Origin of the sequence: Pseudomonas thivervalensis (assembly GCF_001269655.1) — a bacterium.
In the GTDB taxonomy this organism is placed as follows: Bacteria; Pseudomonadota; Gammaproteobacteria; order Pseudomonadales; family Pseudomonadaceae; genus Aquipseudomonas; species Aquipseudomonas thivervalensis.
The window spans coordinates 1-57,671 of the sequence record NZ_LHVE01000004.1 but is presented as its reverse complement, the minus strand read 5'-3'; the positions used below and the strand labels follow the sequence as shown (position 1 = coordinate 57,671).

Genomic DNA, 57,671 nt, shown 5'->3' with positions numbered 1-57,671 from the left:
CGATCTGCCTGCTTCAGGTAGGCATTCCAAAAAGCCCGGCAATGAACCGGGCTTTTCAGTAATGCGTTCCCTCGTCGTCCTTGACCAATGGCCATAAGGAAGTTGATCTTTCGGCGCGACTGGCGCGGTACGAATCCATTCAAATTGTTCCTCCGGCCGCGGTCCCTGCCCGCCGGATAACTGCTTCTGGTGCTTTACGCTGCACACCCGGGTCAGTTGCCAACCCTCTGAACCGTTAAGGCCGGTTCATCGCTGCCTGTTGGTGGAACTAAAGAGCTTCGTTGCCAGCCGCTTTGTCGAGCGGCTTGGACACAGAATATGCATGTATGCATATACAGTCAATGCGTAAATGCATTTATTTATGCCCCATGAATGCATGGACGCATGAAATCCGCAGAAACACGGGGTTTACGGGTTTTCAGGAGGCGAAAAAAAACCCGCACGGCGGCGGGTTTTATCTGACAGCGGAGGGGTTAACGGGCGTACATGCCCCACCAGAAGACATGACCGAGGATGACGATTTGCTCGTCCTGCATTTCCTGGAAGGTGTAGTCCTCATCCGGATGTTCATCGCGGTTGAAGCTGCGCAGGCGGATGCCGGTGGGCAGGCGATAAAGTTGCTTCACCCGCAGTTGACCGTTGTGATTGATGGCATAGAGGTCACCGTCGACGATGTCGCCGATCCCGCATTTGCCTGCGTTCACTCCAACCGTGGCACCGTCGCGCAGCACCGGCAACATACTGTTGCCGCGCACCGTCACGCACTTGGCCTGGTCAAACTGCACGCCGTTGTGGCGCAGGCTGCGCTTGCCGAACCGCAGGCTGGAGCGCTCGCTTTCCTCGATGACGAATCTTCCTGATCCAGCAGCCAATTCAACCTCGCGCAGAAAAGGGACCGACACCTCGTCTTCTTCGACGGGTGTTTCGTCGTCCCACAGGCTTATGTCCTTGAGTTCGGAATGTGGCTCGTCGCGGCGAGCATTGCCGGCGGGCACAACGTCCGCGCGCCCGCGCAACTGGTCGGTGCTCACGGCAAAATAGTCGGCGATCTTCGAGATGTGTTTATCCGAAGGGTCGACAATTTTGCCGCTGAGGATCCGCGAGAGGGTGGACTGAGGCACGCCGGTACGCCGGTGAAGCTCCGTGGGGGAGATCCCGTGCTGATCGAGCAATGCTCTTAATACGGTCGAAACGTTGCGTTTTTGCATAACGCGCATGATGCTTGTTCTTTTTGCAGAAGACAAATGCTGTTTTGCATAAATATGCAATTCCTGCCTTTTGCATCCATTGTGGCGAAGGAGCTTACGCACACTGAACCGTACGAGCAGTGTAGGAGCTGTCGAGTGCAACGAGGCTGCGATCTTTCCAAAGACACTTGAATCCCAAGCGAAAGATCAAAAGATCGCAGGCTTCGCCAGCTCCTACAAAAGCCAAACTCCCCCACCCGGGATTTGCCCTACACGTCCCTAAGAAAAGACGTCAAGCCCGTCCTTCAAATACGCAACACAAGGCCACGTCGCCTTGCGCCTCTGCCTACAACTACGCCAGAATCCGCCGGCTTGTACGCCTTGGGGGCCACCGGTACTTTTGATCCTGTCACTGCCCATCAGTGATCGGGTTTAGTAGCCCGGTATTTCCAAGATGTACATCGCTCCATCCAGTCAGGTACTCCCATTCCTGCATTCGATGGTAGCTGTGCGCAGGGCGCCCTCGGGTGCGCCGGTTTCTTGGATCCCCGGTCTACTAACCTGCGTACAGCTGCCACCCATTTCGTTTAGTAGCGAATCGGTGATGGCTCCCACTTCGAGGATCCAAGCATCATGAGCAAGAACACTCCAAATCCCCCAGACGATCACGTCTCCCGCAGCCAATCGGCCAACGCCAAGAAACTCGACGACGCGGCCACCCGCGCCCTGGACTATTACCTCAAGCCGAAAACCGACAAGGAAACCGCTGACACGCCCGACACCCTTTTCATCATCGCCTCCAACATCGACGCCGAATGCCTGCTCGCCAACCTCAGCGAAACCCTGGCCTCGGCCAACGCCATGGTCAGCGACCTCGCATTCGACCTGAAGGGCTCGCGGCGGAATATCTTGCTGGGGGTTCAACAGATGATCGAGCTGAGCCAGTTGTTGGCGAATCGGGCATTGGATGTGGTTGAGGTGAGGTAGGTATCCATGATGCAAGCCAAGGCCTAAGAGAAACCCGAGTCATCACTGTGGGAGCGAGCTTGCTCGCGATGGCGGTAGTCCAGTTACAACTAAGTTGTATTGGCTGCCGTCATCGCGAGCAAGCTCGCTCCCACAATTGGATCGGAGGCAGACCGGAAACAGACCAGCTGTCAGGCCGCCTTCGCGAGCAGGCTCGCTCCCACAATTGGATCGGGGGCACAGCCGGAAACAGGCCGGCTGTCAGGCCGCCTTCGCGAGCAAGCCCGCTCCCACAGGAGAAACGCGGTCCCACCAAGAACCAGGTCGGCTATCAGGCCGCCTCGGGGTGGACGTTGATCTCGGCGCCCCATTAACCACGCTGGCTGAACGAAGGTATTGCGCAGTGGGCAACCCGGCATGGATGCCGGGTTAGCCGCGCTGGGCCATGGATGGCCCTTCGCGGCGGCCCACGGAGCAATGCCTTCGTTCAGGCATGCCGAGCCTAGGCGAGGCACCGAGTGGTGGGGCATGAGCGTTTTGCTTACTTTTGCGCTTCTCAAAAGTGAGCCGCCGTCAGGGCGGAACCATAAGTAGCCGTTACCGTAGCAACGGATATACACCCAATCCCAAACTGGGTCCCCCCCGACCACCCATGTTAACCTTGCGCCCATCGCGGAAAAGCCGGGCCAATGCCCCTCCTTTTGCCCCACACCTTTCAACGAGCTTCCCTGACACCCATGAATACCGCCGTGAACGACCTGTCCTCCCACACGCCGATGATGCAGCAATACTGGCGCCTGAAGAACCAGCACCCCGATCAGCTGATGTTCTACCGCATGGGCGACTTCTACGAGATCTTCTACGAGGACGCGAAGAAGGCCGCCAAGCTATTGGACATCACCCTGACCGCGCGTGGGCAATCGGCGGGCATGGCGATTCCGATGTGTGGGATTCCTTACCACGCGGCGGAAGGTTACCTGGCGAAGCTGGTCAAACTCGGCGAATCCGTGGTGATCTGCGAGCAAGTCGGCGACCCGGCCACCAGCAAAGGGCCAGTGGAGCGCCAAGTCGTGCGGATCATCACCCCGGGAACGGTCAGTGACGAAGCCTTGCTGGATGAGCGCCGGGACAACCTGATCGCCGCAGTGCTGGGCGACGAGCGCCTGTTCGGCCTGGCGGTGCTGGACATCACCAGCGGCAATTTCTCGGTGCTGGAAATCAAGGGCTGGGAAAACCTGCTGGCGGAGCTGGAACGGGTCAACCCGGTAGAGCTGTTGATTCCCGATGACTGGCCCAAAGACCTGCCGGCGGAAAAACGCCGTGGCGTACGTCGTCGGGCGCCGTGGGATTTCGAGCGTGACTCGGCGCTGAAAAGTCTCTGCCAGCAGTTCTCCACCCAGGACCTCAAGGGCTTCGGTTGCGAGAACCTGACCCTGGCCATCGGCGCGGCCGGTTGCCTGCTGGCCTACGCCAAGGAAACCCAGCGCACCGCCCTGCCCCACTTGCGCAGCCTGCGTCACGAGCGTCTGGATGACACGGTGGTGCTGGACGGCGCGAGCCGACGCAATCTGGAGCTGGACACCAACCTGGCCGGTGGGCGCGACAACACCTTGCAATCGGTGGTCGATCGCTGCCAGACCGCCATGGGCAGCCGCCTGCTGACCCGCTGGTTGAATCGGCCGCTGCGGGACCTGACCGTGCTGTTGGCACGTCAATCCTCCATTACCTGCCTGCTGGATCGTTATCGCTTCGAGCAGTTGCAACCGCAGCTCAAGGAAATCGGTGACATCGAGCGGATCCTCGCCCGCATCGGTTTGCGCAACGCCCGTCCCCGTGACTTGGCGCGCCTGCGCGATGCCCTCGGTGCACTGCCTGCACTGCAGGTGGCGATGACCGACCTTGAAGCCCCGCATCTGCAACAACTGGCGCGCACCACCAGCACCTACCCGGAGCTGGCCGCGCTGCTGGAAAAAGCCATTATCGACAACCCGCCGGCGGTGATCCGCGACGGTGGCGTGCTGAAAACCGGCTACGACGCCGAACTCGACGAGCTGCAAGCGTTGAGCGAGAACGCCGGCCAGTTCCTGATCGACCTCGAAGCCCGGGAAAAAGCCCGCACTGGCCTGGCCAACCTCAAGGTCGGCTACAACCGCATCCACGGCTACTTCATCGAATTGCCGAGCAAGCAGGCTGAACAGGCCCCGGCCGATTATGTTCGCCGCCAGACCCTCAAGGGCGCCGAGCGTTTCATCACCCCGGAACTCAAGGCGTTCGAAGACAAGGCGCTGTCGGCCAAGAGCCGCGCCCTGGCTCGGGAAAAGATGCTCTACGAAGCGCTGCTCGAGGATCTGATCAGCCAATTGCCGCCCCTGCAGGACACCGCCGGCGCCCTGGCGGAACTGGACGTGCTGAGCAACCTGGCCGAACGGGCCTTGAACCTGGACCTGAACTGCCCACGTTTCGTCAGCGAGCCGTGCATGCGCATCAGCCAGGGTCGCCACCCGGTGGTCGAGCAAGTCCTGACCACGCCGTTCGTGGCCAACGACCTGGGCCTGGACGACAACACCCGCATGCTGGTGATCACTGGTCCGAACATGGGCGGTAAATCCACCTACATGCGCCAGACCGCACTGATCGTGCTGCTGGCCCACATTGGCAGTTTCGTCCCGGCGGCCAGCTGCGAATTGTCCCTGGTGGACCGGATCTTCACCCGCATCGGCTCCAGCGACGACCTGGCCGGTGGACGTTCGACGTTCATGGTGGAAATGAGCGAAACCGCGAACATCCTGCACAACGCCACCGAGCGCAGCCTGGTGCTGATGGACGAAGTCGGACGTGGCACCAGCACCTTCGACGGCTTGTCCCTGGCTTGGGCTGCGGCCGAACGCCTCGCGCACCTGCGGGCCTACACGCTGTTCGCCACCCATTACTTCGAACTCACCGTGCTGCCGGAAAGCCAGCCGTTGGTGGCCAACGTGCACCTCAATGCCACCGAGCACAACGAACGCATCGTGTTCCTGCACCACGTGCTGCCCGGCCCGGCCAGCCAGAGCTACGGCCTGGCTGTGGCGCAACTGGCCGGCGTGCCGAGCGAAGTGATCAGCCGTGCCCGCGAGCACCTGAGCCGCCTGGAAACCACCAGCCTGCCCCATGAAGCACCGCGCCCGACCAAAGGCAAACCGCCCGTGCCACAGCAAAGCGACCTGTTCGCCAGCCTGCCGCATCCGGTACTCGATGAACTGGCCAAGCTCGATCTGGACGATCTGACTCCTCGTCGGGCGCTTGATTTACTCTATACATTGAAGACACGGATCTAACGCACAGGCTTTCAAGCTGTTAGAATCTCGCGCGGTTTGGGATGCTGCGGGCTATTAGCCTGGTTCGCAGACTATCGCTCCCAAACCTGGCGACCCCGCCGTGAAGGGGCTTCGCTGCAGCCGCCTGAGGAGAGAATTAGAAATGACCTTCGTCGTCACCGACAACTGCATCAAGTGCAAGTACACCGATTGCGTAGAAGTCTGTCCGGTGGACTGCTTCTACGAAGGCCCGAACTTCCTGGTCATTCACCCGGATGAGTGCATCGACTGCGCCCTGTGTGAGCCGGAATGCCCGGCGACTGCCATTTTCTCGGAAGACGAAGTGCCGGCTGGCATGGAGAATTTCATTGAGCTGAACGCTGAACTGGCGGAGATCTGGCCGAACATTACCGAGAAGAAAGATGCGCTGCCGGACGCTGAAGAGTGGGATGGCAGGACTGGCAAGATCGCAGACCTCGAACGCTGATCTTTCCTGCGTTCATCTAAAAGGCCCCTTGCGGGCCTTTTTGCTTTTTTCGGATCAAGAAATCGTGGGCAAAAAAAAGGGGCGGTTTGACCCGCCCACATTTTTTCCCTAATCCCTTTAATCCTATTCATCGTCCTGATGAATCGCGTCCTGCGATGTCCTTCCTTCCCATCGTCCTTGACGGGTGTGTCTGTCCGTCGACACAGGACTGATATTAGTATTTTCCCTGGCGAGTGCAACGCGGCTGATACAGGTGGCTTGCTTTGTCACACTATGTTCATCAACAAATTTTCCTTATAAATCAGTTAAATATAAAAATATCACGACGTTTATGGCTGTCTGTCCCGCCTATGAGGAACTGATCGCTTACGTAACACTAGGCAAAGGCTTACAAGTTGAACCTACAAATGGAGCAGGTCTGGGCAAACGCCTCTTCTCAAACGCAAAAGCTCCGAATTAGTCGTAGTGATGTTGATCTATGGTTCTACGAGCGGGGTTTCAGAGATGGTGTGTATATCCGTTGCTGCGGTAACGACTGCTGGCGGTTCCGCAGCAACGGATATACACCCAAACCCAAGCCAAAAAAAACGGCACTTCCCATTTCTGAAAGAAGCACCGTTTTTTCCAAGTGAACAGCATCACAGCCAGTCAGGCCGTTCTGCTGTACTTACCTTAGTTATTGAAACAACGACTCGCTCGACAAGCCGTTTTTCTCCAGGATCTCTCGCAGACGCTTGAGGCCTTCAACCTGGATCTGCCTGACCCGCTCACGCGTCAATCCAATTTCCAGCCCGACATCTTCAAGCGTGCTGCTTTCATGCCCCCGCAAGCCAAAGCGGCGAATCACCACTTCCCGTTGCTTGTCGGTCAACTCCGAGAGCCATTGGTCGATGCTCTGGGACAGGTCATCATCCTGAAGCAGTTCACACGGGTCAGTGGGCCGATCATCCGTGAGGGTGTCCAGCAAGGTCTTATCCGAGTCCGGCCCCAGGGAAACGTCCACCGAGGAGACCCGCTCATTGAGCCCAAGCATGCGCTTGACCTCACCCACCGGTTTTTCCAGCAGGTTGGCGATTTCTTCGGGCGAAGGTTCATGGTCGAGTTTCTGGGTCAACTCACGGGCGGCCCGCAGGTAGACGTTCAGTTCCTTGACCACATGAATCGGCAACCGGATCGTCCGGGTCTGGTTCATGATTGCCCGTTCGATGGTCTGGCGGATCCACCAGGTGGCGTAGGTCGAGAAGCGGAAGCCGCGCTCGGGGTCGAATTTCTCGACGGCGCGAATCAAGCCCAGGTTGCCCTCTTCAATCAGGTCCAGCAGCGAAAGCCCGCGATTGACATAGCGTCGGGCGATTTTCACCACCAGGCGCAGGTTGCTTTCAATCATGCGTTTTCGACCGGCCGGGTCACCACTTTGCGACAGCCGCGCAAAATGAACTTCTTCCTCGGGGGAGAGCAGTGGCGAGAAGCCGATTTCGTTGAGGTACAGCTGAGTGGCGTCCAGCGCCCGGGTGTAATCGATGTACTTATGTTGTTTAAGTGAAGCGGAGTGTCTGGATTTGGCACGAACGGAAGGTGGAGTCGCCCCTTCATCATTCGACATCGAATCCATAGCGATGCCGGTCTCCATCAGGAGAACCTCATCGTCGATGTCAAACTCCGGCACTTCTTTACTGAGAGCCATTGTTATAGTCCTTTGGTGAGTTCGACCTCAAGCTCGAGCGACGCCTTTATCCTTGGCAACGCTGGAGCCTGTTCCCTCTACGTGACGGAACAGGCTGACAATCAAATCAACGACGTGGCAGGAATTGCAGCGGATCGACTGGTTTACCTTGCCGGCGAATCTCAAAATGCAGTTTCACCCGGTCTGTTCCCGTTGATCCCATTTCGGCAATTGTCTGTCCGACCTTGACCTGCTGCCCCTCCCGAACCAACAGCCTGCGGTTGTGACCGTAGGCACTGACGTAGGTATCGCTGTGTTTGATGATGACGAGTTCGCCGTAGCCCCTCAAACCACTCCCGGCGTACACAACCGTGCCATCAGACGCAGCTAAAACAGGCTGTCCCAAATCCCCGGCGATATCAATTCCTTTATTCAAACTACCGTTTGAAGAGAATTTTCCAATGAGAACGCCATTAGAAGGCCATCCCCAGCCTGTCGGGGCGGGGCCTGCGGGAGGCATCGGAGCAGGGGGCGGTTTGCTCGCGACGGACGGTACTACCGCCGTCCCAGCCCCCGCCGGCCGGCGGATGACGGTTGTTTTGCTCGACGATGAAGGCGTCGACCCCGACTGTGTCACCACGGCGGTAGGCGCTGAACCGCTACGGCCATCGAAGCGAATCGTCTGACCGGGGTGAATCGTATAAGGCGCAGGAATGTTGTTGCGCGCCGCGAGGGCTTTGTAGTCCCAGCCGTAGCGAAAAGCGATGGAAAACAAAGTATCGCCGCGACGGACTACATATTGACCGGTCGTTACCGTAGGACGTTGAGGTGTTGCACTGTTGCGATCGACAACCCGGACATTGCTCGACGGCGTACTGGAACAACCGACCAGCAAAGTGCTCAAGACAAGGCCAGTCACCAGGCGCTGAAAGCTCGTGATACCCATACGCTGCGCAATGACTGTGAGACTCACCCGCCGCTCCCTTTGTGGTGGCTGAAAAATTGGAGGCTGCCTGTCCAGGCAGCATTCATACAAATATAGCTGGCGACGACTGCGCCTCTATTAATGAAGCGCAAACTACCACCGCACACGTTTGCTCGACGCCATTGGGCTCTGTTCAGCGAATCGGTACCGCTGTAAGACACAGGCGTGACCACGGAATTCAGCGTCCGTTTATAAATGCTCAGGCCAACGGCCCATTGAGTAACGGCACGAACCGCACCGCTCCCAGGACGTGCCGCGAAAACCCATGTTCTTCGCGCACGATCAGCATCAGTTGCTGGACTTCACCGGCGCCCACCGGGATGACCAGCCGTCCACCGGGGGCGAGCTGATCCAGCAGGGCTTGAGGCACATCAGTGGCGACGGCGGTCACGATGATGCCGTTGTATGGCGCCAGGGCCGGCCAGCCTTCCCAGCCATCGCCCCAACGAAACACCACGTTGCGCAGGTTCAGCTCAACCAGGCGCTCCTTGGCGCGATCCTGCAGGACCTTGATCCGCTCGACGGAAAACACCCGCTCGACCAGCTGCGACAACACCGCCGTCTGGTAACCCGAACCGGTGCCGATCTCCAGCACCTTGTCCAGCGGCCCCGCCTCCAGCAGCAATTCGCTCATGCGGGCGACCATGTACGGCTGGGAAATGGTCTGGTTGTGGCCAATCGGCAACGCCGTGTCTTCATAGGCGCGATGGGCCAAGGCTTCATCGACAAACAAATGGCGCGGTGTGCGGCGGATCACCTCCAACACCTGGGCGTTGGACAGGCCTTCTTCATAGAGACGCTGGATCAGTCGTTCACGGGTGCGCTGGGAAGTCATGCCGATTCCGCGGCGCAGCATATCGTCTTGCTCACGAGCCATCAGCGCAGCCCCTCCAGCCAGCCATCGAGATTTCGAAAGGCGTCGTTGAAGGTGCGGTCCAGCTGCAATGGCGTGATCGAGACATAACCTTGCATCACCGCATGGAAATCCGTGCCCGGCCCGCCGTCCTCGGCATCACCGGCGGCGGCGATCCAGTAACCGGCCTTGCCGCGCGGGTCGACGACGTGCATCGGTTTGGCGGCACGGGCGCGGTGGCCCAGGCGCGTGAGCTGGATGCCACGGATGTGATCGAGCGGCAGGTTGGGGATATTCACGTTCAGCACCGTGCGTGGCGGCAGGTCCAGCGCTCCATGGGCTTCGATCAGTTTACGGGCGAAGTAGGCGGCGGTCGGCAAGTTATCGACCTGCCGGGAAACGAACGAAAAGGCAAACGACGGCTTTTCCAGGAAGCGACCTTCCAGAGCCGCGGCGACCGTGCCGGAATACAGCACGTCATCCCCCAGGTTGGCGCCCAGGTTGATGCCCGACGCCACCATGTCCGGCTCACGTTCCAGCAAGCCGTTGAGGCCCAGGTGCACGCAATCGGTCGGGGTGCCGTTGAGGCTGATGAAACCGTTGTCCAGATAGCAGGGGTGCAAAGGACGGTCGAGCGTCAGCGAGCTGCTGGCGCCGCTTTTGTCCTGGTCCGGGGCAATGACCACGCACTCGGCAAAATCCGCCAGCGCAGCATAAAGCGCGGCAAGGCCGGGTGCTGTCACCCCGTCGTCGTTAGAAATCAGAATACGCATGGGCTGTCCGTCTGCCCTGCTGGCACCAGATCGACGAGTTCGCGCACCAAGACAGTGGCGAAACATCCGGCCGGCAGGACGAATTCCAATTGCAGAATGTCAGGCTCGGGATAATGCCACGACAGCCCGCCAATGGGCAGTCGCAGGATGCGACGTTCGTGATTCATTCCCGCGTTTATCAACCAGTCGCGCAAATCCGCCTCGCCTTCGGCGATAGCCTGCTCCAACTCGAAGACCACGCCAGCGGCAGGCGAAGGTCCCTCGCCCCACTGCGGCCCGGTCGGGTGCAGATCAAGAATCGCCAGGCGCGGATCGCTGCATTCAGCCTCCCCGGCCGGGAAGAAACTGCGGCTGTCGGTAAAGGCCAGCAAGTCGCCCACTTGAGCCTGTTGCCAGGTACCGTCGGCCACCCTGGCCGCCAGCACTTTGTTGAATAAAAAACTGCGCGCCGTGGACAGCAGGCGCGAACGCACGTTGCGCTGCTCCGGCAAGGCCTTGCGTGCCGCCCACGCGCGGGCATCAACGACGTTGCCACCGTCATGGCCGAAACGCTGGGCGCCGAAGTAGTTCGGGATGCCCTGGCGAATGATCTGCTGCAGACGCGCCTCGATCGCCGCCTTGTCGCCTGTGAACTGGGTCAGGCGCAAGGTAAAGCCATTGGCCGAATGCGCCCCGCGTTGCAGCTTGCGCTTGTGACGGGCGGTCTTGAGGATCTTCAGCGTGTCGTTCTCCGCCGCCGACAGGTCCGGATCGGCCTTGCCCGGCAATTGGACGCTGAACCACTGGCGGGTCAGGGCCTGACGGTCCTTGAGCCCGGCGTAGCTGACGGTGCGCAACGGCACGCCGGCGGCCTTGGCGATTCGCCGGGCAGCCTCTTCGGTATTCAAGCCACGCTTTTCAACCCAGATCCACAGGTGCTCGCCATCACCGGTCAACGGGATGTCGAGCACTTCATCGACTTGGAAATCTTCAGCGCTGGCCTTGAGTACCGCGCTGCCCAACGACTCGCCGTAGGCCCGCGGCCCCAACAGTTCCAGTTCGGTCATGGGCGCAGCAACAAGGCAACGGAATGGACGGCAATACCTTCTTCGCGACCGACGAAGCCCAGCTTCTCGGTGGTGGTGGCTTTCACGTTCACTTGGTCCAACTCAACTTGAAGATCCTCGGCGATCAACCGGCGCATCGCCTCGATGTGCGGGGCCATCTTGGGCGCCTGGGCAACGATGGTGTTATCGACATTGCCGACTTTCCAGCCCTTGGCGTGGATCAGCGCGACCACATGGCGCAGCAGCACGCGGCTGTCGGCACCCTTGAACTGCGGGTCGGTGTCGGGGAAGTGCTTGCCGATGTCACCCAGGGCAGCCGCGCCGAGCAGTGCATCGCTCAAGGCGTGCAGCAGGACATCACCGTCAGAATGCGCGAGCAGCCCGAAGCCGTGTGCGATCCGCACGCCGCCCAGAGTAATGAAGTCGCCTTCAGCGAAACGGTGAACATCGTAGCCGTGGCCAATACGCATAAAAAAACGCCCCGATTTTTGTCAGGGCGTGATTCTACCTGCATTAGGCGTTTAGAGCGCGCGCATGATGCTGCAAGTGGTCGTCAATGAAGCTGGCGATGAAGAAGTAGCTGTGGTCGTAGCCCGGTTGCAGGCGCAGCGCCAACGGATGGTCGGCGGACTTGGCCGCCTGTTGCAAGGCTTCGGGCTTGAGTTGGTTGGCCAGGAAATCATCGCGATCTCCCTGGTCCACCAGCAATGGCAGCTTTTCCTGCGCCTCGGCAATCAACGCACAGGCATCCCATTCCCGCCATTTCGAGCGGTCTTCCCCCAGGTAACGGGAGAAAGCCTTTTGGCCCCATGGGCAATCCATTGGATTGTTGATCGGCGAAAAAGCCGACACCGAACGGTAACGCCCCGGGTTGCGCAAGGCGCAGACCAGCGCACCGTGGCCGCCCATGGAATGACCGCTGATGCCGCGTTTGTCCGACGCCGGGAAATGCGCTTCGACCAGCGCCGGCAATTCCTGCACCACGTAGTCATGCATCCGATAGTGCCGCGCCCATGGATCCTGCGTGGCGTTCAGATAAAAGCCCGCCCCCAGGCCGAAGTCCCAGGCATTGTCCGGATCGCCCGGCACCTCGGCACCGCGAGGGCTGGTGTCCGGTGCGATGATGATCAGGCCCAGCTCGGCGGCCATGCGCTGGGCGCCGGCCTTTTGCATGAAGTTCTCGTCGGTGCAGGTCAGTCCAGACAACCAATACAGCACCGGCAACTTGCCGCCCTGCTCGGCTTGCGGCGGCAGGTACACGGCAAACACCATGTCACAACCCAGCACGTCGGAACGGTGCCGGTAACGCTTGTGCCAGCCGCCGAAGCTTTTCTGGCAGGAAATGTTTTCCAGACTCATGACCGACCTCAGAAGTGAATAACGGTACGAATGCTCTTGCCTTCATGCATCAGGTCGAACGCCTTGTTGATATCTTCCAGGCCCATGGTATGGGTGATGAAGGTATCCAGTGGGATCTCGCCCTTCTGGGCCATTTCCACGTAGCTTGGCAACTCGCTGCGACCGCGCACGCCGCCGAACGCCGAACCGCGCCAGACGCGCCCGGTCACCAACTGGAATGGACGGGTGGCGATTTCCTGGCCGGCCCCGGCCACGCCGATGATCACCGACTCGCCCCAGCCTTTGTGACAGCATTCCAGGGCGGCACGCATCAATTGGACATTGCCGATGCACTCGAAGGAAAAGTCCACGCCGCCGTCAGTCATGTCGACGATGACTTCCTGGATCGGACGGTCGAAGTCTTTCGGGTTGACGCAATCGGTGGCGCCCAGTTGTTTGGCGATTTCGAACTTGGCCGGGTTGATGTCGATGGCAATGATCCGCGCCGCCTTGGCCTTCACGGCGCCGATTACGGCCGACAGGCCGATGCCACCCAGACCGAAGATCGCCACGGTGTCACCCGGCTTGACCTTGGCGGTGTTGATCACTGCGCCGATGCCGGTGGTGACGCCACAACCCAGCAGGCAGACTTTTTCCAGCGGTGCTTCTTTTGGGATCTTGGCGACGGAGATTTCCGGCAACACGGTGTATTCAGAGAAGGTCGAGGTGCCCATGTAGTGGAAAATCGTCTCGCCCTTGTAGGAAAAGCGCGAAGTACCATCTGGCATCAGGCCTTTGCCCTGGGTGGCGCGAATCGCCTGGCAGAGGTTGGTCTTGCCCGACTTACAGAATTTGCACTGGCCGCATTCCGGCGTGTACAGCGGGATCACATGGTCGCCCACCGCGACCGAGGTCACGCCTTCGCCGATGGCTTCGACAATGGCGCCGCCTTCGTGACCGAGGATCGACGGGAAGATCCCTTCCGGGTCGGCGCCCGACAAGGTATAGGCGTCGGTGTGGCAGACACCGGAAGCCACCACGCGCAACAGCACTTCGCCCGCCTTGGGCATGGCCACGTCGACTTCAACGATTTCCAGGGGTTTCTTGGCCTCGAAGGCAACGGCAGCGCGCGACTTGATCATCCGGATTCTCCAGCAAATAAAAACAAGACCGGGAGTGTAATCCTCCGCCGGACAATGAATAATCCAGCCAAAAGCAAAACATTATTGCTGTACGGGGATAATCCTGCATGTCTGATAACCGCTGGGAAGGCATCGACGAGTTCGTGGCCGTGGCCGAATGCAGCCAATTCACCGCCGCCGCCGAACGTCTCGGGGTGTCGTCATCTCATATCAGTCGACAAATCGTACGGCTTGAAGAGCGTCTGCAAACACGCTTGCTGTACCGCAGTACCCGTCGGGTGACGTTGACCGAAGCCGGACAGACCTTCTTGCAGCATTGCCAGCGCCTGCAGGACGGACGCGAGGAAGCACTGCGAGCCGTCGGCGACCTGACCAGCGAACCCAAGGGCATGCTGCGCATGACCTGTGCCGTGGCCTATGGCGAGCGGTTTATCGTGCCGTTGGTGACGCGGTTCATGGGGCTGTACCCGCAGTTGCGGGTCGACATCGAGCTGAGCAATCGTCAGCTGGACCTGGTGCATGAAGGCCTGGACCTGGCGATTCGCCTGGGTCGTTTGCAGGACTCTCGCCTGGTCGCCACGCGCCTGGCGCCACGACGCATGTACGTGTGCGCATCGCCCTCTTACCTGGAACGCTACGGCCGGCCCCACAGCTTGTCGGAGCTGAGCCGCCACAATTGCCTGATCGGCAGCTCCGACATCTGGCAACTGGAGCAGAACGGGCGGGAGTTTTCCCAGCGCGTTCAAGGAAACTGGCGCTGCAACAGCGGGCAAGCGGTGCTCGACGCGGCGCTGCAAGGGGTGGGGTTGTGTCAGTTGCCGGACTATTACGTGTTGGAGCATTTGCACAGCGGTGCGTTGATCTCGCTGCTGGAGGCTCATCAGCCGCCGAATACAGCGGTTTGGGCGTTGTATCCGCAGCAGCGGCATCTGTCGCCGAAGGTGCGCAAGTTGGTGGATTATTTGAAGGAAGGGTTGGCTGAGCGGCCGGAGTACCGGGGGTAACTCTTGCTTTTATATTGCCTGGGCGATTGCTATCGCGAGCAGGCTCGCTCCCACAGTGGATCTTCAGCGGATACAAATTTTGTGTACAGCCAAAATTCCTTGTGGGAGCGAGCCTGCTCGCGATGGCGATCCAGAAGACGCCTCCATTTGTCGCTTAACGCCGATTCGCCCACCGCTGGCGCAACCACTCCAGGTCTTCCGGCCGGGTGACCTTGATGTTATCCGCCCGCCCTTCGATCAACCGAGGCGCCTGCCCCGCCCATTCCATCGCGGACGCTTCGTCGGTAATCACCGCGTCCGCCACCAGGCTGTCGGCCAGGGCCCGATGCAAGGCACCGAGGCGGAACATCTGCGGCGTGTAGGCTTGCCAGATCACGCTGCGATCAACCGTTTCCAATACCCGGCCATGCTTGTCGACGCGCTTGAGGGTGTCGCGCGCCGGGACGGCCAGCAGGCCGCCGACCGGATCGTTCGCCAACTCGCTGAGCAGCGTGTCCAGGTCGGCCCGGGAAAGGTTGGGACGGGCGGCGTCGTGCACCAGCACCCAGTCGTGATCATCGGCGCCCTGCCCATGCAGGTGCAGCAAGGCGTTGAGCACTGAATCCGAACGCTGTTCGCCACCGTCGACGCGCTGGATGCGGGTGTCGTTGGCGCAGGCCAGGGTCGGCCAGTAAGGATCATCGTGGGCAAGGCTGACCACCACCCCCTTGACGGTGGGATGATCGAGGAAACAGCCGAGGCTGTGTTCAAGAATTGTGAGTCCGCCCAACTGCAGGTATTGCTTGGGACGGTCCGCGGCCATGCGAGCACCAACGCCCGCGGCAGGAATCACGGCCCAGAAGGCCGGCAAACGCATACTCATTGGGCCAACTGGTAGAGGGTTTCGCCCTCCTTGACCATGCCCAGTTCATGTCGAGCCCGTTCTTCAACGGTCTCCATGCCTTTTTTCAGTTCGGTCACTTCGGCGTCCATCACTCGATTACGCTCCAGCAGCGCCTCGTTCTCGGCGTGTTGATCGGCAATTTGCTGAGTCAGGTCGGCCACTTGCGCCAGGCTGCCATTACCCACCCACAGGCGGTACTGCAGGCCGGCCAGCAACAGGAGCAAGACAAGAAACAACCAATTGGGACTGCGCATCGAATATCAGGTATCCAGTGAAAAAAGACCGCCATGCCAAACTTTGAAGCGTCTGATAGCACGAAGCCTGGAGAACCCAGGCTTGTGCTTGATAAGGCATCAGATTAGAGGCAAAACCGCCACCATGGCGACTTCTGCGACCTAACCCGCTGTCTTTTTACCATTTACCGCTTAACCGCGAAACTCGGCGCGACCGTTGTACTTGGCCTTGCCATTCAACTGCTCTTCGATACGCAGCAGTTGGTTGTACTTGGAAACGCGATCGGAACGGCACAGCGAACCGGTCTTGATCTGGCCTGCCGCAGTGCCCACGGCCAGGTCGGCAATGGTCGAGTCTTCGGTTTCACCGGAGCGGTGGGAGATCACGGCGGTGTAACCGGCGGCCTTGGCCATCTGGATGGCTTCCAGGGTTTCGGTCAGGGTGCCGATCTGGTTGAACTTGATCAGGATCGAGTTGGCGATCTTCTTGTCGATGCCTTCTTTCAGGATCTTGGTATTGGTCACGAACAGGTCGTCACCCACCAGCTGGGTCTTCTCGCCGATCTTGTCGGTGAGGATTTTCCAGCCGGCCCAGTCGGACTCGTCCAGGCCGTCTTCGATGGAGATGATCGGGTAGCGTTCGGTCAGGCCCTTGAGGTAGTCGGCGAAACCTTCGGCGGTGAACACCTGGCCTTCGCCGGACAGGTTGTACTTGCCGTCTTCGTAGAATTCACTGGCAGCGCAGTCCAGGGCCAGGGTCACGTCGGTGCCCAGCTTGTAGCCCGCGTTGGCCACGGCTTCGGAGATCACTTTCAGCGCGTCTTCGTTGGAGGCCAGGTTCGGTGCGAAACCGCCTTCGTCGCCAACGGCGGTGCTCAGGCCACGGGCCTTCAGCACGGCCTTGAGGTGATGGAAAATCTCGGTGCCCATGCGCAGGCCTTCGGAGAAGGTCTTGGCGCCAACCGGCTGCACCATGAATTCCTGGATGTCGACGTTGTTATCGGCATGCTCGCCGCCGTTGATGATGTTCATCATCGGCACCGGCATCGAGTAGACACCCGGGGTACCGTTGAGGTTGGCGATGTGCGCGTACAGCGGCAGGTCCTGGTCCTGGGCGGCGGCCTTGGCGGCGGCCAGGGACACAGCGAGGATTGCGTTGGCACCCAGGGTGGCTTTGTTCTCGGTACCGTCGAGCTTGATCATCGCGTGATCGAGGGCTTTCTGGTCGGCAGGATCCTTGCCCAGCAACAGTTCGCGGATCGGACCGTTGATGTTGGCAACGGCTTTGAGCACGCCCTTGCCCAGGTAACGGCTCTTGTCGCCATCACGCAGCTCCAGCGCTTCGCGCGAGCCAGTGGAAGCACCGGACGGCGCGCAGGCGCTGCCGATGATGCCGTTGTCGAGAAGCACGTCCGCTTCAACAGTGGGGTTGCCACGGGAGTCGAGAACTTCACGACCTTTGATGTCGACGATTTTTGCCATTGTTGTAAACACTCCAAAGTTGACGAAAACGACGCAGCGAGAGGAAATCTTTTACCGTCGGCGGGTAGAGAGCAGCAGGCAGGCTTGCCGACGATAACGCCCGGCCCGCAGGCCAGAGCGTTTATCGAGCGGTACTTTACCGGAGAAAACCGCGTTACGCGGTTTCTATCGTCGGAAAACCCTTGACCAGCTCATCCAGCGACTTGAGCTGAGACAGGAAAGGTTCCAGCTTGTTCAAGCGCAAGGCACAAGGGCCGTCGCACTTGGCGTTGTCCGGATCGGGGTGAGCCTCGAGGAACAGCCCCGCCAGGGACTGGCTGATGCCAGCCTTGGCCAGGTCAGTGACCTGGGCACGACGACCGCCAGCGGAGTCGGAGCGACCGCCAGGCATCTGCAACGCATGGGTCACGTCGAAGAACACCGGGTATTCGAATTGCTTCATGATGCCAAAGCCGAGCATGTCCACCACGAGGTTGTTGTAGCCGAAGCTCGAACCCCGCTCGCAGAGGATCAACTGGTCGTTGCCGGCCTCTTCGCACTTGCTCAGGATGTGTTTCATTTCCTGGGGCGCGAGGAACTGGGCCTTCTTGATGTTGATCACCGCGCCGGTCTTGGCCATCGCGACCACCAGGTCGGTCTGGCGCGACAGGAAGGCCGGCAACTGGATGATGTCGCAGACCTCGGCGACGACCGCGGCCTGGGCAGGTTCGTGGACGTCGGTGATGATCGGCACGCCAAAGGCTTGCTTGATGTCCTGGAAGATCCGCATGCCTTCTTCCAGGCCCGGGCCACGGTAGGACGTCACGGAGGAGCGGTTGGCCTTGTCGAAGCTGGCCTTGAAGACATAAGGGATACCCAGCTTCTGGGTGACCTTCACGTACTCCTCGCAGACCTGCATCGCCATGTCACGGCTTTCCAGCACGTTCATGCCGCCGAACAGCACCATGGGTTTGTCGTTGGCAATCTCGATGTCGCCGACGCGTATGATCTTCTGGGCCATCGTCTTATGCCTTTTTCTGGTGTTGAGCCAAAGCGGCTTTCACGAAACCGCTGAACAACGGATGACCGTCCCGTGGCGTCGAGGTGAACTCGGGGTGGAACTGGCAGGCGACGAACCATGGATGATCCGGGGATTCGACCACTTCCACCAGCGCGCCATCACCGGAACGACCGGAGATTTTCAGGCCGGCCTCGATCAGTTGTGGCAGCAGGTTGTTGTTCACTTCGTAGCGATGACGGTGACGCTCGACGATCACATCCTTGGCGTAGCAGTCGTGCACCTTGGAGCCGGCTTCGAGCAGGCATTCCTGGGCACCGAGACGCATGGTGCCGCCCAGGTCCGAGCTTTCGGTACGCACTTCCACGGCGCCGGTGGCATCTTCCCACTCGGTGATCAGGCCCACGACCGGATGGCCGCTGGCGCGATCGAACTCAGTGGAGTTGGCGTCTTTCCAGCCCAGCACGTTACGGGCGAACTCGATGACCGCCACTTGCATGCCCAGGCAGATCCCCAGGTACGGCACCTTGTTTTCGCGAGCGTATTGCACGGCGGTGATCTTGCCTTCCACGCCCCGCAGGCCGAAGCCGCCCGGCACGAGGATCGCATCGGCGCCTTCGAGCAGGCCGGTACCCTGGTTCTCGATGTCTTCGGAATCGATGTAGCGCAGGTTGACCTTGGTGCGGTTGCTGATACCGGCGTGACTCATCGCCTCGATCAGCGACTTGTAGGCGTCCAGCAGTTCCATGTACTTGCCGACCATGGCGATGGTGACTTCGTGTTCCGGATTGAGCTTGGCATCGACCACGGCGTCCCATTCGGACAGGTCGGCGCCGGCGCACTGCAGGCCGAAGCGCTCGACGACGAAGTCGTCCAGGCCCTGGGAGTGCAGGATGCCCGGGATCTTGTAGATGGTGTCGGCGTCTTCCAGGCCGATCACCGCGCGCTCTTCAACGTTGGTGAACTGGGCGATCTTGCGACGCGACGAGATGTCGATCGGATGATCGGAGCGGCAGATCAGCACGTCCGGCTGCAGGCCGATGGAACGCAGTTCCTTGACCGAGTGCTGGGTGGGCTTGGTTTTTGTTTCGCCGGCGGTGGCGATGTACGGCACCAGTGTCAGGTGCATCAGCATCGCGCGCTTGGCGCCGATTTCGAAACGCAACTGGCGGATGGCTTCGAGGAACGGCTGGGACTCGATGTCGCCCACGGTGCCGCCGATTTCCACCATCGCCACGTCGGCATCGCCAGCACCCTTGATGATGCGGCGCTTGATTTCGTCGGTGATGTGCGGGATGACCTGAATGGTCGCGCCCAGGTAGTCACCACGGCGTTCCTTGCGCAGCACGTGCTCGTAGACACGGCCGGTGGTGAAGTTGTTGTTCTGGGTCATGGTCGTGCGGATGAACCGCTCGTAGTGGCCCAGGTCCAGGTCGGTCTCGGCGCCGTCGTGGGTGACGAACACTTCACCGTGCTGGAACGGGCTCATGGTGCCCGGGTCGACGTTGATGTACGGGTCCAGCTTGAGCATGGTGACCTTAAGTCCCCGCGCCTCCAGGATGGCCGCCAATGAAGCCGAGGCAATGCCTTTCCCCAATGAAGAAACAACACCGCCCGTGACGAATATGTAGCGCGTCATGAAAAACCCTAGAAGTCTGCGTTAAAGCGGTCCGAGCCGCCGGGGAAAGCGAAGGAAGGCCGAAGCCCCCGATCACCTGCATTAATCACAGTGCACCTTTCAAAAAAACCGCCGCGTTGGGACAGACCGGAAGTGAAATCACCGGTACGTTGCTCGCTACACATTTTTTGGAATCGCCCAGCAAAGACTGCTTGGTAATCGGCAACTCCTGCAATTCAGGCGAATCCACAGAAGTTGTATCAAGAAGGGAGCGTAGTCTACCGGAAAGCCCCTTTCAGCTCAAACCCAGATCTTGGTTTCCTGGCGTCCAGGTCAATTGCCAACTGCCATCAGCCTGTGCATCGAGCCCGGCGAGGTTGGCCACCGCCAGCAATTGCTCGCCCTGATAAAGCAACGGCAATCGGCCACGAACGAACGCCGGCACACCCTTTTCATTGAGCAAACGCTTGAGATCACGATGACCCCGCCCCGCCAATGCCATCACCTCGCCGCCTTGACGATAGCGCACGCTGAGCGGTCCCGCAGGCCGCTTGCCGGTGAGCGCCACCCGGCCATTGCCAGGCAAGCGCAGCGGAACCGCCGGATCCGCCCAGTCGACGGTGCCTGGCGACTGGCATAGCCAGTGGTCGGATAACCACCAGACCCGCCCGCCGGCCCGGTGCAGCTCACCGCCGGCCAGACGCCAGATCGGCCGGGCATCGTCCGCGGCATCGCGCAACGAATCCCAGCCCGCCCAGTGATCGCTGTCGGGCAGCAGGGTCAGCGGCGTCAGCCAGTGGCTCAACGCGTTGCGCTGCCGGGCCGGCGACAACGCCCGCAGTGGCGCCAGCGCCAGGGATGGCTGCCCGAGCCAGTCGAACGCGCTCGGAGTCTCGGCCTGGGCCAGGTCGATGCGCGCCAAGTCGTCGAGCAGACCTTGGGCTTCCCCCATGTGCGCCGCGCTGCGTGCCAGGGTCGCCGAGACTTGCGGCCACTGCTCGGCCAGCACAGGAAAAACCCGCTGGCGCAGGTAATTGCGCGCATATCGGTGGTCGTCATTGGACGGGTCGTCAATCCAAGTCAAACCCTGTTGCGCTGCATAGACCTCCAGCTCCGCGCGGGAAACGTCGAGCAACGGCCGCAGCAGTCGCCCCTGACCCAAAGGACGCTGCCGTGGCATCGCCGCCAAGCCCCTCGCCCCCGCCCCCCGCAGCAGGCGAAACAACAGGGTTTCGGCCTGGTCATCACGATGTTGGGCGGTGAGTAACACTTCATTGCTGTGGATCGCCGCGACAAAGGCAGCGTAACGCGCCTCTCGGGCGGCGCGCTCGACACTGGCACCGGGGCGCACTTGCACATTTACCACGTCCAACGGCACGCCCAGGGCTGCACAGACCGAACGGCAATGATCCGGCCACGCCTCGGCCACTGCCTGGAGTCCGTGATGCACATGGATAGCGCTCAGCGCGGGCAGGGATTGGTGTTGCGAAAGGGTGACGAGCAGGTGCAGCAGGACGGTGGAGTCGAGGCCGCCGGAGAAGGCGATGCGCCAGGTGGCGGCGTTGCGCCAGGGAGATAGCTGTGTGAGGAGCCGGGTTGGCAGATCCGCGCTTGAGTTCATAGGAGTCAGCCTCGGCACAAACAACTGTGGGAGCGAGCCTGCTCGCGATGGCGGTATATCAGTCAACTCATTTGTTGAATGTTAAACCGCTATCGCGAGCAGGCTCGCTCCCACATGGTATTGCAGTCAGATCAGAGACCGTAGCTCATCAACCGCTCGTAGCGACGGGTCAGCAGCGCGTCGTTGTCGAACTTCTTGAGCATCGACAACTGCGAGCTCAGCTCGGCACGGATCAGCGCCGCCGCCGCAGCCGGGTCGCGATGGGCGCCGCCCACTGGTTCGTTGATCACTTTATCCACGATGCCCAGGCCCTTGAGACGCTCGGCGGTAATGCCCATGGCTTCGGCGGCATCCGGCGCCTTCTCGGCGGTTTTCCACAGGATCGAGGCGCAGCCTTCCGGCGAGATCACCGCATAAGTGGAATATTGCAGCATGTTCAACTGGTCGCAGACACCGATGGCCAATGCACCGCCGGAACCACCTTCACCGATCACGGTGGCGATGATCGGGGTTTTCAGGCGCGCCATGACGCGCAGGTTCCAGGCAATCGCTTCGCTCTGGTTGCGCTCTTCGGCGTCGATGCCCGGGTAGGCGCCCGGGGTGTCGATGAAGGTCAGGATCGGCATTTTGAAGCGCTCGGCCATTTCCATCAGGCGGCACGCCTTGCGGTAGCCTTCCGGACGCGGCATGCCGAAGTTGCGGCGCACCTTCTCGCGGACTTCGCGGCCTTTCTGATGGCCGATGACCATCACCGGCTGCTCGTCCAGGCGGGCAACGCCGCCGACGATCGCGGCGTCGTCGGAGAAGTGGCGGTCGCCGTGCAGCTCATCGAACTCGGTAAAGATGTGGTCGATGTAGTCCAGGGTGTAGGGACGACGCGGGTGACGCGCCAGGCGGGCGATCTGCCAGCTGGTCAGCTTGCCGAAGATGTCTTCGGTCAGCGTGCGGCTTTTGTCCTGCAGACGAGAGATTTCATCGCCGATATTCAGCGAATTGTCATTACCGACCAAGCGCAACTCTTCGATCTTGGCTTGCAGGTCGGCGATCGGCTGTTCGAAATCTAGAAAATTCGGGTTCATAGGCGTCCGTCTTGGGTCGACGTCCAAGAGAGCTTGGGCCGGCCGGTTGTCTATTCGCGCCTACCTTAAGGGAGAGGCGCGTTCAGGTCGAGATTAAAAATTCGGGTCGAGATCAGGGGCATTCCGGTTTCAACAGTGGCCCCTGGCCGTCAACGGTATTGGAGGAAGACGTTGTCTTTGCCGAACTGGTCACGCAAGGCTTGAATCAACGCATCCGCCGGATCGATCCGCCAGCCTTCGCCGAACTGCAGCACGGCCTTGGCATCGGGGCGTACGTACTCCATGGTGATTGGACAGGCACCGCGATGGCGCTTGAACAATTCGCCCAACCAGCGTAGCTGATCGCCCTTGAGGTCCTGGGTCTGCAACTTCAGGCGCAGGCTCTCGGCCAGGTTGGTACGGGCATCTTCCATGCTCATCACCCGCTTGACCCGCAGCCGCAGGCCACCGGAGAAGTCATCATTGCTGACCTCGCCTTCCACCACCACCATCGCGTCGGTCTGCAACAGCGACTGGGCCGAGTGGAACGCATCGGCGAACAATGAGGCCTCGATACGCCCGGAGCGGTCGTCGAGGGTGATGAAGCCCATCTTGTCGCCCTTTTTGTTCTTCATCACCCGCAGGGCGATGATCATGCCGGCGACCGTCTGGGTGTCGCGCGCCGGCTTCAGGTCAATGATGCGCTGACGGGCGAAACGGCGGATCTCGCCTTCGTATTCGTCGATCGGGTGGCCGGTGAGGTACAGGCCCAGGGTGTCTTTCTCACCCTTGAGGCGTTCCTTGAGGGTCAGTTCCTTGGCCTTGCGATGGTTGCCGTAGACATCGGCGTCCTCTTCGACGAACAGCCCGCCAAACAGGTCGGCGTGGCCGCTGTCATGGGTACGGGCGGTCTGTTCGGCGGCCTTGATCGCCTCCTCCATCGCCGCCAGCAACACCGCGCGGTTGCGGTCGATGTTGGCCTGGTAGGCCTTGGGCTCATCCTGGAAATAAGGTCCGAGCCGATCCAGGGCACCACTGCGGATCAAACCGTCGAGGGTGCGCTTGTTGATGCGCTTGAGGTCAACCCGGGCGCAGAAATCGAACAAGTCCTTGAACGGCCCGTCCTGGCGCGCTTCGGTGATGGCTTCCACCGGCCCCTCGCCCACGCCCTTGATCGCACCGAGGCCATAGATGATGCGGCCTTCGTCGTTCACCGTGAACTTGAACTCCGAGGCGTTCACGTCCGGTGCGTCGAGGCGCAACTTCATGGTCCGCACTTCTTCGATCAAGGTCACGACCTTGTCGGTGTTGTGCATATCCGCCGACAGTACCGCGGCCATGAATGGCGCCGGGTAATGCGCCTTCAACCATGCAGTCTGGTACGACACCAGGCCATAGGCGGCGGAGTGGGACTTGTTGAAGCCGTAGCCGGCGAATTTTTCCACCAGGTCGAAAATGTTACCAGCCAGGTCAGGGTCGATGCCGTTGGTGGCGCAACCCTCAATGAAACCGCCGCGTTGCTTGGCCATTTCCTCGGGCTTTTTCTTACCCATCGCCCGACGCAGCATGTCCGCGCCGCCGAGGGTATAACCGGCCATGACCTGGGCAATCTGCATCACCTGTTCCTGATACAGGATGATGCCGTAGGTCGGTGCGAGCACCGGTTTCAAGCCTTCGTACTGATAATCCGAGTGCGGGTACGCCAGCTCGGCGCGACCGTGCTTACGGTTGATGAAGTCATCCACCATGCCCGATTGCAGAGGCCCCGGACGGAACAGGGCCACCAGTGCGATCAGGTCTTCCAGGCAGTCGGGCTTGAGCTTCTTGATCAGCTCCTTCATGCCCCGGGATTCAAGCTGGAACACCGCCGTGGTTTCGGCTTTTTGCAGCAGGCTGTAGGTCGGCTTGTCATCCAGCGGGATGAAGGCAATGTCCAGCGGTTCTTCGCCGACCTTGGCCCGGTCGCGGTTGATGGTTTTCAGCGCCCAGTCGATGATGGTCAGGGTCCGCAGGCCGAGGAAGTCGAACTTCACCAGTCCCGCCGCCTCGACGTCATCCTTGTCGAACTGGGTCACCAGGCCATCGCCTTCTTCGTCGCAATAGATCGGCGAGAAATCCGTCAGCTTGGTCGGCGCGATCACCACGCCGCCGGCGTGCTTGCCGACGTTACGCACCACGCCTTCGAGCTTGCGGGCCATCTCCCAGATTTCCGCAGCCTCTTCATCGACCTTGATGAAGTCCCGCAGGATTTCTTCCTGCTCGTAGGCTTTTTCCAAGGTCATGCCGACTTCAAACGGGATCATCTTCGACAGACGATCCGCCAGGCCGTAGGACTTGCCCTGCACCCGCGCCACGTCACGTACCACCGCCTTGGCGGCCATGGAACCGAAGGTGATGATCTGGCTCACGGCGTTGCGGCCATACTTCTCGGCCACGTAGTCGATCACCCGGTCGCGACCGTCCATGCAGAAGTCGACGTCGAAGTCCGGCATCGAAACCCGTTCCGGGTTGAGGAAACGTTCGAACAGCAGGTCATATTCCAACGGGTCGAGGTCGGTGATCTTCTGCACATAGGCCACCAGCGACCCGGCACCCGATCCACGGCCTGGACCCACCGGTACGCCGTTGTTCTTGGCCCACTGGATGAAGTCCATCACGATCAGGAAGTAACCGGGGAAACCCATCTGGATGATGATATCCAGTTCGAAATTCAACCGATCGACATAGACCTGGCGCTTGGCCTCGTAGTCTTCGGTGGTGTCCTTGGGCAATAGCACGCTAAGGCGCTCTTCGAGACCGTCGAAGGACACCTTGCGGAAATATTCGTCGATGGTCATGCCATCGGGAATCGGGAAGTTGGGCAGGAAATGCTTGCCCAGCTTCACGTCGATGTTGCAGCGCTTGGCGATCTCGACGGTGTTTTCCAGCGCCTCGGGCAGGTCGCTGAACAACTCGGCCATTTCCTCGGCGCTCTTGAGGTATTGTTGGTTGCTGTAGTTCTTCGACCGACGCGGGTCGTCGAGGGCGCGGCCCTCACCAATGCAAACCCGCGTTTCGTGGGCTTCGAAATCTTCCTGCTTGATGAACCGCACGTCGTTGGTCGCCACCAGCGGCGCGCCGATCTTGTCGGCCAGGGCCACGGCGGCATGCAGGTGCTCTTCGTCATTGGGACGGCTGGTGCGCTGCACTTCGATGTAGAAGCGATCCGGGAACACCGACATCCAGTCTCGGGCCAGGGTCTCGGCTTCGTCGGGGTTGCCACTGAGCAGGGCCAGGCCGATTTCACCTTCCTTGGCTGCCGACAGCATGATCAGCCCTTCGCTGGCCTCGGCCACCCACTCGCGCTCGATGATGATCGAGCCGTTGCGCTGGCCATCGATAAAGCCACGGGAGATCAGCTCGGTGAGGTTGCGGTAACCCACGGCGTTCATCACCAACAGGCTGATCCGGCTCAGCGGCGCGTCCGGGTCCTTGTTCGACAGCCACAGGTCGGCGCCACAGATCGGCTTGATCCCCGCGCCCATGGCGGCCTTGTAGAACTTGACCAGCGAACACATGTTGTTCTGGTCGGTGACCGCCACGGCAGGCATGTTCATGCCCACCAGGGTCTTGACCAGGGGCTTGATCCGCACCAGACCGTCGACCAGGGAGTATTCAGTGTGCAGGCGTAGATGAACGAATGAAGCCGGCATAGTGATCCTGCGTTAAGTCATGAAAACAACAAGGCCCGGATTGTACCGGGCCTTGGGTAAAACATGTAGGAGCTGTCGAGCGAAGCGAGGCTGCGATCTTTCCACTGCCGATTGAATCGAGAGTGAAAGATAAGATCAAAAGATCGCAGGCTTCGCCAGCTCCTACAGGGCATTGCGACGCCTTCGCTAGATCCTTTCGATCAACCCATCACGGGCTTCATAAGCCAGCCGCACCGGGGCGAACGAGCGCCGATGAATGGGCGTTGGCCCAAGGCGGGCCAGGGCTTCGAGATGCACGGGAGTCGGGTAGCCCTTGTGGCTGCCGATGCCGTAGCCTGGGTAGATCAACTCGAAGGCGCTCATTTCCCGGTCCCGGCTGACCTTCGCCAGGATCGAGGCCGCGGCGATGGCCGGTACCTTGCCGTCGCCCTGGATGACCGCTTCGGCGCGCATCGACAGTTTCGGGCAACGATTGCCGTCGATCATTGCCAGCTTCGGCGTGATGTGCAGGCCCTGCACCGCACGCTGCATGGCGAGCATGGTGGCGTGCAGGATATTGAGCTCATCGATTTCTTCGACTTCGGCCCGGGCGATGCACCAGCTCAGGGCTTTCTCGCAGATTTCGTCGTAGAGTTTCTCGCGACGGGCTTCCGTGAGTTTCTTCGAGTCATTGAGACCCAGGATCGGCCGGTTCGGGTCGAGGATCACCGCCGCCGTCACCACCGCGCCGCACAACGGGCCGCGCCCCACTTCATCGACACCGGCCACCAGTTCTTCCACTTCGGCGACCAGGTTGAAGTCCAGGCCCATCTGTAGCTTTACGTTGCTCATGGTTTTGCGCCAATCAGGGTCAGTACCGCGTCAGCCGCCTGGTTGGAGGCATCGCGACGCAGGGTACGATGGATTTCGTCAAAGCCCCGGGTCTGTTCCTCGCCACCGTCGATCAAGGGCGACAGCGTATTGGCCAGCGCCTCGGCGGTCGCCTCGTCCTGCAGCAGCTCAGGCACCAACAGGCGCTGGGCCAGCAGGTTCGGCAAGGACACGTAGGGGCTCTTGACCATGCGCTTGAGAATCCAGAATGTCAGCGGTGCCAGGCGATAGGCAACCACCATCGGGCGTTTGAACAGCAACGCCTCAAGGGTAGCAGTGCCGGAGGCAATCAACACGGCATCACAGGCCGCCAGCGCGTCATGGGAACGACCGTCGAGCAACGTCACCGGCAAATCCCGACCGACCAGCAGGGCTTCCAGCTGGACGCGGCGCTGCGGACTGGCACACGGCAGGACAAAACGCACACCAGGGCGCATCGTCCGCAGGCGCTCGGCGGCGTCGAAGAACAAGCCACCCAGACGACTCACTTCGCCGCCCCGGCTGCCGGGCATCAAGGCCACCAGCGGTCCGTCGGGCAGGCCCAACGCTTGGCGAGCCGCTTCGCGGTCGGCTTCCAGGGGAATGGCATCGGCCAGGGTATGCCCGACAAACCGCACCGGCACGCCCTTTTCTTCGTAGAACCTGGCCTCGAACGGCAGCAGCGTCAGCATCAGGTCGCAACCTTCGCGGATCTTCAGCACCCGCTTCTGCCGCCAGGCCCAGACCGACGGGCTGACGTAGTGCACGGTCTTGATCCCGGCCTGGCGCAACTTGAGTTCGATATTGAGGGTGAAATCCGGCGCATCGATGCCGATGAACACATCCGGTTTTTCGTCGATCAGGGTCTGGATCAGCTTCTTGCGCCGGGCCAGCAGCTCGCGCAGGCGACCGAGCACTTCCACCAGGCCCATCACCGACAGGCGCTCCATCGGAAAATAGGAGGTCAGGCCCTCGGCCTGCATCAACGGTCCGCCGACCCCGATGAATTCCACCGCGGGGTGCTGCGCCTTGAGCGCTCGCATCAGGCCCGCGCCCAGAATGTCACCGGAAGCTTCCCCCGCCACCAGTGCAACGCGCACGTTAGCCATGGTCAGCGAGTGATGCCGCGGGTCGAAGACTGGATGGAATCGCGAAAGATCGCGACTTCCGGGTATTGCGCCGAAGCTTCGGCCAGTTCGGCGAGCGCTTGCTCGACGGTCAGGCCCTGGCGATACACCACCTTGTAGGCACGGCGCAGGGCCGTAATCGCCTCTTCGCTGAAACCACGACGGCGCATGCCTTCGAAGTTCATGCTGCGGGCTTCGGCCGGGTTGCCGAACACCGTGACATAGGCCGGGACGTCCTTGCCGATGGCGGTGCCCATGCCCGAGAAGCTGTGGGCGCCGATATGGCAATATTGGTGCACCAGGGTGAACCCGGACAGGATCGCCCAATCGTCCACGTGCACATGGCCGGCCAACGCGGTGTTGTTGACCAGGATGCAGTGGTTGCCAATCACGCTGTCGTGGCCGATGTGCGCATAAGCCATGATCAGGTTGTGGTCGCCCAAGGTCGTTTCGGAACGATCCTGAACGGTGCCACGGTGAATCGTCACGCCTTCGCGGATCACGTTGTGATCGCCAATGACCAGACGGGTTTCTTCACCTTTGTACTTGAGATCGGGCGTGTCCTCGCCTACCGAGGAAAACTGGTAGATGCGATTGTGACGACCAATCCGGGTCGGTCCCTTGAGAATTACGTGGGGACCGATCACCGTACCCTCGCCGATTTCCACACCTGCGCCGACAATCGACCACGGGCCGACCTCGACATCGGCGGCCAGGACGGCCGTCGGATCGATGATTGCGCGAGGGTCAATCAAACTCATAGTTTGCGTTCCGCACAGATGATTTCAGCGGAGCAGACTGGCTTGCCGTCGACCGAAGCCTGGCATTCGAACTTCCAGATCTGGCGCTTGCAACTGATGAACTTGGCTTCGAGGATCAACTGATCACCCGGGGTGACCGGCTGGCGGAAGCGCAGCTTGTCGGAGCCGACGAAGTAATAGAGCGTGCCATCGGCAGGCTTTACGTCAAGCATTTTGAAACCAAGGATCCCGGCAGCCTGGGCCATCGCCTCGATGATCAATACGCCCGGCATGATTGGATGCGCGGGGAAGTGACCATTGAAGAACGGCTCGTTGATGCTGACATTCTTATAGGCGCGAATGCGCTTGCCTTCAACGTCCAGGTCCACCACCCGATCCACCAGCAGGAACGGGTAACGGTGAGGCAGGTATTCGCGAATCTCGTTGATGTCCATCATTTCGGGGGGAAGCCTATGTAAAGATTGGGAGCGCACGAGTGACGCGCACTCCGCTAGCAAATCAAGATGCCCTAACGGCTGTGCACACTTGATATGGAAATGGTATCAGCCATCTGATGAAGCATTACCGCCAGGGGTCACGTCCCCTACACGCTTTTCCACCTGCTTGAGGCGCCGCGCGATGTCGTCGAGCTGGCGGATACGCGCCGCGCTCTTGCGCCATTCGGCTGCCGGCTGCATGGCTGTGCCGGAAGAATAGGCACCCGGCTCGGTAATCGAGTGGGTCACCATGGTCATTCCGGTCAGGAACACGTTGTCACAGATATCGATATGGCCAACGAGGCCCACGCCACCGGCGAGCATGCAGTGCTTGCCGATCTTGGTGCTGCCGGAGATGCCCACACAGGCGGCCATGGCGGTGTGGTCACCGACCTGGACGTTGTGAGCGATCTGGATCTGGTTGTCGAGCTTGACGCCATTGCCGATGACCGTGTCGGCCAGAGCCCCGCGGTCGATCGCGGTGTTGACGCCGATCTCCACGTCATCGCCAATGGTGACGCCACCAATCTGGGCGATCTTCTGCCAGATGCCTTTCTCGTTGGCAAAACCGAACCCTTCGCCGCCCAGCACAGCGCCGGACTGGATCACCACCCGCTTGCCGATGCGCACATCGTGATACAGGGTGACCCGTGGCGCCAGCCAGCCGCCTTCGCCGATCTCGCTGCGTGCACCAACAACGCAATGGGCGCCCAGCGTGACGCCGGCACCAATTCGGGCAGCGCTTTCGATAACCACGAACGGACCGACGCTGGCCGTAGGATCAACCACCGCATCTGCCGCAATCACCGCGCTGGGATGTATACCGGCAGCCGATTTCGGCTTGGGATCGAACAGATGGGAAATGCGTGCATACGCCAGATACGGATCGGGCACGATCAGGGCATCACCGGCAAACCCATCGGCATCAGCGGCCTTGAGCAACAGCGCGGCCGCCCGGCTGTCGGCCAGGTATTTGCGGTATTGGGGGTTTGCCAGAAAGCTCAACTGAGCTGGGCCAGCCTCTTGCAAAGTGGCTAGCCCAGTGATTGCCTTCTCCGGGTCGCCACGCAGGGTGGCGCCGAGGAACTCGGCCAATTGGCCGAGCTTGATAGTCGCTGTCATGGATTACTTCAGCTGATTCATGCGCTCGATCACTTGGCGCGTGATGTCGTATTGAGGCTTGACATCGATCACTGCGCCACGCTCGAACACCAGGTCAAAACCACCTTTCTTGATGACTTCTTCCACGGCGCTGTCGAGTTTCGGCTTGAGTTGCTTGAGCATTTCGCGGTCGGCAACAGCTTTCGCTTCGTTCAGCTCCTTGGATTGGAACTGGAAGTCACGGGCCTTTTGCTTGAATTCAAGCTCCAGACGCTCGCGCTCGCCCTGGGCCATCTTGTCGCCACCGGCGACCAGTCGATCCTGGATGCCCTTGGCGCTGCTTTCCAGGCCCTTGAGCTTGGTCAGTTGCGGGCCGAATTTTTTCTCCGCATCCACGGCGTATTTCTTCGCCGCGTCGGATTCCAGCAGGGCCATCTGATAATTCAGCACGGCAATCTTCATGTCGGCAAAAGCCGGACCTGCGACCAGTACGGTCGCCAGGAGAACCAATTGAGTCAACTTACGCACGATGTACTCCTACAAAATCCATTGTCGTTATCTTGGGCCGGACGATTAGAACGTCTGGCCGAGGGAGAATTGGAACACTTGGGTTTCAGCGTCATCCGGTTTCTTGATCGGCATCGCCAATGCGAAGCTCAAGGGACCCAGCGCGGTAACCCAGGTCACGCCCACGCCGACGGAACTGGCAAGGTTGCTGAGGCTGATGTCGTTGCATTCCGCATTGGATGACGTGCCATTGTTGTTGGTGGCGTTATCGCAACTGGAGTCGAATACGTTACCCACGTCCCAGAATACCGAGGTACGCAGGGAGCGCTGATCCTTGACGAACGGCATTGGGAACAGTACCTCAACCCCGCCCTGGATCAGGACATTACCACCGAATGGCAGCGGATCCTGGTCCGGATCTCGGATGGTCCCTTGGTTGCCAGTGACGGATGCGCCACGGCTCGGCGTACTGCGCGGTCCCAGGGTGCTGTCCTTGAAGCCACGTACCGAGTTGAAACCACCCGCGTAATAGTTCTCGTAGAACGGCAGGCCGTCAGTCGAACCGTAGCCATCGCCATAACCCAGCTCGGTGTGCAGGCGCATGGTGTAGTTATCGGTCAGCGGTTGGAACAGTTGGCCGCGATAATCGAGCTTGAAGAACGACAGGTCGCTGCCCGGTACGGTCGATTCAAGAACCAGGCTCTGGGAGTGACCACGTGTCGCCAATACCCCCTTGTTCAGGGTCGACTCGGACCAACCAACAGACGCCTTGAAGTTCAGGTACTTGTCGCCTTCCTTCTCGACGAAATCGAAGATCTCGTCAACGGTATAGCGGCCAGTGCTGATCTCGTCCTGCTGGGCGGTGAGCCCGAATGTAAGCCGCGAAGTCTCGCTGATTGGATAACCTACGTTGACACCGGCACCCAGGCTGTCAACTGCATAGCTGGAAACATCGGAATCGAGTTCGTCGTAGTCAGTGGTGCGATAGAAGGCGTTGTAGCCCAGGCTCACGCCGTCGGCGGTCCAGTAGGGGTCCACGTAGCCGAAGTTGTAGCGGGTCTGGTATTCACTGCGGGTCAGGCCGATGCTGACCTTGTTACCGGTACCGAGGAAGTTGTTCTGGGTGATCGAACCGCCCAGGATCAAGCCTGCGCTCTGGGCGAAACCGACGCTCGCGGTGATCGAGCCGGAAGCTTGCTCTTCGACGCTGTAGTTCACATCGACCTGGTCATCGACGCCCGGCACAGCCGGCGTCTCGACGTTGACTTCCTTGAAGAAGCCCAGGCGCTCAAGGCGGGTCTTGGACTGATCGATCAGGTAGGTCGACGCCCAGCCACCTTCCATCTGGCGCATTTCACGGCGCAGCACTTCGTCCTCGGACTTGGTGTTGCCACGGAAGTTGATGCGGTTGACGTAGGCACGCTTGCCCGGGTCCACGGCGAAGGTGATGTCGACGGTGTGGTCTTCATCGTGCGGCTGCGGCACGCCGTTGACGTTGGCGAAGGTGTAGCCCTCGTTACCCAGGCGACGGGTGATCAGTTCGGACGTGGTGGTCATCAGCTTGCGCGAGAACACCTGGCCCTTCTGCACCAGCAGCAGCGACTTGACCTGATCCTCGGGAACCTTCAGGTCACCGCTGAGCTTGACGTCACGAACGGTGTACTTCTCGCCTTCGTTGACGTTAACGGTGATGTAGACGTGCTTCTTGTCCGGGGTGATGGACACTTGGGTCGAAGCGATGTCCATGTTGATGTAGCCGCGGTCCAGGTAGTAGGAACGCAGGCGCTCCAGGTCACCGGAGAGTTTTTCACGGGCGTACTTGTCGTCGTTCTTGAAGAACGACAGCCAGTTGGTGGTCTTGAGTTCGAACAGGTCGATCAGGTCTTCGTCGGGGAAAACCGTGTTGCCCACCACGTTGATGTGCTGGATGGCCGCCACGGTGCCTTCGTTGATGTTGACCTTCAGGCCGACACGGTTGCGCGGCTGCGGCACCACTTCGGTGTCGACAGTGGCCGAGTAGCGGCCCTGGGCAACGTACTGGCGTTGCAGCTCGTTACGCACACCTTCGAGGGTGGCGCGCTGGAAGATCTCGCCTTCGGCCAGGCCGGATTGCTTGAGGCCCTTCATCAGGTCTTCAGTGGAGATCGCCTTGTTGCCTTCGATCTCGATACTGGCGACCGACGGGCGCTCGACTACCGTGATGACCAGGACATTGCCGTCGCGGCCCAGCTGGATATCTTGAAAGAAGCCGGTCTTGAACAGCGCACGCGTGGATTCCACCAGGCGCCGATCATCCGCCTGCTCGCCGACGTTCAACGGCAAGGCACCAAAGACGCTACCCGCGGAAACCCGCTGGAGGCCGTTGACGCGAATATCAGAGATAGTGAAGGACTCGGCGTGAACTTCGGCGATCATCAATACGGTGAGAACCGCAGTTAGCAGCAGACGTTTCATGAAGTCCTTTCTTATTCCAACTGGCAATAAACAAACTGCCGCAAAATGCGGCAGATTCGCAATTCAGCGAAGCGTTACAGACGACCCAGATCGTTGACGAGGGCAAGTAACATGACCCCGACCACCAAGCTGATACCGATCTGTATCCCCCAACCTTGCACCCGATCCGACAAGGGACGACCACGCGCCCACTCGATCAGATAAAACAGCAGATGCCCCCCATCCAGTACCGGGATAGGCAGCAAATTCAGAACCCCCAGGCTAATGCTCAGATAAGCAAGGAAATTCAGGAAATCAGCGACGCCCGACTGGGCAGAAGCGCCCGCCACTTTAGCAATGGTTATCGGTCCACTCAAGTTTTTTACCGAGAGCTCGCCGAACAACATTTTCTTGAGTGAGTCCAGCGTCAGGATGCTCATGGTCCAGGTACGACGCGCACCCTCGCCAATCGCCGCCACCGGGCCGAAACTGACCTCGCGGATCATTTCCGGCGGCCAGTCGACGGCCTTGACGCCCGCCCCCAGGTAACCGGTCGGCGCCTTGCTCTCGCCGCGGGCGGCCAGGGTCACCGGGACGTCGATTGGAGCACCGTCGCGCTCGATGCGCAGCAAAATTTTGGTATCAGGACGTACACGGACCGAATCGACTACCTGCTGCCAGTCACCCACAGGCTGGCCATCAAGTGCCAGCAACCGATCGCCGGTTTTCAGGCCAGCGGCCTGGGCCGGACCTTTCGGGTCGAGTTCAGCGAGTATCGGCGGCAACGCCGGACGCCATGGCTTGATCCCCAGGGAACGGATCGGATCCGGCTCGTCGGCCCCCTTGAGCCAGTTATCCAAGACCAGTTCGCGAGGCGAATCCACGGTGGAGCCCTGCTCGCGCACCATCAATTGCAACGAACCGCTCTCGCCCAGGCGCCGCACCAGTTGCAGATTGACCGCTGCCCAGCCCGATGTCGGCTCGCCGTCGATCGCGACGATCTCCTGCCCGGCACCCAGCCCGGCACGCGCGGCCACGCTGCCGGTCTCTACGCCACCGATGACCGGGCGCACCTGCTCGCTGCCCAGCATGGCCAGGCCCCAGAAAAACACCAGGGCCAGCAGGAAGTTGGCAATCGGTCCCGCCGCGACGATAGCGATACGCTGACGGACGGTCTTGCGATTGAAGGATTGATCGAGCTGATCGGCTGGGACTTCGCCTTCGCGCTCGTCGAGCATCTTGACGTAGCCGCCCAGCGGGATGGCCGCCACGACGAATTCGGTGCCCTTCTTATCGTGCCAACGCAGCAGCGGCATGCCAAAGCCCACGGAAAAACGCAGGACCTTGACGCCGCAGCGACGCGCGACCCAGAAATGACCGAATTCGTGAAACGTGACCAACACCCCCAAGGCAACCAGGGTGCCGACAATCATATAGAGCGCGCTCATCTGTTTTCTCCGCAATCCTGTCCAGGGCAACCCTGGCTAACGTATCGCAGCTTCAACGCCCGTGGCGCTGCAGCCATTGGCCCGCCAACTCACGAGCCCTGGCATCCGCCGTAAATACCGTATCGAGGTCATCGACCGAAACCACGGCCTCGAGATTCAAGACTTCCTCGATGATACTCGCGATCTCGAGGTAACGGACACGCCCATCGAGAAACGCCGCAACCGCCACTTCATTGGCCGCGTTAAGCATGGCCGGCGCACTGTTGCCCGCCTCGGCCGCCTGTCGCGCCAGGCGCAGGCAGGGGAAGCGCTGCTCGTCGGGAGCCTGGAAATCCAGGCGCGCGATGGCGAACAGGTCCAGCGGCGCAACACCTGAGTCGATGCGCTCCGGCCAGGCCAGGGCGTTGGCGATCGGGGTGCGCATGTCCGGGTTGCCCAACTGGGCCAGCACCGAACCGTCGACGTAGTCCACCAGGGAGTGAATCACGCTCTGGGGATGGATCACCACTTCAACCTGGGACGGCTTGGCATCGAACAGCCAGCAGGCTTCGATCAGCTCCAGCCCCTTGTTCATCATGCTGGCCGAATCCACGGAGATCTTGCGCCCCATGGACCAGTTCGGGTGCGCACAGGCCTGCTCGGGTGAAACATGCATCAATTCTTCCAGCGGCGTCTGCCGGAACGGACCACCGGAGGCCGTCAGCAAAATCCGCCGGACCCCTACCGCACCGAGGCCACGGGAAAAATCCTGCGGCATGCATTGAAAAATCGCATTGTGCTCGCTGTCGATGGGCAGCAACACCGAGCCGCTTTTGCGCACGGCCTGCATGAACAGCGCGCCGGACATCACCAGCGCCTCTTTGTTGGCCAGCAGGATCTTCTTGCCGGCTTCCACCGCCGCCAGCGTCGGACGCAGGCCCGCCGCACCGACGATCGCCGCCATCACGGCGTCGACTTCGGGGTCGGCAGCCACTTGGCAGAGCCCCTCCTCCCCCACCAGCACACGGGTTTGCAGGCCGGCTGCGCGCAGATCGTCCTGCAACGCCCGCGCCACACCAGCCTCGGGCACCACGGCAAACCGTGGCGTGTGGCGGATGCACAACGCCAGCAACTCACCCAAGCGCGTGAAACCACTGAGGGCGAACACCTGGTAGCGCTCCGGGTGCCGGCCAATCACGTCAAGCGTACTCAGGCCTATGGAACCGGTCGCACCAAGGACAGTGATCTGCTGGGGGCGACTCACGATGCCGCCATCCACAACAGCACGGCAAAGATCGGGATCGCGGCGGTCAGGCTGTCGATGCGATCCAGCACACCACCGTGACCGGGCAGCAGGTTACTGCTGTCCTTGATCCCGGACTGGCGCTTGAACATGCTTTCGGTCAGGTCGCCGACCACCGACACAAATACGATCAGGGCGGCGCCAATAAGCCCCATGAACAGTTGCGCGACCGTCCAGTCCCGCACAAAGCCGACCGCGGTGGTGATCACCAGGCTCAGGGCCAGGCCGCCATAGACCCCTTCCCAGCTCTTGCCGGGGCTGACCTTCGGCGCCAGCTTGCGCTTGCCGAAGGCCTTGCCGGAGAAGTAGGCGCCAACATCGGCGCCCCAGACCAGCACCATCACGGCCATGATCTGCCAGTTGCCCAGCGGGCCTTGCTTGATCCAGATCAGCCCCTGCCAGGCCGGCAGCAGGATCAACAGGCCGATCACCAGCTTGGTCGCCGCGTTGGCCCAATGATGCGTCGTTCGTGGATAGGTCAGGACCAGGAAGGTCGCCATCGCCCACCACAGCACCGCCGCACCCAGCACCCAAGGCGCAAGGCCGGGCAGCACGTACATGATGAACAACATGGCGGCCACGGCCGCTGCATAGGCCACGCGCGCAGACTGCGCAGGAAAACCCGCCAGCCGCGCCCATTCCCATGCGCCCAAGGTCACGACCAACCCGATGAACAGCGCAAAACCGGCACCTTTGAGCAGGAAGAAACCACCCAGGGCGATGGGCAACAGGATCAAGGCGGTGATGATTCGTTGTTTAAGCATTAAACCCGGGCTCCAGCTTCGATCTGCTCGCTCGTTTTACCGAAGCGACGCTGACGGGAAGCGAAATCGGCCAGTGCGGTGCGCATGGCTTCGTGTTTGAAGTCCGGCCAGAACAGGTCGGAGAAGTACAGCTCGGCATAAGCCAACTGCCAGAGCAGGAAGTTGCTGATGCGATGCTCGCCACCGGTACGGATGCACAGGTCCGGCAATGGCAGGTCGCCAGTCGCCAGGCAGGTTTGCAACAGCTCAGGGGTGATGTCTTCCGGACGCAAGTGCCCGGCCTGGACTTCCCGCGCCAGCCGCTGGGCAGCCTGGGCAATGTCCCACTGGCCACCATAGTTGGCGGCGATCTGCAGGACGAACCGATTGCTGCCCGCCGTCGCGGTCTCGGCTTCGCGCATCGCCGCCTGCAATTCAGGATGGAAGCGCGAGCGATCACCGATGATGCGCAAGCTGATCTTGTTGTCGTTGAGGCGCTTGGCCTCACGACGCAGGGCCTTGAGGAACAGGTCCATCAAGGCGCTGACTTCATCGGCCGGACGCTGCCAGTTCTCGCTGGAGAAGGCGAACAAGGTCAACACCTCGACCCCTGCCTCGGCGCACACCTCGATGACCGCACGAACCGCATCGACCCCCGCCTTGTGCCCGGCGACGCCAGGCATGAAGCGTTTCTTGGCCCAGCGGTTGTTGCCGTCCATGATGATCGCCACGTGGCGCGGCACCGCGAACGGCACGGCCTGCTTGGTCTTTTCCATGAAAACGAGACCCTTATACGGCCATCAGGTCTTTTTCTTTCTGCGCCAGATTAGCGTCGATCTGTGCCACGTATTTCTTGGTCAGGTCGTCGATCTCGCCAGTGGCGCGACGCTCTTCGTCTTCGCTGATTTCCTTTTCCTTGACCAGGTCCTTGAGCTGGCTGTTGGCATCGCGGCGGATGTTGCGCACTGCGACGCGAGCATCTTCAGCCACATCACGGGCCTGCTTGGTGAAGCCCTTGCGGGTTTCTTCAGTCAGGGCCGGCATGGAGATCAACAACAGCTCCCCCAGGTTGGTCGGGTTCAGGTTCAGGCCGGCACTGCCGATGGCCTTGTCGACTGCGCCCAGCATGTTGCGTTCGAAGGCCACGACCTGCAGGGTGCGCGCGTCCTTGACGGTGATGTTGGCCACTTGCTTGATCGGGGTGTCGGAGCCGTAGTACGGCACCATCACACCCTCGAGGATGCTCGGGTGGGCCTGGCCGGTGCGGATGCGACCGAAGTTGTGGGCCAGGGACTCCAGGGATTTCTGCATGCGCTGTTCAGCGTCTTTCTTGATTTCGTTGATCATTGTTGAGCTTCCTCGATCAGTGTTCCTTCGGCGCCGCCATGGACGATATTCAGCAGGGCACCGGGCTTGTTCATGTTAAAGACGCGCAACGGCATCTTGTGGTCGCGGCACAGGCAGATAGCCGTCAGATCCATTACGCCCAGCTTGCGATCCAGCACTTCATCGTAGGTCAGATGATCGAACTTCTCGGCATGCGGGTCCTTGAACGGGTCAGCGGTATAGACGCCATCGACCTTGGTTGCCTTGAGCACGACATCGGCATCGATCTCGATCGCTCGCAGGCAGGCAGCCGAATCCGTGGTGAAGAACGGATTACCGGTACCGGCGGCAAAAATCACCACTTCCTTGGCATTGAGGTGACGCATGGCTTTGCGGCGGTCGTAGTGATCGGTCACACCAACCATGGAAATGGCTGACATCACGATGGCGGAGATATTGGCACGCTCCAGCGCGTCGCGCATAGCCAGGGCGTTCATCACAGTGGCCAGCATGCCCATGTGGTCGCCCGTGACCCGGTCCATGCCGGCCGCGCTCAGCGCCGCGCCGCGGAACAGGTTGCCGCCGCCGATGACCAGGCCGACCTGAACGCCGATCCCGACCAACTGGCCCACTTCCAGGGCCATGCGATCCAGCACTTTCGGATCGATCCCGAACTCTTCCGAGCCCATCAGGGCCTCGCCGCTAAGCTTGAGTAGAATGCGTTTATAGCGAGCCTGATAACCACTGCCCTGCTGAGCCATTGCGAATCTCTCCTGCGGCGTATTTTCGAAAATTCTTTGCGGGCTGTTTGCAGCCTGCGTTCACTCTAGCTTGACGCTGACACAGCGTCATCGGAACACGGCTTTGTAAGCCAGTTCCGACAGGAAACCAATAAAAATCGGCATCCCCATCTGAAAAGAGGCTGCGCGCATAAGCGGGCAGCCTCTTCAGGGCGACAGTTAAAAAACTGTCTTATTGCTTGGAAGCAGCCGCAAGCTGAGCAGCAACTTCGTCAGCGAAGTTGTCTACTGGCTTCTCGATGCCTTCGCCCACTTTGAAGTAGGTGAAGGAAACGATTTCAGCGCCGCCTTTCTTGGCCAGTTCACCGACCTTGATTTCAGGGTTCTTGACGAACGCCTGCTCAACCAGGCTGGCTTCAGCCAGGAACTTGGTGATACGACCGGCAACCATTTTTTCAACGATTTCGGCAGGCTTGCCCTTGATCTTGTCTTCGTTGAGCTGCATGAACACGGCTTTTTCGCGCTCGATGGCATCAGCGGAAACTTCCGACGGCAGCAGGAACTCAGGGTTGCTGGCAGCGACGTGCATCGCGATGTCTTTGGCCAACTCGACGTTGCCGCCTTTGAGGGCCACAACAACGCCGATCTTGTTGCCGTGCAGGTAGGAACCGACAACATCACCTTCGACGCGAACCAGACGACGGATGTTGACGTTTTCGCCTACTTTGGCAACCAGGGCTTCACGAGCCGATTCCTGAGCGGCGATCAGCGGAGCTGCGTCGGTCAGTTTGTCGGCGAATGCTTTTTCGACGCTGGCGGCAACGAATGCCTTGAAGTCGTCTTGCAGGGCCAGGAAGTCGGTCTGCGAGTTGACTTCGATGATAACGGCAGCTTTACCGTCATCCTTGATACCGATCGCGCCTTCAGCGGCAATGTTGCCGGCTTTCTTGGCAGCCTTGATGGCGCCCGAAGCACGCATGTCATCAATGGCTTTCTCGATGTCGCCGCCAGCCTTGGTCAAGGCTTTCTTGCAATCCATCATGCCTTCGCCGGTACGCTCGCGCAGTTCTTTGACCAACGCTGCAGTAATCTCTGCCATTTCAAAATCCTCTTGGATAGGTTTTCAACCATTCCACCCGATCGAACGGGCGATCAATTCTTCCTGGAAAACCACTGCTTATAGGCCGCGGCAGGTTACAAACAGGTCACTGCGCTGGCGGCAAATGGTTTTCGAGGTGGCAAAAAGGGGGCCAAGCCCCCTTTTTGCTTACTGAGTCAACGCCAGGGGCGTCGATTACTCAGCGGCTGCTGCCGGAGCTTCTTCAGCGAAGACTTCGGTGCCGCCATTCACGTTGTTGCGACCACGGATCACAGCGTCAGCCATCGAACCCATGTACAGCTGGATGGCGCGGATGGCGTCATCGTTGCCTGGGATGATGTAGTCAACGCCTTCCGGGCTGCTGTTGGTGTCGACAACGCCGATGACCGGGATACCCAGCTTGTTGGCTTCGGTGATCGCGATGCGCTCGTGATCAACGTCGATCACGAACAGTGCGTCAGGCAGACCGCCCATGTCCTTGATACCGCCCAGGGAGCGGTCCAGCTTCTCAAGATCGCGAGTGCGCATCAGCGCTTCTTTCTTGGTCAGCTTGGCGAAAGTACCGTCTTCGGACTGGACTTCAAGGTCACGCAGACGCTTGATGGAAGCGCGAATGGTCTTGAAGTTGGTCAGCATGCCGCCCAACCAGCGGTGATCGACGTACGGCGAACCGCAACGTGCTGCTTCTTCAGCAACGATCTTGCCAGCGGAACGCTTGGTGCCGACGAACAGAATCTTGTTTTTGCCCTGGGCCAGGCGCTCTACGAAGGCCAGTGCCTCGTTGAACATCGGCAGGGTTTTTTCAAGGTTGATGATGTGGATCTTGTTACGCGCGCCGAAAATGTACTTGCCCATTTTCGGGTTCCAGTAACGGGTCTGGTGACCGAAGTGCACACCGGCCTTCAGCATATCGCGCATGTTGACTTGGGACATGATAGTTCCTTGATAAGTCGGGTTTGGCCTCCACGTATCCCAATGACCAACCAGCGGCTATATAGCCGAAGGCACCCAGGTCATCGTGTCGACACGTGTGTGGATTTAAGCTTACGGGGTCATCCCCGAAAGCGGCGCATTTTATACCACAGCAGGGGCGAAAACGGAACACGGATTGTGAAATCCCGGTCAAGCCCTCCTCCCACAGCGCTTTCATGGGTCATGGATGCACACCCTTATAGAGAGAAGCGATGCATGTGGGCGCGGATTTGCGCTGATCGTCTGTTAGAATCGCCTCTTTCAGGGCCGCGCCGAGCATCATCCGCCGCCCTTTTCGTTTTGAACAGCGCCGTCGGGCGCAGAGAGAGCCTGTATGACCGTTACCCTCAAGACACCCGAGGACATCGCCAAAATGCGTGTCGCCGGCAAACTCGCCGCCGAAGTGCTGGAGATGATCGCCGACTACGTCAAGCCGGGCGTGACCACCGAAGAGCTGGACCGCATCTGCCACGACTACATCGTCAACGAGCAGAAAGCCATTCCGGCCCCGCTCAACTACAAAGGCTTTCCGAAGTCGATCTGCACCTCGATCAACCACGTGGTCTGCCACGGCATCCCCAACGAAAAACCGTTGAAGGATGGCGACACCCTGAACATCGACGTCACCGTCATCAAGGACGGCTATCACGGCGACACCAGCCGCATGTTCCATGTCGGCAACGTGCCGGAGTGGGCCCAGCGCCTGTCCAAGGTCACCCAGGAATGCATGTACATGGCCATCGAACTGGTGAAACCGGGCTGCCGCCTGGGGGACATCGGCGAAGTGATCCAGAAGCACGCGCAGAAGAACGGCTTCTCGGTGGTGCGCGAGTTCTGCGGCCACGGCATCGGCAAGGTGTTCCACGAAGAACCGCAGATCCTGCACTACGGCCGTGCGGGCACCGGCATGGAACTGCAGGCGGGCATGACCTTCACCATCGAGCCGATGATCAACCAGGGTCGCGCCGACACCAAGGTACTGGGCGACGGTTGGACCGCCATTACCAAGGACCGCAAGTTGTCGGCTCAGTGGGAACATACCTTGCTGGTCACCGAGACCGGCTACGAAATCTTCACCCTGCGCAGCGATGACACCATCGCGCGTGTTTCCGCCTGATCCGAACCCGCCTATAGATCCGATAGATATAGATAGAAAGGAAAGCCATTCAATGCCGCAGGTGGATCCCGAACTCTTCGACCGCGGCCAGTTCCAGGCTGAACTGGCCCTGAAGGCAAGCCCCATCTCGGCGTTCAAGAAGGCCATCCGCCAGGCCCATGAAGTGCTCGACCAGCGCTTTCGCAATGGCCGGGACATTCGTCGACTGATCGAAGACCGCGCCTGGTTCGTCGATAACATCCTGCAAAAGGCCTGGGAGCAGTTCGATTGGAGCGAAGACGCCGACATCGCCCTGGTGGCGGTGGGCGGCTATGGGCGCGGTGAGCTGCACCCCTACTCCGACATCGACCTGCTGATCCTGCTGGACAGCGCCGATCATGAAGTCTTCCGCGACTCCATCGAGCGCTTCCTGACGCTGCTGTGGGACATCGGCCTGGAAGTCGGCCAGAGCGTGCGCTCGGTGCAGGAGTGTGCCGACGAGGCCCGCGCCGACCTGACGGTGATCACCAACCTGATGGAAAGCCGCACCATCGCCGGCCCCGAGCACCTGCGCCAACGCATGCTCGATGTCACCAGCACGGCGCACATGTGGCCCAGCAAGGATTTCTTCCTGGCCAAGCACGCCGAGCAGAAGGCCCGGCACCACAAGTACAACGACACCGAGTACAACCTGGAACCCAACGTCAAGGGCTCGCCCGGCGGGCTGCGGGACATCCAGACGATCCTGTGGGTCGCCCGCCGCCAATACGGCACGCTGAACCTGCGCGCCCTGGCCGGCGAAGGTTTCCTGGTGGAAAGTGAAAACGCTTTGCTGGCCTCGTCCCAGGAATTTCTGTGGAAGGTCCGCTACGCCCTGCACATGCTCGCCGGGCGCTCCGAGGATCGCCTGCTGTTCGATCACCAGCGCTCCATCGCCGGCCTGCTGGGTTTCGAGGGGCAGGATGCCAAGCAGTCCATCGAAAACTTCATGCAGCAGTATTACCGCGTCGTAATGAGCATCGCCCAGCTCAGCGAACTGATCATCCAGCACTTCGAGGAAGTTATCCTCGCCCCTGAAGACGAAGAGCCGCCGCAGCCGATCAACTCACGTTTCCAGTTGCACGACGGCTACATCGAAGCACGCAACGCCAATGTATTCCGCCGCACGCCCTTCGCCATGCTCGAAATCTTCGTGCTCATGGCCCAGCAGCCGGAAATCAAGGGCGTACGCGCCGATACCATTCGCCTGCTGCGGGAAAACCGTCATCTGATCGACGAGGACTTCCGTCACGACATCCGCAACACCAGCCTGTTCATCGAGTTGTTCAAGTGCAAGATCGGCGTGCACCGCAACCTGCGCCGGATGAACCGCTACGGGATCCTCGGGCGTTACCTGCCGGAGTTCGGCTTCATCGTCGGGCAGATGCAGCACGACCTGTTCCACATCTATACGGTCGATGCCCACACGCTGAACCTGATCAAGCACCTGCGTAAGCTGCAGTACACCCAGGTGTCGGAGAAATTCCCGCTGGCCAGCAAGCTCATGGGCAAGCTGCCCAAGCCCGAGCTGATCTACATGGCCGGGCTGTACCACGACATCGGCAAGGGCCGCCAGGGCGACCACTCCGAGATTGGCGCGGTGGATGCCGAGGCGTTCTGCCAGCGCCATCAACTGCCCCTGTGGGACAGCCGGCTGATCGTCTGGCTGGTGCAGAACCACCTGGTGATGTCCACCACCGCCCAGCGCAAGGACTTGTCCGACCCGCAGGTGATCCACGACTTCGCCCAGATCGTCGGCGATGAAACGCGCCTGGATTACCTCTACGTGCTGACCGTGGCCGACATCAACGCCACCAACCCGAGCCTGTGGAATTCCTGGCGCGCCAGCCTCCTGCGCCAGCTCTACACCGAGACCAAGCGCGCCTTGCGTCGCGGCCTGGAAAACCCGGTGGACCGCGAAGAGCAGATCCGTCGCACCCAAAGCGCGGCCCTGGACATCCTGGTCCGCGGCGGCACCGATCCGGACGATGTCGAACAGCTCTGGTCGCAATTGGGCGATGACTATTTCCTGCGCCACACCGCCGGCGACGTGGCCTGGCACAGCGACGCGATCCTGCAGCAACCGGCCGATGGCGGGCCGCTGGTGCTGATCAAGGAAACCACCCAGCGCGAGTTCGAAGGCGGCACGCAGATCTTCATCTACGCCCCGGACCAGCACGATTTCTTCGCCGTGACCGTGGCGGCAATGGACCAGCTCAACCTCAACATCCATGACGCCCGGGTCATCACCTCCAGCAGCCAGTTCACCCTCGACACCTACATCGTGCTCGACACCGACGGCGACTCGATTGGCGACAACCCGGCGCGGGTCAAGCAGATTCGCGACGGCCTGACCGAAGCCCTGCGCAACCCGGCGGACTACCCAACCATCATCCAGCGCCGGGTGCCGCGCCAACTCAAGCATTTCGCCTTCGCGCCCCAGGTGACGATCCACAACGACGCCCAGCGCCAGGTCACCGTGCTGGAACTCAGTGCCCCGGACCGCCCGGGCCTGCTGGCGCGGATCGGCCATATTTTCCTGGAGTTCGACCTGTCGCTGCAGAACGCCAAGATCGCCACCCTCGGCGAACGGGTAGAAGACGTGTTTTTCATTACCGACGCTCACAACCAGCCGCTGTCCGATCCGCAACTGTGCAGCCGCCTGCAGGAAGCCATCGTCCGGCACTTGAGCGTCAACCAGGAACCCGATGCTCACCTGACACGCATCAGCATCTGAACGAACAACATTCCCTGTGGGAGCGAGCTTGCTCGCGATAGCGGTGGGTCAGGCAACATCGATCTGGATGTTCCGCCGCCATCGCGAACAAGCTCGCTCCCACAAGGACCGCGCCCACATTGACGAGGCCCCCGATGAACAACGCTCTGAACCAGCTCCAGCCCTACCCGTTCGAAAAGCTGCGCGCCCTGCTCGGCAGCGTCACGCCCAACCCCGACAAGCGCCCGATCGCGCTGTCCATCGGCGAACCCAAGCACCGCTCGCCGAGCTTCGTGGCTGAAGCCCTGGCCAGCAATCTGGAAAAGATGGCCGTGTACCCGACCACCCTCGGCATCCCGGAGCTGCGTGAAGCCATCACCGGTTGGTGCGAACGCCGCTTCAACGTGCCGAACGGCTGGCTCGACCCGGCGCGCCACGTGCTGCCGGTCAATGGCACCCGTGAAGCCCTGTTCGCCTTCACCCAGACTGTGGTCAACCGGGGCGACGACGCCCTGGTGGTGAGCCCGAACCCGTTCTACCAGATCTATGAAGGCGCGGCGTTCCTGGCCGGGGCCAAGCCGCATTACCTGCCGTGCCTGGACGCGAACGGCTTCAACCCGGATTTCGATGCCGTCTCGCCGGACATCTGGAAACGCTGCCAGATCCTGTTCCTGTGCTCCCCGGGCAACCCGACCGGTGCGCTGATTCCAGTGGACGTGCTGAAAAAGCTCATCGCCCTGGCTGACGAACACGACTTCGTCATCGCCTCGGACGAGTGCTACAGCGAATTGTATTTTGACGAACAGACCCCGCCACCAGGGCTGCTCACCGCTTGCGTCGAACTCGGTCGCAAGGACTTCAAGCGCTGCGTGGTGTTCCACAGCCTGTCCAAACGCTCCAACCTGCCAGGCCTGCGCTCCGGTTTCGTCGCCGGCGACGCGGACATCCTCAAGGGCTTCCTGCTGTACCGCACCTACCACGGCTGCGCGATGCCGGTTCAGACCCAACTGGCAAGCATTGCCGCGTGGAACGACGAAGTCCACGTACGGGCCAACCGCGCGCTGTACCGCGAGAAATTCGACGCGGTGCTGGAAATCCTCAGCCCGGTACTGGACGTGCAACGTCCCGATGGCAGCTTCTATCTGTGGCCGAACGTGGCGGGCGACGACGCAGCTTTCTGCCGGGAGCTGTTCGAACAGGAACACGTGACCGTCGTGCCGGGCTCGTACCTGTCCCGCGACGTGGACGGCGTCAACCCAGGCGCCGGGCGCGTGCGCATGGCCTTGGTTGCCCCATTGGCCGAATGCGTGGAAGCGGCGGAACGGATCCGCGCGTTCATCCAGCGTCGGGGTTGATGGCTGTATCAACCTGAAGCGGACCGCTGTTGTGGCGAGGGAGCTTGCTCCCGCTGGGCTGCGCAGCGGCCCCTGAAGCAGCCAACTCAATCTGCCTGACGTACCGCGTTGCCCGGTTTCAGGGCCGCTTCGCGCCCCAGCGGGAGCAAGCTCCCTCGCCACAAGGGCTTGGTGTCGCCCCCATGTCTGTGAACACCACAAATCCCCTGTGGGAGCAAAGCTTGCTCGCGATGAGGCCAGCACTTATTACATCAAGTCCGAAGCTCTACCCGATCCAGGCACTTGTTCGCCAACAACATCCCCAACTCAATCATCTGCGCCACTCCCAATGCTACATGCCGTCGCGAGCCGTCCTGATCGAAAACAAGGTCATTGAGCATTGCATTGGCCGAAGCCAGGGTTTCGCTGAGGTTGGCCAGCAACACTTCGGTGTCGATACCGTCAGCCACAGTGAATAACTGTACTGAGGGCTTGGGTTCTGACTTGCTGTCGTCTGGTTTGAGGTATTGATCCAGCACACGGTCAGCTGCCTCTTGCAGCTTTTCGGGGGCGTAATCGCCGTAAGGGAAAGTGGAGGCAGGTTTTAGTGGATTTTGGGGTTCTTTGTTCATCGAATTGCTTGCTCCCTAGAGCTGAAGATGTAAAGACCTGCACTTGGATTGTGCACAAGCCCATGCTCCTAGAGATGTTCGGATTCTCACGTCCGGTCGCTGAATTGGCAGCGACACCCAGAGGCTAGAGCCCCCGCTTCCGACGGACAACCTTAAAAACTTGTCGGAAATTTCGGCGCGTCTGACAGACCATGATCGCTTGCTCAGACAAGAAAAGAAATAAAACGGGCCTCCATAGAACAACCCATTGATTCTATTGGTTTAGAAGTTCAACAGATCTCATGCAGCCTTGTTTCAAGAATCAAGCTGGCTTGAATTCGTTATTACCGACAGCCATGATCGCCCCGTCACCAGCGAACGCTGGCAGAAGTCCGGGTCCCTCTCTGGGTTGACCCAGCCACGCAGACGGGGCAAAGCAACCTCAGATGCGTGTCGATTGAAGCCGCCTTCGGGCGGCTTTGCTTTTTATGAGGTTAAGGATGTGTAGCGGTCTAATGAAACCGCAAACTCCATCCCCCTAGACTTAGCATTGAGATGAATCGTTCGGATCCGAGGATCTGCACGCAAAGCGCCTTGACCACTTCGCCAGCAAAGCAATAGCTACCGCGCCTACGAACAATCTCATAGGGTCACCCCTGTGGCAGATGGGCCAAGATATCGGAAACAGAGTGCCCGGCAGGACTGCAAGCTGCTGCTTGTGAGCGCTTGCAAAAGTCCCACCATGGGACTACATTCTCACCCATGAGAATTATCGCCATCAGTCATCTAAAAGCCTTCTGGGAGAAATACCCAGATTCCGAACAGCAGCTTAAGGCGTGGCTTGACGATGCCAAAAAAGCCACTTGGACCAACCCAAACGACATCAAGGCGCAATACGGTAACGCAAGCATTCTCAAGAGTCGCCGCGTGGTGTTCAACATCAAGGGTAACGACTACCGCCTGGTGGTCGCCATTGCCTACCGCTTCGGCGCTGTGTACATCAAGTTTGTCGGCACTCATCGTCGGTACGATGAGATCGACGCAAACACCGTGGAAATGGAGTAATCATCATGAACATTCGCCCAATCCGCACCGATGAAGAATACCGGGTAGCTCTCAAAGAGATATCTCCCCTGTTTGAGCATGAGCCTGAACCTGGCACCCCGGAAGGCGATGCTTTCGAAGTCATGGTCACTCTGATCGAGGCATACGAAACCAAGAACTTCCCGGTTGATCTGCCTGACCCAATTGAAGCCATCAAGTTTCGCATGGAGCAATCCGGACTCACTGCAGCCGATCTTGCTCCGGCTATCGGAAAAACGAACCGCGTATACGAGGTGCTCAACCGTAAACGCTCGTTAACTCTGCCCATGATCTGGAAGCTTCACGATATGTTCGGCATCCCTGCAGAAAGCCTGATAAAGCCAGTAAAAGCTGCCTGATACTAGCCCGGCCCGCCGGGCTTTTTCAGCATGTGCGCGAGCAGGGTTGCTGCATTGAATTCGCTTTCTTATCGCAGCTCTTGGCTAACGCGAAGTCAGCACAGGATCGCCCACCATTCGTATTTGACTTTACCCATCGCGAGCAAGGTATGTTCATAGAGCTTGTGATCGATCCCAGACTCTTCGGACGATGAGGCCGATATTTATTTCCCCAACCCCAAATTCGCCTCCGCCAAATCCAACTCCCCCAGCACCTCCCGCAACACATCGTCGCCAATCTGGTGATGCCGGCTAAGCCGATACAGCTCCAGTCGCTGCGCCCGATAGGCCTTCAAGCGCAGCCGGCGTTCCAGCAAATCCATCTCGAACGCCAGCGCCTGGGCTTCGGCTGAGTCGTTGAACACCTCGAGCTGATGGCGATACTCGGACATCAACCGCGCCTTGACCTCCGTCGCCAGCGCAGCCTGCGCCGCGTCCGGTGCAACGCTTGGTTCTTCGACTTCCAGCGCATGAATCGCCGCCTCAGCGGTTTTGCGCCACGCCTCGCGGACTTCGTTTCGGCGCTTGTCGTCGGGACTTTTCTCGATGCCACGCAGCAGCATCGGCAGGGCTATGCAGGCCGCGATCAGCGACAACAGGATCACCCCAGCGGCAATGAAGATCAGCAAGTCGCGCTCCGGGAATTCAACACCGGCGCTCAACAACAACGGCACCGACAGCACGCCCGCCAGCGTCACCGCCCCGCGTACACCGCCAAACGTCAACAACCAGCAGGAACGCGCCGTCGGCACCAGGGTCAGCTCGCCCTTGCCGCGCCAGCGGCGCACCAGCCCGGACACGCGCCAGATGCTTTGCACCCAGACAAACCGCAGCACCAGCAACACCAGGAAAATCGCCACCACGTCCAGGCAGCGATAAAACAGTGTTGGCCACAACGTCGTCTCGTGGCTGGTCACCGCCTTGATAATGTCCGGCAATTGCAAGCCCAGCAGCAGGAAGATCAGGCCGTTGAAAGCGAATTCCAGCAACGCCCAGACACTGCGATTGAGCAACCGCGTGCCCGTCTGGCGCGGCAGCAGGTCGAGCCAACTCTGCATCATCCCCGCCGCCACCGCCGAGAGGATGCCCGAAGCCCCCAAGCGTTCAGCCAGCACATAGGCGGCAAACGGCAGCAACAACATGAACACCACGTGGGTCGCCGGATCGTCCCAGCCACGGGCAATCATCCAGGCCCGCAAGCGGCCCATCAGCCAACTCAGCGCCACGCCCACCAACAGGCCGCCGACCGCCACCAGGACGAAGGCCAGGCTCGCCCCCGCCAGGGAAAACACGCCGGTGATTGCCGCTGCCAGGGCGAACTTGAAGGTCACCAGGCCCGACGCATCGTTCATCAACGCTTCGCCCTGGAGCATGTGCATCAACGGTGCTGGTAGACGGTCGCGGGCAATCGCCGAAACCGCCACCGCGTCGGTCGGCGACAGCACCGCGGCCAGGGCAAAGGCCACCGGCAACGGGATACTCGGCAAGAGCCAATGAATGAAATAGCCGGCGCCCACCACCGTGAACAACACCAGCCCCACCGCCAGCGTCAGAATCGGCCCGCGCAGGCGCCACAGCTCACGCTTGGGCATGCGCCAACCATCGGAGAACAGCAGCGGCGGCAGAAAGAGAAACAGGAACAACTCAGGATCGAGGGCCACATGCAGGCCCAGGGACGGCCAGGCCAGCAAGGCGCCGGCGCCGATCTGCACAAGGGGTAACGGCAACGGGATCAACCGTCCGATCAGGCGCGACACGCCCACCAGCATCAACAGGATCAGGACGGTATAAGCGCTTTGCATAACGGTTTCCACTTGCGGTGACACACATCCGGCAACAGCTTGCCGTTGAAGTGCCATATTAACCGCTTAGCATTGGCCTGGCCGTTACACCTATGTCGCAGCCACAGGTTTTGCAGCGCATCAACCTGGGCCGCCGCGAAACCGTCCGGTCATGGCATAATCCTTCACCTTTTATTTCCAGCACCTGCAAAGGGGGCAGTTCCTTGACCGATTCAAGCAAAACGTTGCACCTTTTCGGCATCAAAGCCTGTGACACGATGAAAAAGGCGCGCACCTGGCTCGATGATCACGCTGTGCACTACGATTTTCATGACTACAAGACCGCCGGCATCGACCGTGAGCACCTGACCCAATGGTGCAACGAGCATGGCTGGCAAGTGGTGTTGAACCGTGCCGGTACGACCTTTCGCAAACTCGACGACGAACGCAAAGCCGATCTCGACCAGACGAAAGCCATCGAACTGATGCTCGCCCAACCCTCGATGATCAAGCGCCCGGTGCTCGATCTCGGTGACCGAACCCTGATTGGCTTCAAGCCAGATATTTATGCGGCAGAGATCAAGTAAGCCTGCCCAGTCCATTTTGTAGAGGTAATTTCATGTCCACTACCCTGTTCAGCCTGGCCTTCGGCGTCGGCACCCAAAACCGTGAAGGCGCCTGGCTGGAGGTGTTCTACGCACAGCCGATGCTCAAGCCGTCGGCTGAGGTCGTTGCCGCTATCGCGCCGATCCTGGGCTACAGCGAAGGCAACCAGGCCATCACTTTCACCACCGCCCAGGCCTCGCAGTTGGCTGAGGCACTGCGCAACGTCGATGCCGCGCAAGCCAAGCTGCTGACCCGCCTGGCCGAAAGCCACAAGCCACTGGTCGCCACCCTGCTGGCCGAAGATGCCCAACTGAGCTCCACCCCTGAGGCCTACCTCAAGCTGCACCTGCTGTCCCATCGACTGGTCAAGCCCCACGGCCTGAACCTGGCTGGCATTTTCCCGCTGCTGCCGAACGTGGCCTGGACCAGCCAGGGCGCGATCGACCTGGCCGAACTGGCCGAGCACCAGCTCGAAGCCCGCCTGCGTGGCGAGTTGCTGGAAGTATTCTCGGTGGACAAGTTCCCGAAAATGACCGACTACGTGGTCCCGGCCGGCGTGCGTATCGCTGATGCCGCGCGTCTGCGCCTGGGCGCCTATGTGGGCGAAGGCACCACGGTCATGCACGAAGGTTTCGTCAACTTCAACGCTGGCACCGAAGGCCCGGGCATGATCGAAGGCCGTGTCTCGGCGGGCGTATTCGTCGGCAAGGGCTCGGACCTGGGCGGCGGCTGCTCGACCATGGGCACCCTGTCTGGCGGAGGCAACATTGTGATCAAGGTCGGCGAAGGCTGCCTGATCGGCGCCAACGCCGGCATCGGTATCCCGCTGGGCGACCGCAACACCGTGGAGTCGGGCCTGTACGTCACCGCCGGTACCAAAGTGAAGCTGCTGGACGAAAACAACCAACTGGTCAAAGTGGTCAAGGCCCGCGACCTGGCCGGCCAGCCCGACCTGTTGTTCCGCCGCAACTCCGAGACCGGCGCGGTGGAATGCAAGACGCACAAATCGGCCATCGAGCTGAACGAAGCACTGCACGCCCACAACTAAGCTTCACTCCATCACCTGTGGGAGCGAGCCTTTGTGGGAGCCGAGCTTGCTCGCGATGAACGATGACGCGGTCTTGCAGTAAAACCGTGTCGTTGCCATCGCGAGCAAGCTCGGCTCCCACAAAAAAAAGCCCGCCCCACAGGGTCCGGCGTAACTCCAGCAGGGCCCGAAAAGCATGTTGATCCAATCCCCTTGGCGCGCCGACTTCCCGGCCATCGCCGCCCTGCAACGGCAAGGCCAGACCTACCTGGACAGCGCCGCCACCACGCAAAAACCCCAAGCCCTGCTCGACGCCCTGACGCATTACTACGCCAATGGCGCGGCCAACGTGCACCGTGCGCAACATTTGCCGGGCGCCCATGCCACCCAGGCGTTCGAGGACAGCCGCCTCAAGGTGTCGCAGTGGCTCAACGCCGGAAACTGCGGGCAAGTGGTCTTCACCCACGGCGCCACTTCGGCGCTGAACCTACTGGCCTACGGGCTGGAACATCTCTTCAACCCGGGCGATGAGATCGTCATCAGCGCCCTGGAACACCACGCCAACCTGCTCCCATGGCAGCAACTGGCCGAGCGCCGTTCGTTGACCCTGGTGGTGTTGCCACTGGATGCCGACGGCGTGATCGATTCAGGCGCCGCCGCCGAACTGATCGGCCCCCGTACGCGCTTGCTGGCGGTGAGTCAGTTATCCAATGTGCTGGGGGCCTGGCAGCCCGTGCCGGCGCTGCTGGAGCTGGCCAAGGCCCACGGCGCGCTGACGGTGATCGACGGCGCCCAGGGTGTGGTCCATGGCCGCCATGACGTGGCGGCGCTGGGCTGCGACTTCTACGTGTTTTCCAGCCATAAACTCTACGGCCCCGACGGGCTGGGTGTGCTGTTTGGCCGTACCGAGGCCCTTGGCAACCTGCGCCATTGGCAGTTCGGCGGCGAAATGGTGCAACAGGCCGATTACCACAGCGCCAGCTTCCGTCCGGCGCCGCTGGGCTTCGAAGCCGGCACGCCACCGATTGCCAGCGTGATCGGGCTGGGCGCGACCCTGGATTACCTGTCCGTGCTCGATCCGCAAGCGGTCATCGACCATGAGGCAGCGCTGCATGATTACCTGCTCCACGGCCTGTTGGCTCGCAACGGCGTCCGCCTGGTGGGCGACCCGCGCCTGGCGCTGGTCAGTTTCGTGGTCGAAGGCGTGCACAACGCCGACCTGGCCCACCTGCTGACCGAGCAAGGCATTGCGGTACGCGCCGGGCATCACTGCGCGATGCCGCTGTTCAAGCATTTGAAGCTGTCCGGGGCGATTCGGGTGTCGTTGGCACTGTATAACGACTCCGCCGATCTCGAACGTTTCTTCGAGGCCCTCGACCAGGCCATGGAGATGCTGCGATGAGCCTGCCTGCGGAGGCCGCCGCCGCGCTGCAGATTTTCCAGGACGCCTCCGGTTGGGAGCAGCGCGCCCGGCTGCTGATGCAATGGGGTGAACACCTGCCGCCCCTGAGCGAAGCGGACAAGTGCGAGGCCAACCTCGTCCATGGCTGCGAAAGCCAGGTGTGGTTGGTGGGTCGCTTGCACGACGGGCACTGGCAGTTTTCCGCCAGCAGCGATGCGCGGTTGATTCGCGGGTTGGTGGCGTTGCTGCTGGCGCGGGTCAACGGGTTGTCCGCTGAAGAATTGCAACAAGTGGATTTGCCAGGTTGGTTCAATCAGTTGGGGTTGTCGCGGCAGCTGTCGCCGTCGCGCAGCAATGGGTTGAATGCGGTGCTAAAGCGGATGTTTGAGCTGACTCAGTAACCTGTGGCGAGGGAGCTTGCTCCCGCTTGAGCGCGAAGCGCTCACATTAGTGGGTCTGCTGCGCAGCCCAGCGGGAGCAAGCTCCCTCGCCACAGGTTCATCATTCCCTTAGTGAACAGCGCTGCATTACTCTCCGGGCTTGACCCTGTCCGCCGGCCGCCGCACACCCGCCACGATCTTATCCACAGCCTTGGTCGCCGCGACCATGCCGAACGTCGCCGTGACCATCATCACCGCGCCAAACCCGCCGGCGCAGTCGAGCTTGACGCCGTCGCCGACAAAACTTTTCTGCAAGCAAATGCTGCCGTCCGGTTTCGGGTAGCGCAGTTGTTCGGTGGAGAACACGCAGGGCACGCTGTAGTGACGGGTCACGGTGCGGGAGAAGCCGTAGTCGCGGCGCAGTGTGGAACGCACTTTGGAAGCCAGCGGATCGTTGAACGTACGGTTCAAGTCGCAGACCTGAATCAGGGTCGGGTCGATCTGCCCACCCGCGCCGCCAGTGGCGATGATCTGGATCTTGCGGCGCTTGCACCAGGCGATCAGTGCGGCCTTGGCGTTGACGCTGTCAATGCAGTCGATCACGCAGTCGATGTTCGGCGTGATGTACTCGGCCATGGTGTCGCGGGTGACGAAATCGGCCACCGCGTGCACGGTGCAGTCGGGGTTGATCCCCCGCAGCCGCTCGGCCATGACCTCGACCTTGGGTTTGCCAACGGTGCTGTCCAAGGCGTGCAACTGGCGGTTGGCGTTGCTCACGCAGACATCGTCCAGGTCGAACAGCGAAATCTCGCCCACGCCGCAACGGGCAATGGCCTCCGCCGCCCAGGACCCGACACCGCCAACGCCGACAATCGCCACATGGGCCGCCCGCAGGCGCTCCAGGCCTTCGATGCCATACAAACGGGCGATGCCGGCAAACCGTGGATCTTCTGTACTCATGACCATTACCCCAAAAACCGGCGCGCATTATAGGGCTTTACCACGGCAATTCGAGCTGTTCGCGAATTGAACCCCACCAATTTCCCCTTGTGGGAGCGAGCTTGCTCGCGATAGCGGTGTGTCAGTCAAGACCAGCGCTACTGATCCACCGCCATCGCGAGCAAGCTCGCTCCCACAGGTTTTGTGTTCCACCTGTCCCCCGCCAGGGGCCCATGGTGGTCGTTTTGCTATAAGATAACCGCCATTTTGCGCGAGCCAGCCCGCGCCTGCACAAGCCTTGCGTTCACACTATATTCCCGGAGTTTTCCATGACGGCCCACGCCGACCTCTCGCCGACCCTGCAACTCGCCTGCGACCTGATCCGCCGTCCGTCCGTGACGCCAGTGGATGCCGATTGCCAGAAAATCATGATGCAGCGCCTGGGCGACGCCGGTTTCAAGCTCGAGCCGATGCGCATCGAGGATGTGGATAACTTCTGGGCCAGCCATGGCAAGCAGGACGGCCCGGTGCTGTGCTTCGCCGGGCACACCGACGTGGTGCCGACCGGTCCGGTGCAGGCCTGGCAGCTCGACCCGTTCGATGCGCTCATCGACGAACAGGGCATGCTCTGCGGTCGTGGCGCGGCGGACATGAAAGGCAGCCTGGCGGCGATGGTCGTGGCGGCCGAGCGGTTCGTCGCCGACTACCCGGACCACAGGGGCTCGCTGACTTTCCTGATCACCAGCGATGAAGAAGGCCCGGCCCACCACGGCACCAAAGCCGTGGTCGAACGCCTCAAGGCCCGCCAGGAGCGACTGGACTGGTGCATCGTCGGCGAGCCGTCGAGCACCACGTTGGTGGGCGATGTGGTCAAGAATGGCCGGCGCGGTTCCCTCGGCGCAAAACTCACCGTGCGCGGCAAGCAAGGCCACGTGGCGTATCCACACCTGGCGAAGAACCCGATCCACCTCGCCGCGCCGGCCCTGGCCGAATTGGCCGCCGAACACTGGGACCACGGCAACGATTTCTTCCCGCCGACCAGCTTCCAGATTTCCAACCTCAACTCCGGCACCGGCGCGACCAACGTGATCCCGGGTGACCTGGAGGCGGTGTTCAATTTCCGCTTCTCAACCGAGTCCACCGTCGAAGGCCTGCAACAGCGCGTCACCGACATCCTCGACAAGCATCAACTGGACTGGCACATCGATTGGACCTTGTCCGGCCTGCCATTCCTCACCGAACCGGGTGCGCTGCTGGACGCGGTATCGTCGAGCATCAAGGACGTGACGGGCCGCGAGACGAAAGCCTCCACCAGCGGCGGCACGTCCGACGGTCGCTTCATCGCCACCATGGGCACGCAAGTAGTGGAGCTGGGGCCGGTCAACGCGACCATCCACCAGGTCAACGAGCGTGTGCTGGCGGCCGATCTCGACGTGCTCACCGAGATCTACTACAAGACACTGATCAAGTTGCTCGCCTGATGCTCGCCTGCCCGATCTGCAGTGAACCGCTGAACGCGGTGGACAACGGCGTGGTGTGCCCCGCCGGGCATCGGTTCGACCGTGCGCGGCAGGGTTACCTGAACCTGCTGCCGGTGCAGCACAAGAATAGCCGCGACCCCGGCGATAACCAGGCGATGGTCGAAGCCCGTCGCGACTTCCTCAACGCCGGGCACTACGCCCCCGTCGCCCGGCGCCTGGCCGAACTGGCTGCCGAACGCGCGCCTGGGCGCTGGTTGGACATCGGTTGCGGTGAAGGCTACTACACCGCGCAGATCGCCGAGGCGTTGCCCCAGGCCGATGGCTATGCGTTGGATATTTCTCGCGAGGCGGTCAAACGCGCCTGCAAACGCAACCCACAGCTGACCTGGTTGATCGCCAGCATGGCCCGGGTGCCGCTGGCGGACGGCTGCTGTCAGTTCCTGGCCAGCGTGTTCAGCCCGCTGGACTGGCAGGAAGCCAAGCGCTTGCTCAGCCCCGGCGGCGGCCTGATAAAAGTCGGCCCCACCGCTGGCCACCTGATGGAATTGCGCGAGCGCCTGTACGACGAAGTGCGTGAGTACACCGACGACAAGCACCTGGCCCTGGTGCCTTCGGGCATGATGCTGGATCACAGCGAAACCCTCGAATTCAAGCTGACCCTCGACAACGGCCAGGACCGCGCCAACCTGCTGGCCATGACGCCCCACGGCTGGCGCGCCAGTGCCGAACGCCGTGCCAGCGTGATCGAGCAGGCCGAGCCATTCGAGGTCACGGTGTCGATGCGCTACGATTATTTCGTTCTTCAATAACCTTTTGATTCCGGTCCCGGGCAACCGCTCGGGCCCCGTTAAATCCGCGAATGGATTTTTCAAGACCGCAGCGAGGACATCCATGCGCCAACCCGATATCGAGATTTACCTCAAGGACGCCGACGTCGACCACAAGGCCATCGCCGCCTGGCTCGGCCAGGCCCTGGGCCCGTGCAGCGACTGGGTACAGAAAGGCCAGACCTACAAGTGCAAGACCGGCAGCATCCCGGTGACCTGGCTGCCCAAGGCCGTGGGCAAATGGAACAGCCTGTACCTGGAAAGCGACCAGACCCCGTGGGAAGACGACATCGCCTGCGCCCGCGCCGCCTTCGCCGCGCTGAATGTCGAAGTGCGCTGCGCGCCTGGGTCATGGGTGGAGGAAGAAGGGGAAGAATCGGCGGACCGCTGGATCCGCATCAGCGCCGATGGAGAAGAAGAGATTACCTGGAAGACGGCGTGACACTGACTTAGCGCCCGGCGATGATCCAATGTGGGAGCGAGCCTGAACTGGTCCAGTAATTTTGGACATTTTTTTCGGTTCTCACGCAGCCAGCTTTTCCGCTGCTACAGGTGAGTGGTAACCGTTGTAACTGTGGCGCCTGACATTGTTGTAGCGCGTCACATAGCGGTTTATATCAACTCGGGCTTCGTGTTCCGAGTTGTATCCCTCTTCAGGCACCCACTCGGACTTCAAACTGCCAAAAAAACGCTCCATCGGGGCGTTATCCCAGCATTGGCCTTTTCGACTCATGCTCTGCTTAAGCTCGTGCGCCACCAGTTC

At 60.7% G+C, this 57,671-nt stretch carries 52 protein-coding genes; 16 read left to right on the top strand and 36 right to left on the bottom strand.

The genetic code is table 11. From position 1 onward, the window contains the following. Positions 1-473 precede the first annotated feature (473 nt). Complete coding sequence (locus tag AD659_RS04990; protein WP_053119208.1) at positions 474-1,208, bottom strand: LexA family transcriptional regulator; 735 nt, start codon at positions 1,206-1,208, stop codon at positions 474-476. A gap of 612 nt (positions 1,209-1,820) precedes the next feature. On the opposite strand from AD659_RS04990, the gene AD659_RS04985 reads away from it, so the two are divergent. The 3 genes from AD659_RS04985 to fdxA all read left to right on the top strand — a co-directional run bounded on the left by AD659_RS04985 (position 1,821) and on the right by fdxA (position 5,936). Next, positions 1,821-2,174, top strand: a complete 354-nt coding sequence (locus tag AD659_RS04985; protein WP_053118902.1) for a DUF6124 family protein — start codon at positions 1,821-1,823, stop codon at positions 2,172-2,174. A gap of 728 nt (positions 2,175-2,902) precedes the next feature. Next, entirely contained in the window at positions 2,903-5,470 is a 2,568-nt protein-coding gene (gene mutS, locus AD659_RS04980) for a DNA mismatch repair protein MutS (RefSeq protein ID WP_167352859.1), read from the top strand. Between the two features lie 142 nt (positions 5,471-5,612). Further along, positions 5,613-5,936 carry a ferredoxin FdxA gene (gene fdxA, locus AD659_RS04975; protein ID WP_053118897.1) on the top strand — a complete coding sequence of 108 codons (324 nt, stop codon included), beginning with the start codon at positions 5,613-5,615 and terminating at the stop codon, positions 5,934-5,936. A 676-nt stretch (positions 5,937-6,612) separates the two neighbouring features. Here the strand turns inward: fdxA and rpoS are convergent. From rpoS to AD659_RS04935, 8 genes are all read right to left on the bottom strand, one after another. Further along, positions 6,613-7,620 (bottom strand): RNA polymerase sigma factor RpoS, encoded by a 1,008-nt coding sequence (gene rpoS, locus AD659_RS04970; protein WP_047227588.1) that lies wholly within the window; start codon positions 7,618-7,620, stop codon positions 6,613-6,615. Between the two features lie 106 nt (positions 7,621-7,726). Beyond that, positions 7,727-8,572 (bottom strand): peptidoglycan DD-metalloendopeptidase family protein, encoded by an 846-nt coding sequence (locus AD659_RS04965; protein ID WP_053118895.1) that lies wholly within the window; start codon positions 8,570-8,572, stop codon positions 7,727-7,729. A gap of 211 nt (positions 8,573-8,783) precedes the next feature. Beyond that, positions 8,784-9,419, bottom strand: coding sequence for a protein-L-isoaspartate(D-aspartate) O-methyltransferase (locus AD659_RS04960; RefSeq protein WP_161796107.1), 636 nt, complete (start codon positions 9,417-9,419; stop codon positions 8,784-8,786). Between the two features lie 41 nt (positions 9,420-9,460). Continuing rightward, on the bottom strand, positions 9,461-10,210 hold the full coding sequence (gene surE, locus AD659_RS04955) for a 5'/3'-nucleotidase SurE (protein WP_053118893.1): 750 nt from the start codon (positions 10,208-10,210) through the stop codon (positions 9,461-9,463). Beyond that, positions 10,198-11,256, bottom strand: coding sequence for a tRNA pseudouridine(13) synthase TruD (gene truD, locus AD659_RS04950; RefSeq protein WP_053118892.1), 1,059 nt, complete (start codon positions 11,254-11,256; stop codon positions 10,198-10,200). Before truD ends, surE begins: the two co-directional genes overlap by 13 nt. Next, positions 11,253-11,726 (bottom strand): 2-C-methyl-D-erythritol 2,4-cyclodiphosphate synthase, encoded by a 474-nt coding sequence (gene ispF, locus AD659_RS04945; RefSeq protein WP_053118890.1) that lies wholly within the window; start codon positions 11,724-11,726, stop codon positions 11,253-11,255. Before ispF ends, truD begins: the two co-directional genes overlap by 4 nt. A gap of 43 nt (positions 11,727-11,769) precedes the next feature. After that, positions 11,770-12,615: an S-formylglutathione hydrolase gene (gene fghA, locus AD659_RS04940; RefSeq protein ID WP_053118884.1), complete on the bottom strand. Its 846-nt coding sequence runs from the start codon at positions 12,613-12,615 to the stop codon at positions 11,770-11,772. 8 nt (positions 12,616-12,623) lie between these two features. Continuing rightward, on the bottom strand, positions 12,624-13,736 hold the full coding sequence (locus AD659_RS04935) for an S-(hydroxymethyl)glutathione dehydrogenase/class III alcohol dehydrogenase (protein WP_053118882.1): 1,113 nt from the start codon (positions 13,734-13,736) through the stop codon (positions 12,624-12,626). 107 nt (positions 13,737-13,843) lie between these two features. On the opposite strand from AD659_RS04935, the gene AD659_RS04930 reads away from it, so the two are divergent. Further along, positions 13,844-14,740, top strand: coding sequence for a LysR family transcriptional regulator (locus AD659_RS04930; protein ID WP_053118880.1), 897 nt, complete (start codon positions 13,844-13,846; stop codon positions 14,738-14,740). 154 nt (positions 14,741-14,894) lie between these two features. Here AD659_RS04930 and ispD read toward each other — a convergent pair whose 3' ends face one another. From ispD to rpsB, 23 genes are all read right to left on the bottom strand, one after another. Then, the gene (gene ispD, locus AD659_RS04925) at positions 14,895-15,602 is read right to left on the bottom strand and encodes a 2-C-methyl-D-erythritol 4-phosphate cytidylyltransferase (RefSeq protein ID WP_053118878.1); all 708 of its coding nucleotides are present in this window, start codon (positions 15,600-15,602) and stop codon (positions 14,895-14,897) included. Beyond that, positions 15,599-15,877, bottom strand: coding sequence for a cell division protein FtsB (ftsB, locus tag AD659_RS04920; RefSeq protein WP_003184873.1), 279 nt, complete (start codon positions 15,875-15,877; stop codon positions 15,599-15,601). The genes ispD and ftsB overlap by 4 nt, the downstream gene beginning before the upstream one ends. A 171-nt stretch (positions 15,878-16,048) precedes the next feature. Next, positions 16,049-17,338, bottom strand: a complete 1,290-nt coding sequence (eno, locus tag AD659_RS04915) for a phosphopyruvate hydratase (RefSeq protein ID WP_013692387.1) — start codon at positions 17,336-17,338, stop codon at positions 16,049-16,051. A gap of 154 nt (positions 17,339-17,492) precedes the next feature. Beyond that, positions 17,493-18,338: a 3-deoxy-8-phosphooctulonate synthase gene (gene kdsA / locus AD659_RS04910; RefSeq protein ID WP_053118876.1), complete on the bottom strand. Its 846-nt coding sequence runs from the start codon at positions 18,336-18,338 to the stop codon at positions 17,493-17,495. A 4-nt stretch (positions 18,339-18,342) separates the two neighbouring features. Continuing rightward, positions 18,343-19,974 (bottom strand): CTP synthase, encoded by a 1,632-nt coding sequence (gene pyrG, locus AD659_RS04905; protein ID WP_003184880.1) that lies wholly within the window; start codon positions 19,972-19,974, stop codon positions 18,343-18,345. A 274-nt stretch (positions 19,975-20,248) separates the two neighbouring features. Further along, positions 20,249-21,574, bottom strand: coding sequence for a tRNA lysidine(34) synthetase TilS (gene tilS / locus AD659_RS04900; RefSeq protein ID WP_053118874.1), 1,326 nt, complete (start codon positions 21,572-21,574; stop codon positions 20,249-20,251). Between the two features lie 131 nt (positions 21,575-21,705). Next, a complete protein-coding gene (locus AD659_RS04895; protein WP_053118872.1) occupies positions 21,706-22,653 on the bottom strand; it encodes an acetyl-CoA carboxylase carboxyltransferase subunit alpha in 948 nt (315 codons plus the stop codon). Between the two features lie 149 nt (positions 22,654-22,802). After that, positions 22,803-26,324, bottom strand: coding sequence for a DNA polymerase III subunit alpha (dnaE, locus tag AD659_RS04890; protein WP_053118870.1), 3,522 nt, complete (start codon positions 26,322-26,324; stop codon positions 22,803-22,805). A gap of 186 nt (positions 26,325-26,510) precedes the next feature. Further along, complete coding sequence (gene rnhB / locus AD659_RS04885; RefSeq protein WP_053118868.1) at positions 26,511-27,155, bottom strand: ribonuclease HII; 645 nt, start codon at positions 27,153-27,155, stop codon at positions 26,511-26,513. After that, the gene (gene lpxB, locus AD659_RS04880; RefSeq protein ID WP_053118865.1) at positions 27,152-28,282 is read right to left on the bottom strand and encodes a lipid-A-disaccharide synthase; all 1,131 of its coding nucleotides are present in this window, start codon (positions 28,280-28,282) and stop codon (positions 27,152-27,154) included. The genes rnhB and lpxB overlap by 4 nt, the downstream gene beginning before the upstream one ends. A gap of 2 nt (positions 28,283-28,284) precedes the next feature. Continuing rightward, positions 28,285-29,061, bottom strand: a complete 777-nt coding sequence (gene lpxA, locus AD659_RS04875) for an acyl-ACP--UDP-N-acetylglucosamine O-acyltransferase (protein ID WP_053118863.1) — start codon at positions 29,059-29,061, stop codon at positions 28,285-28,287. Further along, positions 29,058-29,498 carry a 3-hydroxyacyl-ACP dehydratase FabZ gene (gene fabZ, locus AD659_RS04870; protein ID WP_003184897.1) on the bottom strand — a complete coding sequence of 147 codons (441 nt, stop codon included), beginning with the start codon at positions 29,496-29,498 and terminating at the stop codon, positions 29,058-29,060. The genes lpxA and fabZ overlap by 4 nt, the downstream gene beginning before the upstream one ends. Before the next feature lie 105 nt (positions 29,499-29,603). Further along, the gene (lpxD, locus tag AD659_RS04865) at positions 29,604-30,659 is read right to left on the bottom strand and encodes a UDP-3-O-(3-hydroxymyristoyl)glucosamine N-acyltransferase (RefSeq protein WP_053118861.1); all 1,056 of its coding nucleotides are present in this window, start codon (positions 30,657-30,659) and stop codon (positions 29,604-29,606) included. A 3-nt stretch (positions 30,660-30,662) separates the two neighbouring features. Further along, positions 30,663-31,166, bottom strand: a complete 504-nt coding sequence (locus tag AD659_RS04860; protein WP_003184901.1) for an OmpH/Skp family outer membrane protein — start codon at positions 31,164-31,166, stop codon at positions 30,663-30,665. Between the two features lie 45 nt (positions 31,167-31,211). Beyond that, positions 31,212-33,599: an outer membrane protein assembly factor BamA gene (gene bamA, locus AD659_RS04855; RefSeq protein ID WP_053118859.1), complete on the bottom strand. Its 2,388-nt coding sequence runs from the start codon at positions 33,597-33,599 to the stop codon at positions 31,212-31,214. A 74-nt stretch (positions 33,600-33,673) separates the two neighbouring features. Then, on the bottom strand, positions 33,674-35,026 hold the full coding sequence (rseP, locus tag AD659_RS04850) for an RIP metalloprotease RseP (protein ID WP_053118857.1): 1,353 nt from the start codon (positions 35,024-35,026) through the stop codon (positions 33,674-33,676). A gap of 52 nt (positions 35,027-35,078) precedes the next feature. Continuing rightward, positions 35,079-36,269 carry a 1-deoxy-D-xylulose-5-phosphate reductoisomerase gene (gene ispC, locus AD659_RS04845; RefSeq protein ID WP_053118855.1) on the bottom strand — a complete coding sequence of 397 codons (1,191 nt, stop codon included), beginning with the start codon at positions 36,267-36,269 and terminating at the stop codon, positions 35,079-35,081. Beyond that, positions 36,266-37,072 carry a phosphatidate cytidylyltransferase gene (locus tag AD659_RS04840; protein ID WP_053118853.1) on the bottom strand — a complete coding sequence of 269 codons (807 nt, stop codon included), beginning with the start codon at positions 37,070-37,072 and terminating at the stop codon, positions 36,266-36,268. Before AD659_RS04840 ends, ispC begins: the two co-directional genes overlap by 4 nt. Beyond that, positions 37,072-37,827 (bottom strand): polyprenyl diphosphate synthase, encoded by a 756-nt coding sequence (gene uppS, locus AD659_RS04835; protein WP_053118851.1) that lies wholly within the window; start codon positions 37,825-37,827, stop codon positions 37,072-37,074. Before uppS ends, AD659_RS04840 begins: the two co-directional genes overlap by 1 nt. A gap of 13 nt (positions 37,828-37,840) precedes the next feature. Further along, positions 37,841-38,398: a ribosome recycling factor gene (gene frr / locus AD659_RS04830; RefSeq protein ID WP_053118849.1), complete on the bottom strand. Its 558-nt coding sequence runs from the start codon at positions 38,396-38,398 to the stop codon at positions 37,841-37,843. Further along, on the bottom strand, positions 38,395-39,138 hold the full coding sequence (gene pyrH, locus AD659_RS04825; RefSeq protein WP_003184915.1) for a UMP kinase: 744 nt from the start codon (positions 39,136-39,138) through the stop codon (positions 38,395-38,397). Before pyrH ends, frr begins: the two co-directional genes overlap by 4 nt. A gap of 211 nt (positions 39,139-39,349) precedes the next feature. Beyond that, positions 39,350-40,216, bottom strand: coding sequence for a translation elongation factor Ts (gene tsf / locus AD659_RS04820; RefSeq protein WP_053118847.1), 867 nt, complete (start codon positions 40,214-40,216; stop codon positions 39,350-39,352). Positions 40,217-40,411: 195 nt separating this feature from the next. Beyond that, complete coding sequence (rpsB, locus tag AD659_RS04815) at positions 40,412-41,149, bottom strand: 30S ribosomal protein S2 (protein WP_053118845.1); 738 nt, start codon at positions 41,147-41,149, stop codon at positions 40,412-40,414. Positions 41,150-41,522: 373 nt separating this feature from the next. Between rpsB and map the strand changes: the two genes are divergently transcribed. The 3 genes from map to dapC all read left to right on the top strand — a co-directional run bounded on the left by map (position 41,523) and on the right by dapC (position 46,394). After that, positions 41,523-42,305: a type I methionyl aminopeptidase gene (map, locus tag AD659_RS04810; protein ID WP_053118843.1), complete on the top strand. Its 783-nt coding sequence runs from the start codon at positions 41,523-41,525 to the stop codon at positions 42,303-42,305. A gap of 52 nt (positions 42,306-42,357) precedes the next feature. After that, the gene (locus tag AD659_RS04805) at positions 42,358-45,060 is read left to right on the top strand and encodes a [protein-PII] uridylyltransferase (protein ID WP_053118841.1); all 2,703 of its coding nucleotides are present in this window, start codon (positions 42,358-42,360) and stop codon (positions 45,058-45,060) included. 134 nt (positions 45,061-45,194) lie between these two features. Next, entirely contained in the window at positions 45,195-46,394 is a 1,200-nt protein-coding gene (gene dapC / locus AD659_RS04800) for a succinyldiaminopimelate transaminase (RefSeq protein ID WP_053118839.1), read from the top strand. Positions 46,395-46,645: 251 nt separating this feature from the next. Here the strand turns inward: dapC and AD659_RS04795 are convergent, their stop codons facing one another. Continuing rightward, on the bottom strand, positions 46,646-47,005 hold the full coding sequence (locus tag AD659_RS04795; protein WP_053118837.1) for a DUF6124 family protein: 360 nt from the start codon (positions 47,003-47,005) through the stop codon (positions 46,646-46,648). Positions 47,006-47,746: 741 nt separating this feature from the next. Between AD659_RS04795 and AD659_RS04790 the strand changes: the two genes are divergently transcribed. Together AD659_RS04790 and AD659_RS04785 are read left to right on the top strand one after the other, a co-directional pair. After that, positions 47,747-48,049 carry a type II toxin-antitoxin system HigB family toxin gene (locus AD659_RS04790; RefSeq protein ID WP_053118835.1) on the top strand — a complete coding sequence of 101 codons (303 nt, stop codon included), beginning with the start codon at positions 47,747-47,749 and terminating at the stop codon, positions 48,047-48,049. 5 nt (positions 48,050-48,054) lie between these two features. Then, a complete protein-coding gene (locus tag AD659_RS04785; protein WP_053118833.1) occupies positions 48,055-48,426 on the top strand; it encodes a helix-turn-helix domain-containing protein in 372 nt (123 codons plus the stop codon). Between the two features lie 203 nt (positions 48,427-48,629). Here the strand turns inward: AD659_RS04785 and AD659_RS04780 are convergent, their stop codons facing one another. Continuing rightward, complete coding sequence (locus AD659_RS04780) at positions 48,630-50,267, bottom strand: Na+/H+ antiporter (protein WP_053118832.1); 1,638 nt, start codon at positions 50,265-50,267, stop codon at positions 48,630-48,632. Between the two features lie 203 nt (positions 50,268-50,470). Between AD659_RS04780 and AD659_RS04775 the strand changes: the two genes are divergently transcribed. The 4 genes from AD659_RS04775 (at position 50,471) to AD659_RS04760 (ending at position 53,682) form a co-directional block, all read left to right on the top strand. Further along, complete coding sequence (locus AD659_RS04775; RefSeq protein WP_053119206.1) at positions 50,471-50,833, top strand: ArsC family reductase; 363 nt, start codon at positions 50,471-50,473, stop codon at positions 50,831-50,833. 32 nt (positions 50,834-50,865) lie between these two features. Continuing rightward, positions 50,866-51,900, top strand: a complete 1,035-nt coding sequence (dapD, locus tag AD659_RS04770; protein ID WP_053118830.1) for a 2,3,4,5-tetrahydropyridine-2,6-dicarboxylate N-succinyltransferase — start codon at positions 50,866-50,868, stop codon at positions 51,898-51,900. A 175-nt stretch (positions 51,901-52,075) separates the two neighbouring features. After that, a complete protein-coding gene (locus tag AD659_RS04765; protein ID WP_053118828.1) occupies positions 52,076-53,281 on the top strand; it encodes an aminotransferase class V-fold PLP-dependent enzyme in 1,206 nt (401 codons plus the stop codon). Then, on the top strand, positions 53,278-53,682 hold the full coding sequence (locus tag AD659_RS04760; protein ID WP_053118826.1) for a SufE family protein: 405 nt from the start codon (positions 53,278-53,280) through the stop codon (positions 53,680-53,682). Before AD659_RS04765 ends, AD659_RS04760 begins: the two co-directional genes overlap by 4 nt. Positions 53,683-53,808: 126 nt before the next feature. Here the strand turns inward: AD659_RS04760 and tcdA are convergent, their stop codons facing one another. Next, entirely contained in the window at positions 53,809-54,627 is an 819-nt protein-coding gene (gene tcdA / locus AD659_RS04755) for a tRNA cyclic N6-threonylcarbamoyladenosine(37) synthase TcdA (protein WP_053118825.1), read from the bottom strand. 302 nt (positions 54,628-54,929) lie between these two features. Here tcdA and dapE point away from each other — a divergent pair, with 302 nt between their 5' ends. The 3 genes from dapE to AD659_RS04740 all read left to right on the top strand — a co-directional run bounded on the left by dapE (position 54,930) and on the right by AD659_RS04740 (position 57,350). After that, positions 54,930-56,081, top strand: coding sequence for a succinyl-diaminopimelate desuccinylase (gene dapE / locus AD659_RS04750; protein WP_053118823.1), 1,152 nt, complete (start codon positions 54,930-54,932; stop codon positions 56,079-56,081). After that, positions 56,081-56,890, top strand: a complete 810-nt coding sequence (locus AD659_RS04745) for a putative RNA methyltransferase (protein WP_053118821.1) — start codon at positions 56,081-56,083, stop codon at positions 56,888-56,890. Before dapE ends, AD659_RS04745 begins: the two co-directional genes overlap by 1 nt. An 82-nt stretch (positions 56,891-56,972) precedes the next feature. Next, a complete protein-coding gene (locus AD659_RS04740) occupies positions 56,973-57,350 on the top strand; it encodes a hypothetical protein (RefSeq protein ID WP_053118819.1) in 378 nt (125 codons plus the stop codon). Positions 57,351-57,431: 81 nt separating this feature from the next. On the opposite strand, the gene AD659_RS04735 is transcribed toward AD659_RS04740, so the two are convergent. Next, a partial coding sequence (locus tag AD659_RS04735; protein WP_156330579.1) for an integrase core domain-containing protein occupies positions 57,432-57,671 on the bottom strand: 240 nt, incomplete at its 5' end.

Excerpts from the sequence above, each read along its gene's own strand:
- AD659_RS04745 (WP_053118821.1), top strand. The coding sequence starts at position 56,081 with ATGCTCGCCTGCCCGATCTGCAGTGAACCGCTGAACGCGGTGGACAAC.
- lpxD (WP_053118861.1), bottom strand. The coding sequence starts at position 30,659 with ATGACAGCGACTATCAAGCTCGGCCAATTGGCCGAGTTCCTCGGCGCC.
- rseP (WP_053118857.1), bottom strand. The coding sequence starts at position 35,026 with ATGAGCGCGCTCTATATGATTGTCGGCACCCTGGTTGCCTTGGGGGTG.
- fghA (WP_053118884.1), bottom strand. The coding sequence starts at position 12,615 with ATGAGTCTGGAAAACATTTCCTGCCAGAAAAGCTTCGGCGGCTGGCAC.
- fdxA (WP_053118897.1), top strand. The coding sequence starts at position 5,613 with ATGACCTTCGTCGTCACCGACAACTGCATCAAGTGCAAGTACACCGAT.
- AD659_RS04930 (WP_053118880.1), top strand. The coding sequence starts at position 13,844 with ATGTCTGATAACCGCTGGGAAGGCATCGACGAGTTCGTGGCCGTGGCC.
- AD659_RS04895 (WP_053118872.1), bottom strand. The coding sequence starts at position 22,653 with ATGAACCCGAATTTTCTAGATTTCGAACAGCCGATCGCCGACCTGCAA.
- AD659_RS04740 (WP_053118819.1), top strand. The coding sequence starts at position 56,973 with ATGCGCCAACCCGATATCGAGATTTACCTCAAGGACGCCGACGTCGAC.
- AD659_RS04805 (WP_053118841.1), top strand. The coding sequence starts at position 42,358 with ATGCCGCAGGTGGATCCCGAACTCTTCGACCGCGGCCAGTTCCAGGCT.
- lpxA (WP_053118863.1), bottom strand. The coding sequence starts at position 29,061 with ATGAGTTTGATTGACCCTCGCGCAATCATCGATCCGACGGCCGTCCTG.
- tilS (WP_053118874.1), bottom strand. The coding sequence starts at position 21,574 with ATGAACTCAAGCGCGGATCTGCCAACCCGGCTCCTCACACAGCTATCT.
- AD659_RS04790 (WP_053118835.1), top strand. The coding sequence starts at position 47,747 with ATGAGAATTATCGCCATCAGTCATCTAAAAGCCTTCTGGGAGAAATAC.
- lpxB (WP_053118865.1), bottom strand. The coding sequence starts at position 28,282 with ATGGCTAACGTGCGCGTTGCACTGGTGGCGGGGGAAGCTTCCGGTGAC.
- surE (WP_053118893.1), bottom strand. The coding sequence starts at position 10,210 with ATGCGTATTCTGATTTCTAACGACGACGGGGTGACAGCACCCGGCCTT.
- rpoS (WP_047227588.1), bottom strand. The coding sequence starts at position 7,620 with ATGGCTCTCAGTAAAGAAGTGCCGGAGTTTGACATCGACGATGAGGTT.
- rnhB (WP_053118868.1), bottom strand. The coding sequence starts at position 27,155 with ATGAGCAACGTAAAGCTACAGATGGGCCTGGACTTCAACCTGGTCGCC.
- dapC (WP_053118839.1), top strand. The coding sequence starts at position 45,195 with ATGAACAACGCTCTGAACCAGCTCCAGCCCTACCCGTTCGAAAAGCTG.
- AD659_RS04795 (WP_053118837.1), bottom strand. The coding sequence starts at position 47,005 with ATGAACAAAGAACCCCAAAATCCACTAAAACCTGCCTCCACTTTCCCT.
- map (WP_053118843.1), top strand. The coding sequence starts at position 41,523 with ATGACCGTTACCCTCAAGACACCCGAGGACATCGCCAAAATGCGTGTC.
- pyrH (WP_003184915.1), bottom strand. The coding sequence starts at position 39,138 with ATGGCTCAGCAGGGCAGTGGTTATCAGGCTCGCTATAAACGCATTCTA.
- AD659_RS04985 (WP_053118902.1), top strand. The coding sequence starts at position 1,821 with ATGAGCAAGAACACTCCAAATCCCCCAGACGATCACGTCTCCCGCAGC.
- tcdA (WP_053118825.1), bottom strand. The coding sequence starts at position 54,627 with ATGGTCATGAGTACAGAAGATCCACGGTTTGCCGGCATCGCCCGTTTG.
- fabZ (WP_003184897.1), bottom strand. The coding sequence starts at position 29,498 with ATGATGGACATCAACGAGATTCGCGAATACCTGCCTCACCGTTACCCG.
- pyrG (WP_003184880.1), bottom strand. The coding sequence starts at position 19,974 with ATGACGCGCTACATATTCGTCACGGGCGGTGTTGTTTCTTCATTGGGG.
- kdsA (WP_053118876.1), bottom strand. The coding sequence starts at position 18,338 with ATGGCCCAGAAGATCATACGCGTCGGCGACATCGAGATTGCCAACGAC.
- AD659_RS04935 (WP_053118882.1), bottom strand. The coding sequence starts at position 13,736 with ATGATCAAGTCGCGCGCTGCCGTTGCCTTCGAGGCCAAGAAACCCCTG.
- ispD (WP_053118878.1), bottom strand. The coding sequence starts at position 15,602 with ATGAGTATGCGTTTGCCGGCCTTCTGGGCCGTGATTCCTGCCGCGGGC.
- AD659_RS04785 (WP_053118833.1), top strand. The coding sequence starts at position 48,055 with ATGAACATTCGCCCAATCCGCACCGATGAAGAATACCGGGTAGCTCTC.
- AD659_RS04765 (WP_053118828.1), top strand. The coding sequence starts at position 52,076 with ATGTTGATCCAATCCCCTTGGCGCGCCGACTTCCCGGCCATCGCCGCC.
- dapD (WP_053118830.1), top strand. The coding sequence starts at position 50,866 with ATGTCCACTACCCTGTTCAGCCTGGCCTTCGGCGTCGGCACCCAAAAC.
- AD659_RS04760 (WP_053118826.1), top strand. The coding sequence starts at position 53,278 with ATGAGCCTGCCTGCGGAGGCCGCCGCCGCGCTGCAGATTTTCCAGGAC.
- ftsB (WP_003184873.1), bottom strand. The coding sequence starts at position 15,877 with ATGCGCAGTCCCAATTGGTTGTTTCTTGTCTTGCTCCTGTTGCTGGCC.
- dnaE (WP_053118870.1), bottom strand. The coding sequence starts at position 26,324 with ATGCCGGCTTCATTCGTTCATCTACGCCTGCACACTGAATACTCCCTG.
- rpsB (WP_053118845.1), bottom strand. The coding sequence starts at position 41,149 with ATGTCCCAAGTCAACATGCGCGATATGCTGAAGGCCGGTGTGCACTTC.
- AD659_RS04840 (WP_053118853.1), bottom strand. The coding sequence starts at position 37,072 with ATGCTTAAACAACGAATCATCACCGCCTTGATCCTGTTGCCCATCGCC.
- frr (WP_053118849.1), bottom strand. The coding sequence starts at position 38,398 with ATGATCAACGAAATCAAGAAAGACGCTGAACAGCGCATGCAGAAATCC.
- ispF (WP_053118890.1), bottom strand. The coding sequence starts at position 11,726 with ATGCGTATTGGCCACGGCTACGATGTTCACCGTTTCGCTGAAGGCGAC.
- bamA (WP_053118859.1), bottom strand. The coding sequence starts at position 33,599 with ATGAAACGTCTGCTGCTAACTGCGGTTCTCACCGTATTGATGATCGCC.
- AD659_RS04960 (WP_161796107.1), bottom strand. The coding sequence starts at position 9,419 with ATGACTTCCCAGCGCACCCGTGAACGACTGATCCAGCGTCTCTATGAA.
- uppS (WP_053118851.1), bottom strand. The coding sequence starts at position 37,827 with ATGGAAAAGACCAAGCAGGCCGTGCCGTTCGCGGTGCCGCGCCACGTG.
- tsf (WP_053118847.1), bottom strand. The coding sequence starts at position 40,216 with ATGGCAGAGATTACTGCAGCGTTGGTCAAAGAACTGCGCGAGCGTACC.
- AD659_RS04990 (WP_053119208.1), bottom strand. The coding sequence starts at position 1,208 with ATGCAAAAACGCAACGTTTCGACCGTATTAAGAGCATTGCTCGATCAG.
- dapE (WP_053118823.1), top strand. The coding sequence starts at position 54,930 with ATGACGGCCCACGCCGACCTCTCGCCGACCCTGCAACTCGCCTGCGAC.
- eno (WP_013692387.1), bottom strand. The coding sequence starts at position 17,338 with ATGGCAAAAATCGTCGACATCAAAGGTCGTGAAGTTCTCGACTCCCGT.
- truD (WP_053118892.1), bottom strand. The coding sequence starts at position 11,256 with ATGACCGAACTGGAACTGTTGGGGCCGCGGGCCTACGGCGAGTCGTTG.
- AD659_RS04780 (WP_053118832.1), bottom strand. The coding sequence starts at position 50,267 with ATGCAAAGCGCTTATACCGTCCTGATCCTGTTGATGCTGGTGGGCGTG.